General features: G+C 50.3%; 61 protein-coding genes and 1 other annotated feature (2 of these 62 cut by a window edge). Of the genes, 10 read left to right on the plus strand and 51 right to left on the minus strand.

Translation table 11 applies throughout. From position 1 onward, the window contains the following. The 9 genes from C1A10_RS17765 to C1A10_RS17805 form a co-directional block, all read right to left on the minus strand. Positions 1 to 1,117: the 5' portion of a DHHW family protein gene (locus tag C1A10_RS17765; RefSeq protein ID WP_101911528.1), read on the minus strand. The gene continues 47 nt to the left of window position 1, outside the view; the window shows 1,117 of its 1,164 coding nt (coding positions 1-1,117); the start codon lies at positions 1,115 to 1,117; its stop codon lies off the left edge, out of view. Positions 1,118 to 1,132: 15 nt separating this feature from the next. Next, positions 1,133 to 2,518, minus strand: a complete 1,386-nt coding sequence (locus C1A10_RS17770) for an MBOAT family O-acyltransferase (RefSeq protein WP_101911529.1) — start codon at positions 2,516 to 2,518, stop codon at positions 1,133 to 1,135. 91 nt (positions 2,519 to 2,609) lie between these two features. Next, positions 2,610 to 3,128 (minus strand): DUF4358 domain-containing protein, encoded by a 519-nt coding sequence (locus C1A10_RS17775; RefSeq protein WP_101911530.1) that lies wholly within the window; start codon positions 3,126 to 3,128, stop codon positions 2,610 to 2,612. A gap of 157 nt (positions 3,129 to 3,285) precedes the next feature. Beyond that, entirely contained in the window at positions 3,286 to 4,041 is a 756-nt protein-coding gene (locus tag C1A10_RS17780) for an amino acid ABC transporter ATP-binding protein (RefSeq protein ID WP_101911531.1), read from the minus strand. Positions 4,042 to 4,056: 15 nt separating this feature from the next. Then, positions 4,057 to 4,713 (minus strand): amino acid ABC transporter permease, encoded by a 657-nt coding sequence (locus C1A10_RS17785; protein WP_101911532.1) that lies wholly within the window; start codon positions 4,711 to 4,713, stop codon positions 4,057 to 4,059. 129 nt (positions 4,714 to 4,842) lie between these two features. After that, positions 4,843 to 5,730 carry an amino acid ABC transporter substrate-binding protein gene (locus tag C1A10_RS17790; protein WP_101911533.1) on the minus strand — a complete coding sequence of 296 codons (888 nt, stop codon included), beginning with the start codon at positions 5,728 to 5,730 and terminating at the stop codon, positions 4,843 to 4,845. A gap of 177 nt (positions 5,731 to 5,907) precedes the next feature. Then, a complete protein-coding gene (locus C1A10_RS17795; protein ID WP_101911534.1) occupies positions 5,908 to 6,693 on the minus strand; it encodes a biotin--[acetyl-CoA-carboxylase] ligase in 786 nt (261 codons plus the stop codon). A gap of 21 nt (positions 6,694 to 6,714) precedes the next feature. Beyond that, positions 6,715 to 7,575: a radical SAM/SPASM domain-containing protein gene (locus tag C1A10_RS17800; RefSeq protein WP_101911535.1), complete on the minus strand. Its 861-nt coding sequence runs from the start codon at positions 7,573 to 7,575 to the stop codon at positions 6,715 to 6,717. After that, the gene (locus tag C1A10_RS17805) at positions 7,562 to 8,371 is read right to left on the minus strand and encodes an HAD family hydrolase (protein ID WP_101911536.1); all 810 of its coding nucleotides are present in this window, start codon (positions 8,369 to 8,371) and stop codon (positions 7,562 to 7,564) included. Before C1A10_RS17805 ends, C1A10_RS17800 begins: the two co-directional genes overlap by 14 nt. A gap of 184 nt (positions 8,372 to 8,555) precedes the next feature. On the opposite strand from C1A10_RS17805, the gene C1A10_RS17810 reads away from it, so the two are divergent. From C1A10_RS17810 to C1A10_RS17825, 4 genes are read left to right on the plus strand one after another with little or no spacing between them, the layout of a single operon-like run. Further along, positions 8,556 to 9,065 carry an RNA polymerase sigma factor gene (locus tag C1A10_RS17810; protein WP_101911537.1) on the plus strand — a complete coding sequence of 170 codons (510 nt, stop codon included), beginning with the start codon at positions 8,556 to 8,558 and terminating at the stop codon, positions 9,063 to 9,065. After that, positions 9,062 to 9,535 carry an anti-sigma factor gene (locus C1A10_RS17815; protein ID WP_101911538.1) on the plus strand — a complete coding sequence of 158 codons (474 nt, stop codon included), beginning with the start codon at positions 9,062 to 9,064 and terminating at the stop codon, positions 9,533 to 9,535. Before C1A10_RS17810 ends, C1A10_RS17815 begins: the two co-directional genes overlap by 4 nt. Then, the gene (locus C1A10_RS17820; RefSeq protein WP_101911539.1) at positions 9,522 to 10,091 is read left to right on the plus strand and encodes a hypothetical protein; all 570 of its coding nucleotides are present in this window, start codon (positions 9,522 to 9,524) and stop codon (positions 10,089 to 10,091) included. Before C1A10_RS17815 ends, C1A10_RS17820 begins: the two co-directional genes overlap by 14 nt. Beyond that, complete coding sequence (locus C1A10_RS17825) at positions 10,084 to 11,031, plus strand: DUF308 domain-containing protein (protein WP_101911540.1); 948 nt, start codon at positions 10,084 to 10,086, stop codon at positions 11,029 to 11,031. Before C1A10_RS17820 ends, C1A10_RS17825 begins: the two co-directional genes overlap by 8 nt. Positions 11,032 to 11,201: 170 nt before the next feature. Here the strand turns inward: C1A10_RS17825 and C1A10_RS17830 are convergent, their stop codons facing one another. Continuing rightward, positions 11,202 to 11,459 carry a hypothetical protein gene (locus tag C1A10_RS17830; RefSeq protein ID WP_145997766.1) on the minus strand — a complete coding sequence of 86 codons (258 nt, stop codon included), beginning with the start codon at positions 11,457 to 11,459 and terminating at the stop codon, positions 11,202 to 11,204. A gap of 235 nt (positions 11,460 to 11,694) precedes the next feature. Then, the gene (locus C1A10_RS17835) at positions 11,695 to 12,285 is read right to left on the minus strand and encodes a DUF4364 family protein (protein ID WP_101911542.1); all 591 of its coding nucleotides are present in this window, start codon (positions 12,283 to 12,285) and stop codon (positions 11,695 to 11,697) included. A gap of 118 nt (positions 12,286 to 12,403) precedes the next feature. On the opposite strand from C1A10_RS17835, the gene C1A10_RS17840 reads away from it, so the two are divergent. Next, entirely contained in the window at positions 12,404 to 13,132 is a 729-nt protein-coding gene (locus tag C1A10_RS17840; RefSeq protein WP_101911543.1) for a TVP38/TMEM64 family protein, read from the plus strand. A gap of 16 nt (positions 13,133 to 13,148) precedes the next feature. On the opposite strand, the gene C1A10_RS17845 is transcribed toward C1A10_RS17840, so the two are convergent. Genes C1A10_RS17845 through C1A10_RS17860 form a run of 4 tightly spaced genes read right to left on the minus strand, consistent with a single transcriptional unit; the run spans position 13,149 to position 15,614 of the window. Continuing rightward, positions 13,149 to 13,895, minus strand: a complete 747-nt coding sequence (locus tag C1A10_RS17845) for a hypothetical protein (RefSeq protein ID WP_101911544.1) — start codon at positions 13,893 to 13,895, stop codon at positions 13,149 to 13,151. A gap of 17 nt (positions 13,896 to 13,912) precedes the next feature. Further along, positions 13,913 to 14,470, minus strand: a complete 558-nt coding sequence (locus tag C1A10_RS17850) for a hypothetical protein (protein ID WP_101911545.1) — start codon at positions 14,468 to 14,470, stop codon at positions 13,913 to 13,915. Between the two features lie 20 nt (positions 14,471 to 14,490). Next, positions 14,491 to 14,754, minus strand: a complete 264-nt coding sequence (locus C1A10_RS17855; protein WP_180951208.1) for a TIGR03905 family TSCPD domain-containing protein — start codon at positions 14,752 to 14,754, stop codon at positions 14,491 to 14,493. A 20-nt stretch (positions 14,755 to 14,774) separates the two neighbouring features. Next, positions 14,775 to 15,614, minus strand: a complete 840-nt coding sequence (locus tag C1A10_RS17860) for a PHP domain-containing protein (RefSeq protein ID WP_101911546.1) — start codon at positions 15,612 to 15,614, stop codon at positions 14,775 to 14,777. 188 nt (positions 15,615 to 15,802) lie between these two features. Between C1A10_RS17860 and C1A10_RS17865 the strand changes: the two genes are divergently transcribed. Next, positions 15,803 to 16,831, plus strand: a complete 1,029-nt coding sequence (locus C1A10_RS17865) for a DnaD domain protein (protein WP_180951209.1) — start codon at positions 15,803 to 15,805, stop codon at positions 16,829 to 16,831. Positions 16,832 to 16,851: 20 nt separating this feature from the next. Then, on the plus strand, positions 16,852 to 17,847 hold the full coding sequence (locus C1A10_RS17870; protein ID WP_101911548.1) for an ATP-binding protein: 996 nt from the start codon (positions 16,852 to 16,854) through the stop codon (positions 17,845 to 17,847). 44 nt (positions 17,848 to 17,891) lie between these two features. Here the strand turns inward: C1A10_RS17870 and leuD are convergent, their stop codons facing one another. The 25 genes from leuD to cimA form a co-directional block, all read right to left on the minus strand. After that, the gene (leuD, locus tag C1A10_RS17875) at positions 17,892 to 18,386 is read right to left on the minus strand and encodes a 3-isopropylmalate dehydratase small subunit (RefSeq protein ID WP_101911549.1); all 495 of its coding nucleotides are present in this window, start codon (positions 18,384 to 18,386) and stop codon (positions 17,892 to 17,894) included. Continuing rightward, positions 18,383 to 19,663, minus strand: a complete 1,281-nt coding sequence (gene leuC, locus C1A10_RS17880) for a 3-isopropylmalate dehydratase large subunit (protein WP_101911550.1) — start codon at positions 19,661 to 19,663, stop codon at positions 18,383 to 18,385. Before leuC ends, leuD begins: the two co-directional genes overlap by 4 nt. 75 nt (positions 19,664 to 19,738) lie before the next feature. Next, complete coding sequence (locus C1A10_RS17885; protein ID WP_101911551.1) at positions 19,739 to 21,268, minus strand: 2-isopropylmalate synthase; 1,530 nt, start codon at positions 21,266 to 21,268, stop codon at positions 19,739 to 19,741. 72 nt (positions 21,269 to 21,340) lie between these two features. Continuing rightward, positions 21,341 to 21,584 (minus strand) — a binding site (T-box leader). Positions 21,585 to 21,656: 72 nt separating this feature from the next. After that, entirely contained in the window at positions 21,657 to 22,883 is a 1,227-nt protein-coding gene (tyrS, locus tag C1A10_RS17890; protein ID WP_101911552.1) for a tyrosine--tRNA ligase, read from the minus strand. Positions 22,884 to 22,998: 115 nt separating this feature from the next. Continuing rightward, positions 22,999 to 24,666: a DNA repair protein RecN gene (gene recN / locus C1A10_RS17895; protein ID WP_101911553.1), complete on the minus strand. Its 1,668-nt coding sequence runs from the start codon at positions 24,664 to 24,666 to the stop codon at positions 22,999 to 23,001. A gap of 32 nt (positions 24,667 to 24,698) precedes the next feature. Further along, a complete protein-coding gene (locus tag C1A10_RS17900; protein WP_101911554.1) occupies positions 24,699 to 25,160 on the minus strand; it encodes an arginine repressor in 462 nt (153 codons plus the stop codon). Positions 25,161 to 25,164: 4 nt separating this feature from the next. Next, on the minus strand, positions 25,165 to 26,016 hold the full coding sequence (locus C1A10_RS17905; RefSeq protein WP_180951210.1) for an NAD(+)/NADH kinase: 852 nt from the start codon (positions 26,014 to 26,016) through the stop codon (positions 25,165 to 25,167). Positions 26,017 to 26,037: 21 nt separating this feature from the next. Continuing rightward, complete coding sequence (locus C1A10_RS17910; protein ID WP_101911556.1) at positions 26,038 to 26,835, minus strand: TlyA family RNA methyltransferase; 798 nt, start codon at positions 26,833 to 26,835, stop codon at positions 26,038 to 26,040. A gap of 21 nt (positions 26,836 to 26,856) precedes the next feature. After that, on the minus strand, positions 26,857 to 28,722 hold the full coding sequence (gene dxs, locus C1A10_RS17915) for a 1-deoxy-D-xylulose-5-phosphate synthase (protein ID WP_242968970.1): 1,866 nt from the start codon (positions 28,720 to 28,722) through the stop codon (positions 26,857 to 26,859). A 26-nt stretch (positions 28,723 to 28,748) separates the two neighbouring features. Further along, positions 28,749 to 29,267: a divergent PAP2 family protein gene (locus tag C1A10_RS17920; protein ID WP_101911558.1), complete on the minus strand. Its 519-nt coding sequence runs from the start codon at positions 29,265 to 29,267 to the stop codon at positions 28,749 to 28,751. A gap of 139 nt (positions 29,268 to 29,406) precedes the next feature. Beyond that, positions 29,407 to 30,288 (minus strand): polyprenyl synthetase family protein, encoded by an 882-nt coding sequence (locus tag C1A10_RS17925; protein WP_242968971.1) that lies wholly within the window; start codon positions 30,286 to 30,288, stop codon positions 29,407 to 29,409. Continuing rightward, complete coding sequence (gene xseB / locus C1A10_RS17930; protein WP_180951211.1) at positions 30,275 to 30,484, minus strand: exodeoxyribonuclease VII small subunit; 210 nt, start codon at positions 30,482 to 30,484, stop codon at positions 30,275 to 30,277. Before xseB ends, C1A10_RS17925 begins: the two co-directional genes overlap by 14 nt. Next, positions 30,481 to 31,689: an exodeoxyribonuclease VII large subunit gene (gene xseA, locus C1A10_RS17935; protein WP_101911560.1), complete on the minus strand. Its 1,209-nt coding sequence runs from the start codon at positions 31,687 to 31,689 to the stop codon at positions 30,481 to 30,483. Before xseA ends, xseB begins: the two co-directional genes overlap by 4 nt. A gap of 1 nt (position 31,690) precedes the next feature. Then, positions 31,691 to 32,638 (minus strand): tRNA (adenosine(37)-N6)-threonylcarbamoyltransferase complex transferase subunit TsaD, encoded by a 948-nt coding sequence (locus tag C1A10_RS17940; protein WP_101911561.1) that lies wholly within the window; start codon positions 32,636 to 32,638, stop codon positions 31,691 to 31,693. A gap of 2 nt (positions 32,639 to 32,640) precedes the next feature. Continuing rightward, a complete protein-coding gene (gene nusB / locus C1A10_RS17945; RefSeq protein ID WP_180951212.1) occupies positions 32,641 to 33,159 on the minus strand; it encodes a transcription antitermination factor NusB in 519 nt (172 codons plus the stop codon). Between the two features lie 58 nt (positions 33,160 to 33,217). Further along, positions 33,218 to 33,595, minus strand: a complete 378-nt coding sequence (locus tag C1A10_RS17950; RefSeq protein ID WP_101911563.1) for an Asp23/Gls24 family envelope stress response protein — start codon at positions 33,593 to 33,595, stop codon at positions 33,218 to 33,220. Between the two features lie 154 nt (positions 33,596 to 33,749). After that, a complete protein-coding gene (locus C1A10_RS17955) occupies positions 33,750 to 34,286 on the minus strand; it encodes a SpoIIIAH-like family protein (RefSeq protein ID WP_101911564.1) in 537 nt (178 codons plus the stop codon). A gap of 29 nt (positions 34,287 to 34,315) precedes the next feature. Further along, positions 34,316 to 34,894, minus strand: coding sequence for a hypothetical protein (locus C1A10_RS17960; protein WP_101911565.1), 579 nt, complete (start codon positions 34,892 to 34,894; stop codon positions 34,316 to 34,318). Then, the gene (locus tag C1A10_RS17965) at positions 34,891 to 35,385 is read right to left on the minus strand and encodes a stage III sporulation protein AF (RefSeq protein WP_101911566.1); all 495 of its coding nucleotides are present in this window, start codon (positions 35,383 to 35,385) and stop codon (positions 34,891 to 34,893) included. The genes C1A10_RS17960 and C1A10_RS17965 overlap by 4 nt, the downstream gene beginning before the upstream one ends. A 3-nt stretch (positions 35,386 to 35,388) precedes the next feature. After that, positions 35,389 to 36,525, minus strand: a complete 1,137-nt coding sequence (locus C1A10_RS17970; protein WP_180951213.1) for a stage III sporulation protein AE — start codon at positions 36,523 to 36,525, stop codon at positions 35,389 to 35,391. A 17-nt stretch (positions 36,526 to 36,542) separates the two neighbouring features. Next, the gene (locus C1A10_RS17975) at positions 36,543 to 36,929 is read right to left on the minus strand and encodes a SpoIIIAC/SpoIIIAD family protein (protein ID WP_101911737.1); all 387 of its coding nucleotides are present in this window, start codon (positions 36,927 to 36,929) and stop codon (positions 36,543 to 36,545) included. Position 36,930: 1 nt separating this feature from the next. Next, entirely contained in the window at positions 36,931 to 37,128 is a 198-nt protein-coding gene (gene spoIIIAC / locus C1A10_RS17980) for a stage III sporulation protein AC (RefSeq protein WP_101911568.1), read from the minus strand. A gap of 42 nt (positions 37,129 to 37,170) precedes the next feature. After that, entirely contained in the window at positions 37,171 to 37,686 is a 516-nt protein-coding gene (locus C1A10_RS17985; RefSeq protein ID WP_145997767.1) for a stage III sporulation protein AB, read from the minus strand. Positions 37,687 to 37,740: 54 nt separating this feature from the next. After that, complete coding sequence (locus C1A10_RS17990) at positions 37,741 to 38,736, minus strand: ATPase, T2SS/T4P/T4SS family (RefSeq protein WP_101911570.1); 996 nt, start codon at positions 38,734 to 38,736, stop codon at positions 37,741 to 37,743. Between the two features lie 194 nt (positions 38,737 to 38,930). After that, positions 38,931 to 40,505, minus strand: a complete 1,575-nt coding sequence (gene cimA, locus C1A10_RS17995) for a citramalate synthase (RefSeq protein ID WP_207654738.1) — start codon at positions 40,503 to 40,505, stop codon at positions 38,931 to 38,933. Between the two features lie 207 nt (positions 40,506 to 40,712). Here cimA and dapF point away from each other — a divergent pair, with 207 nt between their 5' ends. Together dapF and C1A10_RS18005 are read left to right on the plus strand one after the other, a co-directional pair. Next, the gene (gene dapF, locus C1A10_RS18000; protein WP_101911739.1) at positions 40,713 to 41,564 is read left to right on the plus strand and encodes a diaminopimelate epimerase; all 852 of its coding nucleotides are present in this window, start codon (positions 40,713 to 40,715) and stop codon (positions 41,562 to 41,564) included. Between the two features lie 78 nt (positions 41,565 to 41,642). Further along, positions 41,643 to 42,839: an LL-diaminopimelate aminotransferase gene (locus C1A10_RS18005; RefSeq protein WP_101911571.1), complete on the plus strand. Its 1,197-nt coding sequence runs from the start codon at positions 41,643 to 41,645 to the stop codon at positions 42,837 to 42,839. 155 nt (positions 42,840 to 42,994) lie between these two features. Here C1A10_RS18005 and C1A10_RS18010 read toward each other — a convergent pair whose 3' ends face one another. The 11 genes from C1A10_RS18010 to C1A10_RS18060 form a co-directional block, all read right to left on the minus strand. Beyond that, positions 42,995 to 43,399, minus strand: a complete 405-nt coding sequence (locus C1A10_RS18010) for an arsenate reductase ArsC (RefSeq protein ID WP_101911572.1) — start codon at positions 43,397 to 43,399, stop codon at positions 42,995 to 42,997. Positions 43,400 to 43,417: 18 nt separating this feature from the next. Beyond that, positions 43,418 to 45,154: an arsenical pump-driving ATPase gene (arsA, locus tag C1A10_RS18015; RefSeq protein WP_101911573.1), complete on the minus strand. Its 1,737-nt coding sequence runs from the start codon at positions 45,152 to 45,154 to the stop codon at positions 43,418 to 43,420. Beyond that, positions 45,154 to 45,549, minus strand: coding sequence for an arsenite efflux transporter metallochaperone ArsD (arsD, locus tag C1A10_RS18020; protein ID WP_101911574.1), 396 nt, complete (start codon positions 45,547 to 45,549; stop codon positions 45,154 to 45,156). The genes arsA and arsD overlap by 1 nt, the downstream gene beginning before the upstream one ends. Positions 45,550 to 45,648: 99 nt before the next feature. After that, the gene (gene arsB / locus C1A10_RS18025) at positions 45,649 to 46,713 is read right to left on the minus strand and encodes an ACR3 family arsenite efflux transporter (protein WP_101911575.1); all 1,065 of its coding nucleotides are present in this window, start codon (positions 46,711 to 46,713) and stop codon (positions 45,649 to 45,651) included. Beyond that, entirely contained in the window at positions 46,706 to 47,041 is a 336-nt protein-coding gene (locus C1A10_RS18030) for an ArsR/SmtB family transcription factor (RefSeq protein WP_101911576.1), read from the minus strand. Before C1A10_RS18030 ends, arsB begins: the two co-directional genes overlap by 8 nt. Before the next feature lie 228 nt (positions 47,042 to 47,269). Then, positions 47,270 to 49,003, minus strand: coding sequence for an adenine deaminase (gene ade / locus C1A10_RS18035; protein WP_101911577.1), 1,734 nt, complete (start codon positions 49,001 to 49,003; stop codon positions 47,270 to 47,272). A gap of 14 nt (positions 49,004 to 49,017) precedes the next feature. Continuing rightward, entirely contained in the window at positions 49,018 to 50,799 is a 1,782-nt protein-coding gene (locus tag C1A10_RS18040) for an adenine deaminase (protein ID WP_101911578.1), read from the minus strand. 42 nt (positions 50,800 to 50,841) lie between these two features. Next, positions 50,842 to 51,996 (minus strand): BMP family lipoprotein, encoded by a 1,155-nt coding sequence (locus C1A10_RS18045; protein ID WP_101911579.1) that lies wholly within the window; start codon positions 51,994 to 51,996, stop codon positions 50,842 to 50,844. 22 nt (positions 51,997 to 52,018) lie between these two features. Then, complete coding sequence (locus tag C1A10_RS18050; protein ID WP_101911580.1) at positions 52,019 to 52,948, minus strand: ABC transporter permease; 930 nt, start codon at positions 52,946 to 52,948, stop codon at positions 52,019 to 52,021. Next, the gene (locus C1A10_RS18055; RefSeq protein ID WP_101911581.1) at positions 52,945 to 54,063 is read right to left on the minus strand and encodes an ABC transporter permease; all 1,119 of its coding nucleotides are present in this window, start codon (positions 54,061 to 54,063) and stop codon (positions 52,945 to 52,947) included. The genes C1A10_RS18050 and C1A10_RS18055 overlap by 4 nt, the downstream gene beginning before the upstream one ends. Before the next feature lie 12 nt (positions 54,064 to 54,075). Next, the gene (locus tag C1A10_RS18060; protein WP_101911582.1) at positions 54,076 to 55,590 is read right to left on the minus strand and encodes an ABC transporter ATP-binding protein; all 1,515 of its coding nucleotides are present in this window, start codon (positions 55,588 to 55,590) and stop codon (positions 54,076 to 54,078) included. Between the two features lie 1,276 nt (positions 55,591 to 56,866). On the opposite strand from C1A10_RS18060, the gene C1A10_RS18065 reads away from it, so the two are divergent. After that, positions 56,867 to 57,222, plus strand: the beginning of a protein-coding gene (locus tag C1A10_RS18065; RefSeq protein ID WP_101911583.1) for a PhoH family protein. It continues 1,045 nt past the right edge of the window; 356 of the gene's 1,401 nt are visible here — the first part of the coding sequence; its start codon is at positions 56,867 to 56,869; the stop codon falls past the right edge of the window.

Genomic DNA, 57,222 nt, shown 5'->3' on the forward strand with positions numbered 1-57,222 from the left:
AGCTATACATAAGCAGTACATCATCAAACGAATGGGCAGCCATGAAATCGCTCATTTTCTCCGTCATGGAGCGCAGATCGACCACATAAACCTCATCATAGCTGTAGGTCAGGAACGGTGCGAAGCTGTTCCCATAGCTGTCCTTAATCAGCAGGATTCTGGTGGTTTTTCCTTTTTGCGCATTTAAATTATTTTGGGATTTGATGACCGTAACGCCGTTGTTGCCCCAAAGGAAAGCCGCGTGTTTGTCCCGCTTGTCCCAAAGCGAAGAATCATACAAGCCGGGCTTCTCTTCCCCGTCGATCACGATGGACTGGAACGGAATGTCAAAATAAGTGATCGTGTCCGGAACCGCGGAATACAGTTTGCATTTGCTGTAATAGCTGCCGTAAAAATCGGGAACCTGATGCTCCAGCGGCCCGAGGCTGTCCCAGTCAACCGCTTTCAGGCCCCTGGCCTGTGCAAAGCTCTGGTAGGCGTTATAGGCCCCAAAGGTTGTCCAGTGATGGTCCGTCCTGTAATAGACAGGGTCTTGAATGCCTTCGGCATCCGCCTTTTGCACCGCCCCTTTCATGGCCGGAAACAGATCCCAGACCGTCACGCCGCTCGGAACGCGGGAATTGATTTCCTGAATTCTCTTGTTCTGATCCACGTTTTGCAGCCCCTGCGGGACAAGGCTGTCCAGTATCGCATAGGAACTTGGAATAATTGCCGCCGTAAAGTTTGACTGCCCCAGATACTTCTCAAAATACGCGTTGATAAAGTTGATATTCTGTTCCAGACGCCGCTCATCGGTGGACCGGTAGTCTTCGAACATATGATGATTGCTGCCATAAACGATGCCGTTATTTTCGATTTTCCCGAGCGCCGATTCGCTGACCGATTTCAGTGTAATCCACGAATCGCGCGCTACAAACTGGTCGTTGATATAGGCTTCATATTTGGGCGTGTATTCATTTCGAAACAGTTGCGACAGACTGAACTGGGGGCGCTGCGTGAGGTAACGGTTTTCCATTTCACTGAACTGGCGGCTGTTTACAAACATGTCCGCAACGGAAGTTGCCAGAAGCAGCACGGAAAATAATAAAAGCAGGGAATATTTTTTAAAAGCCTGCAAAACGGCTTCGCCTCCTTAGAACCGGAAATATAGGAACGGATTATAGGTGGAATCCACCAGATAAGCAACTGAAAGCAAAAATACAACCAAAAGAAACGGAACGCCAAGCAGCCGGGCCAGTTTCTGATGCTTGTCCGAAAAATAACGAAGCCATGGCGTGGACATGACAGCACCCAGCAGAAGGATTACTGCGTAGTTGCGCAGGAAGAACATCCAATCATCGCCGCCCTGGTAGCAGAACAGCCGGCTTAAAAATAGCCCCATCTGGTTCATGTCTGTGATCGCAAACAGTACCCACCCGAGAACAACCGCTAAAATCAAATACAGATGTGAAAACAAGCGGTGCTTGTCCAAAAACCGCTTGAGGAACAGGCGTTCACAGGAAATCAGCACAAAAAAGTAGAGCCCCCACAGAACGAAATTCCAGCTCGCGCCATGCCAAAGGCCGGTCGCGGCCCATACGATAAATAGATTCCAGTATTGACGGGCGGTTCCTACCCTGCTGCCGCCAAGCGGGAAATACAGGTATTCCCGGAACCAGCCGGAAAGCGTCATATGCCAGCGCCGCCAAAACTCCGTGATGCTGCGGGCAACATAGGGATAATTGAAGTTCTGCGGGAAATGGAACCCCATCGCCCGGCCCATCCCAATAGCCATCAGGGAATAACCGGAAAAATCAAAATAAATCTGCAGGGTGAACGCCAGAATCCCCAGCCAAGCCAGCGGGGTGGAAATTTGCCGGAATCCGATTTGTTCAATCTGCGTCCAGAGGGCGCCCACAGAATTTGCAAGCAGTACTTTACTGCCCAGCCCCAGAATAAATAAGGCAATCCCATCCTGAATATCCGTTAGGCTGATCGTACGTTCATGCAGTTCCTTGTGAATATCGGTATATTTTACAATCGGGCCCGCAATCAGCTGGGGAAATAACACCACAAAGGTGCCAAAGTTAATGAGATTATGCTCGGCGTCAATTTTACGCAGGTAAACGTCAATCGTATAGGTCATGATCTGAAACGTATAGAAGCTGATGCCAAGCGGCAGGTTTTTAGTGACCTCAAGATAAGGAATCGCTGTTCCCGCCAGCGCATTGACGTTCAGAATCAGAAAATTACTGTATTTAAAAAATGCCAGAAACCCAACACTGAATAGTACAGAGACCGTCAGCACCGCACGGCGCAGCGCTTGTTTTTCCTGCCATTTTTCGATCAGAAGTCCCGCAAAGTAATTGACCAGAATGATGGAAACCATAATCGGAAAATAACGTACTTCCCCCCACGAATAAAAAGCCAAGCTCACAATCAGGAGGGTCAGATTTTTCAGTTTTGCGGGTGTCAGATAATAGGCGACAAAAGCCACGGGAAGAAAACGAAACAAAAACAGGATGCTGCTGAATACCATCCAATTCCTCCTTAAAAAATAAAGCGCACCAGACAATTTAATATCCAGTACACTTTACCAAATTTTATGGCTTTATTCAAGTGCAAAAATTCTAACTTTCTCCTAAGAAGGCTTCATTAAGCAGAGCAATGGCATCCTCCATATCCGCATTGCGGTCTTCCGTTGCGTCATTCAGAATCAGCAAAAACACATAATTCCCTTTTTCGACGACCTGCCCATTTTCTGCAGTTTCCTTTTCTTCAGAAAGGAATGCCTGGACATCGGACAGCCTCCTTCCGAGACTGTTTATCACTGCCTGCTTTTTTTTCGGGTTCGCTTTGACCGCGACGATTTGTTCCGTATCTCCGGCCTGCATCGCTATTTTGCCCGCAAATTCCTCAATATCGTTTTTGCTGACATAAAACAACTCTTTAAGCGCTGTTTCATCCAGGTTCGCAGGCATTTGCATCCCGATTTTTTCTGCTATTTGATCCACAACATTCTGTAAAGACTGCCCGTTTTGCATCTGAACCAACTCGTCCGTCAGCGGCACTGCCTTTGAACCGCATCCGGTAAGCAATAAAATGCTCAGAATGACTGCATTCAGCGATTTTGTTACAGTTCTTTTCATATTTCCTCTCCTTCAAGCAAGCATAGAAACAACGAATCTCTGTTGTATTTTACGCTGAATGTCCAAACGAAATGACAGTCTGCGCCTAAAAAAAGATACCTGCCGGGCGTCCCCGATAGGTATCTTTGACAAATAGTTCCATTCTATACAAACGCCCTCATGCCCTGTTCCCACTGGAAGTACCGAAAAACTCGGCGGTTCTCCGATCCTTGGGATGCCGAAACACTTCTTCCGGCGTGCCTTCTTCCGCAATTTCCCCGTCACACATAAATAAAATCTTATTTGCCACATCGCGCGCAAAAGACATCTCATGTGTGACTACCAGCATGGTCATATGGTCGGCGGCCAGCTGTTTCATAACGTTCAGTACTTCCGCGGTAAGCTGCGGGTCCAGCGCGGAAGTAGGTTCATCAAACAGCATAATATCGGGATTCAGCATCAACGCGCGTGCAATTGCGACGCGCTGCTTCTGTCCGCCCGACAACGTGGAGGGCATTGTATCCATTTTCCCGCTCAGCCCGACCTTGCCGATCAGGGATTCGGCAAGCCTGTCCGCATCTTCCTTCGACGCGCCCTTCACCTGCATGAAAGGCATCGTCAGGTTTTTCCGCACAGAAAGATGCGGAAAAAGATTAAAACTCTGAAAAACCATGCCCATTTTCGATGTAATGTTTTTAACCTTTACATGCTCAGAATAAGTGCCATCCCCGACAAGTGTTTCTCCTTCCACCGTGATTGTTCCGCCATCCACCTGTTCCAGATTGATCAGACAGCGCAGCATCGTACTTTTACCGGCTCCGGAAGGGCCGATTACCGCAATTACATCGCCCTTATTGACCGAAAAACTGACGTTGGTAAGCACATCAGTATCCTGAAAACTCTTTTTCAGCCCTTTTACCTGAATTAATTCCATTGTTCCGTCCTCCAATCAATAGCTGGTTTTCTTCTCAAGCCAATTGAAGAACAGCTGAAGAAGAGTATTTACAATCAGATAAATCACAAATGCAATCATATACGGGAACACGGTTCCCGTCCGGCTGACCGCAACTTTTGCATAGTGCAGAATTTCCGGAACGGAAATAGCAAAAACCAGCGCGGTATCTTTTACCAAAGTAATCGACTCATTTGTGATAGACGGCAAAGCCACACGGAACATTTGCGGCAAAATGACACGCACAGTGGTTTGAAATTTGTTCAGTCCAAGCACCTGACAGGCTTCATATTGCCCCTTGTCGATGGACAAAAGCCCGCCGCGAAAAATTTCGGCAAAGTATGCCGCATAGTTCAATACAAACCCAACCATTGCGCAGACAATGGCGGAAAAGAATAACCTTTTAAAGAAATCCGAGACGAGAGGCATCCCAAAATAGATAAAAAAGAGCTGGAGCATCAGCGGCGTGGCTCTCATTAAATAAATATAGCCGTTTGTCAGCCAGCGCAGAGGAGCAAACCGGCTGCGTGTGAGCAGTGTCAAAAAGAATCCCAAAGGCATTGCCGCCGCCAGTGTGACGGCAAACAGCATCATGACTACGCCAAAACCCTGCATCAACGCCGCCGTGGTTGTTACAATATCGCTCCAGTTCATATGGGCACACTCCTGTTTCTCTTTATAACGCTAGCAAGAAGAATCGTGAAAGTATTTATCCCCAGAAAACAACCAGCACTCCCATTCTAAACCCGAATGGGAGTGCGGCTAATTCATTTCGGAATCAGATTAATAGGTAGTGATCAAATTATCTTTCCCGAACCATTTCTGAGAAATTTCTGCGATTTTACCTTCCGCCGCAAGCTCAGAGAGAGCCTTTTCAACTGCTTCCAGCAGGGCTGTTTCACCTTTCTTGAAAGCGATGCCGTATTCCTCGGCAGCCATTTTATCTTCCAGAACGGTCATCGGTTTCGCGTTCGCGGTAATATAGTAGTTGGCTACGACGGAATCCATGACAATGGCATCACAGCGTCCAAGCTCAAGGTCGCCCATCGCGGTGACATAATCGGCATATTCTTTCGCTGCCCCATCTTTGATGGAAGCGTAGATTTCATCTTTTTGCAGTGCCTCAAGCCCGGAAGAATCGGCCTGCGCAGCAACGATCTTGCCGGCCAGATCGGCTTTGGACTTGATTGCGGAATCATTCATGACGACAACTACCTGGTCGTTGCTCATATAGGCGCGGCTCAGCTCAAATGCTTCTTTCCGTTCATCTGTGATAGTCAGGCCATTCCAGATGCAGGTGATCTTACCGGTGTTGAGTTCCATTTCTTTGCTGGCCCAGTCGATCGGCTTTGCCTCAAATTTCATGCCCAGTTTCTCGCAGACAGCTTTGGCAAGGTCGATATCCACACCGATGATTTCATTATTCTGGTCGGTAAAGCCCATCGGCGGGAACGAAGCGTCCAGGCCCAAAACAAAGGTTTCCGGTAGTTTACTGTCCGCTGCTTCTTCAGAAGAAGACGCCGGGGCTTCAGAGGAAGCAGCTTCGGAAGACGCGGCGGGCGCCTCAGAAGAAGCGGCCTCGCTGGAAGATGCAGGTGCCGGGGTGGACGCACAAGCGCCAAGCGCAGCACTCATAATCGCCGCCATTACAATAGAAAGTATTTTTTTCATTTTCATTCTCCCATAATTCAAATGGATTCACGGATACCCTGATTCAGGCTACCGCTTCGTTTATTTTACACTTTATCTTGTTAATTGGCTAACCTTGTAGCAAACTGTAAGGCTGAATTAGTCGGTTTTATGACCAATTTGCTAATAAATACGCCGGTTTTCTTAAAATGTCACGGATTACATCCAATTTCCTTTTAAACTCACTTCGCCGGAAGAAAGGACTCTCTGTTCACCGGACTTTGTCGCTACCAGCAAATGAGCATCCCTGTCAATATCGATCGCAGTTGCTTCGTAGACGTCCTCCCCCCGCACGACCTGAACCGTTTTTCCCAGAACACAGGAACGCGCTTTATACTCCTCAAGAAACTCCCGTGTTGCGAGCTGACGGTAAACGACGGCAAACTGATTCAGGATTTCCGCTATCAGCCGGTTTGCGTCTAATTCACCGCACCCCGCTGCGGCAAGCGATGTTGCTTTATCCGAAAGCTCCGGCGGAAAGCTGTTGGTAGATACGTTGATGCCGATACCAATTACCGCGTAATCCAGGGTACCACCCGGAGCAAGCGATGACTCTGTCAGAATCCCGCAAAGTTTTTTCCCGTTCCAGTAAAGGTCGTTTACCCATTTGATTTTTACTGAGACGCCTGAAACCAGCTCGATTGCTCTGGCGGCGGCTACTGAGACCGCAGAAGTCATCAATATGGAGTATTCGGCCCGCAGCTGAGGACGAAGTATTACCGACATATAAATTCCTTCGGCATCCGGAGAATAAAAACTGCGGCCCAGCCGCCCTTTCCCCGCGGTCTGCCGGCCCGCCACCACAACAGCCCCATGCGGCGCGCCGTTTTTTGCCAGCAGTTTTGCCGCGTTATTGGTGGAATCAATAACGCTGTATACGGAAAGCTCTTTGCCCATATCCGCATTCAGATATGCTTTGATTGTTTCCTCGGAAATGGTTCTCATTTAAATTCTTCCTTTTATCTATTAAAATCGCCGCGCATAGCCGCAGCGGCTGCAAAGCGGTTCAGCCGCTTTGCGGCTGGAAAACCCGTTGTAGATCTTTCTCGCGCGTTCGGAGGATAAGATTTCAGCAAGCGGAGTAGTCAATAAATTCCCAAGCGCCAGGCTGCCATTATGGTCCAGACAGCAGGGTACCACCGTTCCGTCAGCGAGAATCCCGATATGGTCACGAAGGCCATAGCAAAATACGGATTCTTCCGTATCCGGCCGTTCGTGATCGGGCCAGTCAAAAATCTCGGCAAAATTTAAAAATAGCCGTTCACGCAGTTTCAGACTGCCTTGCAAATTTTCTCCCGTTGGAATTTGAATCGCAAGCTCACGCGCGAATAAGTTCAAAACGGCTTCATTCAGCGCATTTTCGCCTGACCGGCTTTCTGAATCGCCGTTCCAAAGGCGCAGTTCGCAAATCAGCCGCGTGTCTTTTGCTTCGTTGACAAATGCACAGATCTCGCGGATATAGCTTTCAAGGACTCCGTTACAGTTGTTCGCTTCAAAACTGTGGATGGAAAACGCTACCTTCCGCAGCGCAGGGGAATTTAACAGGATATCCTTTACCTGACTGACCAGCACCCCGTTTGTTGTAATGTTGACCTTGATACCGTTTTTTTCACATAGCCCCAACAGTTCTTTCAATTGAGGATGCAGAAGCGGTTCACCCATCAGATGCAGATAAAGGTAATCTGTATAAGGCTTCACTTCATTGAGCAAAAAAGAAAACTCCTCTACCTTCATAAAGCGCGGTTCTCTTACCGTTTTCGCACAGAAAGAGCAGGAGAGGTTGCACACATTCGTTATCTCGGCATAAATTTTTTTAAATCGTTTCACAGTTTCCTCTAAACATATCACAAAGTATAAATTTTTCGATCAGCTCCGCGACAGCCCCCTCGCAATTAGAACGCTGTGTGATATAATCCGCGTGGCTTTTTACATCATTCGGTGCATTCTGCACAGCAACGCCGACTCCCGCTCCCGCAATCAATTCGATATCATTCCGGTAATTTCCTGCCGAAACAATATCCTCTGCCGCAATTCCAAGCGAATCCGCAATCCATTTTGTTGCAAGCCATTTGTTCACGCCGCCGGGCATGATATCCACCGTTCCCGGTTCGGACTCTGCGCAATACAGGTCCAGTCCGGCCTCGCGGATATAATCTATCGCCAGCTGGTAATTTTCACATGCCACAAACCCGTCGATTTCTTCAAACGGCAGTTCCCACCGGAACCGGTAGCATTCCGGTTTTTTGCCGGTGGCCCGTGTGATGGATTCGCTTCTTGCGGAGGGCAGATTGATCCCCCAGTAGCTGCTGGTTGTAATATTCAGCGCAACACCGTTTTGATTGCAGAAGGTGATCAGCAGATCGGCAGTCTCAGCCGACACCATCTTATTAAAAAGTACCCGTTCACCGGGCATTTTAACCACCCGGCCGCCGTTATTCATCACAAAATAATCCGTAAGATCAAAAAGGTGGCGGAGCGGCTCCATACTCTTTCTTCCGGTAACAAAGCAGATGACGGTACCGCGTTCTTTTGCCTCGCGCAGGCGCAGAAGATTTTTCTCCGGCATATGGGTTCCATGGCTGAAGGTGGTTCCGTCCAAATCCAGAGCCAGCAGCTTCGGCATTCCGTTCTCTCCCTTCCGCACATAATGATTATAATTATATCATACACAGCGACAATGGGTCAATTTTGGCAGGAAGTTTTCCATTCGACATTTTTGAATTTTTTATGTATGATATTGAAGATAAGAGGATTTGAATCTCGTTTTATAAACGTAAGGCTTTTGAGGTGGTGAGTGCAGGACAGAAATGACAAATGAAAAATTTAAAAGCTTGGTGGAGCAGTATGAACGCCTGGTCTTTACCGTCTGTCATCAACTGGTTCCGGACTACCACGAAGCACAGAACCTGACGCAGGATACTTTTGTTGCCGCTTATGCGCACATTGATACTGTGCGGGAGGAAAACCTGCGCGCGTGGCTGGCACGTATTGCCACCAACAAAGCGAAAGATTACCTGAAAAGCGCCTACAACCGCCGCGTTTCTTTGTCCGAAGATATCAGCGAACTGGACATTATCCGCACGGAGGAGTCGCCCGAACGGCTTTACTTATCGGGAGAAAGCGCGGATTACATCCGCCAGACCATTCTGGATCTAAAAGAGCCTTATCATAAAGTATCAGTACTGTTTTTCCTGGAAGAAAAAACAGTCGAAGAAATTTCAGAACTATTGAGCCGCCCCAAGAAAACTGTTCAGACGCAGCTTTACAGGGCCCGGTCAATGCTTCAAAATCAATTAAAGGAGGAAGTACAGGTATGAATGATCTTTTCAGTAAAGACGGACATCTGACAGATGAAGCTTTACACATGCTGGTCGGCGGCAATCCGCTTACGGAATTGGAACGGCTGGAACTATCTGAGCACTTGGCGTTTTGCGACGTCTGCGTGGCAAAATATGCTGATTTGCTCGAAGACTGCCTGCTTCTTTCTCCGGCAGAACCGGTCGCACCTTCGGTGATCAAACGGATTCAGGCGCGCGCCCGCAGGATGTTTGCAAATAAGTACGCCACCGCGATTGCAGCGGCATGTTTTGCCATCGTTTTTTGGAACATTGGAGTTTTTGATTTTGGCATAACCGATAACAGCAAGCTGTTGAGCCGACTGAGTAATGAGGCCTCGAGTTTCAGCCAAAAAACCGAGCAGATCTCAGCTCATCTATCCGAAGCACTGGACCAATTTATGAACCGTTTTACGATTGAAAGGGGTATTAACCATAATGAGAAAAAGTAGCTTTTTCACTTTCTGCTGCGCGTTTATTCCCGGCGCCGGTGAAATGTATCTTGGGATGATGAAAAAAGGAATCGCGATTATGCTGGGATTTTTCGGCATTATAAGCATCGCAAGCTTTTTAAATCTGGAGTTTCTACTGTTCCTGCTGCCTATTATCTGGTTTTATTCATTCTTTGAAACGCTCAACGTCAAGTGGATGACGGAGGAACAGCGGAAAGAAATTGACGACGCCTTTAAATTGGAGCTGCTGTTCGGCTCGATGAGCTCAAAAAAGTGGCTGAAAACTCTGAACGGCAAAAGTTCTTTATTCGCGGGAAGCGGTTTGATTGTCATCGGCATTTATCTTTTGTTTTCAAACCTCATCCGCCCGATTATCGATACAATTTTCGATGCTTACGGAATTGACCCGTGGCTTTTCCATTATATTATCCGGTCGATTCCCACCCTGATTATATCCATCGCGATTATCGTCTTGGGGATACACCTTGTCCGCGGCAAAAAAACGCCCTCATCTGAAGAAGATTTCGTTGAATTTAAAGGAGAGCATCATGAATAACAATTTTCAGGAATTCGAAGAAAACGAGTCTAAATCCGCCGAACAGGCTGATCAGTTTACAGGTCAAAATTCTGAAGATACCGCAGACACCGCTTCGGAACAGGAAGCGGTTCACACAGAGCCGGTAAAAGAAGCCTACCGGTTCCCGCCTGTCCCCCGTGTACATCGGGTCGGAACCTTAACGATGGGATTTTCGCTGATCGCAACCGGTATTATCGCGCTGATTTCCACATTTTACCCAGGATTTGATCTCACAACTGCTTTTAAACTTTCGCCCGTAATCTTTATTTTTCTTGGCATCGAAATTTTGATCGCTTACTTTTTTCATAAAGAAGAACGCATCAAATATGATTTTCTCAGCGGCATCGTCTGCTTCTTTCTGATCTGCGGTGGGCTTGTTCTGGCTGCTCTGCCTACTGTTTGGAGCTATGTCGGGCCCGAGGCGCAGCTTGCGCGGGAACAAGCAGAGTCTGTGGTGGAAAATGACATCTATCAGGCCCTTCAAAGCATTCCGTCCGTCGAATCTGTTTCAGTGGATACAGACCTGTCCTATAGGGTTCCCTATACTGCCGGGTCTGATTTCGAAAAACTGGCAGCCCGCGCCAGAATCCATGTATATACGAACCTGACAGGGCCGTTTGCCGACGAAAATGCTTTTGCAGAAGCAGGCAAAACCTTACTGAATCAGCTGAATTCCCTCCCCTATCAATACCGCTCCATTTCGATCGAATATTCCGATGAAAATAAACGCTTTGACCTGAATTTATCCACGCCGTTTCAATATCAGCTGAGCACGGACAAACTGGCAAATCTGGTAGACAGCGACCGGTATGAACCCGATATGGCAGAAACTGAGACCGACGTTGAACTACCGAACGAACCTGTCACTGCGTCCAGCGAAATAACGGCCGCGTTTGAGGATTCGGTTCCGGAAGAATAAAAGAATAAATGCCGCTCTACTGAGCGGCATTTTTATGAAAGAAAACAAATTTTCAGCTCTGATATTTTTTGACGAACGGTATATAGTAATCAATACGGAACTTGATTGCTAAAAACGATTGTGATAAAATAAAAAACGCCCGCCGCAAAAGCAGAACGGGTGTTTTTAGATCATGCATCGCTTTTTACACGGATATAAACGTATTTGGTCTCACGCACCGCCAGAACAATCAGCGTCAGGCTGACAACGATATCCAGCACGGTTCCGATGATTGAAAAATCCAGCAGTCCCAATTCCGCCCGACTGAACAGCTTCATAAAGATCAGGTTCAAAACCACCGACGCTGACACTGCAGCGTAATAGGCAATCAAATCCTTTGTAGATATTGAGGACACAATATTTTTGCAGATCAGGACAATTCCAAACAAGATGACTGCTCCTGCTGAAATGTAAACAGATACCGGCAAATGCTCAATTTCAGTTGAAAAAACAAAAGTCAAAGCTAAAAATCTGCCTGCCGTTTGAAACATCAATAGATACAACATAATCTTTTTAAGCAAGCGCAGCCCCCCTTTCTTTAAACTTCAACAATTAATTGCTCAGAACTGTTCATAATTTTAGCCGATTTGGACTTAATTGTCAAGTCCGCTAAAATTAAGCAATTTATTCCGCATGATCGAGCAGCGCTCCAACGCTTTCATAGCTTCCGGTCAGCAGGGCAACAACCCCCTTATAAACGACAATCGGATCGTTTAAAAATCTCGACTGTATCTGTTCACAGCTGGTGAGATCCGGCAAAAGTATGGTAAGGGACAGCAGGTCACTTCCTATGTCTTTAATGGTCAGCGTCAAAAGATAACCGTCCTCCACCTTTTTGACTTCCGTCTTATTCTGGGCGCGGCGCTGTTGGATAACAAAATATCGTTTGGCGGCTTCAAGAGCTTTATCACGCACAGAAAGAGGCAGGTCTTTTTCAAAAGTTTGTGCCGCGCTCGTTCCCAGCGGTGTGATCACATAGCAGCGTTGATTTTCCTGGGTGGACTCTACGGCAATATGTTCACTTTTCACCAAACCGGCAGCGGCACTTGCCGCTTCAAAATAATTGCCGATTCCCTGATCCACAAAAACCTCAATCAATGCTCCAACCGGCATTGGGCAGCCAATATGGTGGAGAATGTAGCAAATCATCATTTTAAGCTCATAATCGGTCGTCAGGCCGCCAGGCTCTACGCCCCCGCGAAATACATCGTACATGTTATTCCCTCCATAAGCCTGTACTTTTTATATATTACATCATTTTTGAATAGATTGCAAAGATATCCTGCCGGAATTTGGCACAGAAAATTTTCGGGATACCGGAAAGTGAGGACCTATGAAAAAAGAGCCGGACAGATTAAACTCCCACTCAAAGTTTTGGATTGCAGTTACAGTACTGTTTTTTATATTGCTTGTAGCGATCACCGCCGTCAGCATGCCGTTCTTTTCCCGATTGTCAGACCCTGCGACACAGCAAAAATTACAGTTGCTGGTGGAATCCATGGGTTTCAGCGGATTTTTTCTGGTGCTTGGCATACAGATCATCCAAGTCATCATCGCTTTTATTCCCGGTGAACCGGTTGAACTTCTTGCCGGGGTTCTCTACGGGGCCTGGGGCGGACTATTCCTCTGCCTGCTGGGAATCGTTCTTGCTTCCTCCGCAATTTTCTTCACCGTTCGCCGGTTTGGCTATCCGCTGGTCCTCCGCCTTTTCGGGAAGGAGAAGATCCGGGACTTTAAATTTCTCAACAACACCGAAAAGGTCGAAATTGTTACTTTTATCCTGTTTTTGATTCCGGGCACTCCGAAAGACATGCTGACCTATCTGGCCGGTATCAGCGGGATTAAGCCGTCCCGCTTTCTGCTGCTTTCCGCTTTCGCGCGCATTCCGTCCATTGTTACTTCTACCACAATGGGCGCAACAATGAGCCATGGCAACTGGAAAATGACACTCTTAATTTTTCTGCTGACTGCTGGAACCGGGCTTCTCGGAATCCTTTATAAAGATAAAATTATCAGCCACCTTCACCGCCAGCATAAAAAGCCAAAAAAATCCGATGCCTGAACACCGGATTTTTTGTTTATCGTTTCTCTTTTTTAGACCGGTAAAAGAATATTGCAGAAATAAAAATTAAAATTGCGGCAATAAAAATCCATATGTACCTGTTCAGATCCCGAGGGGCCTCCTCAAATTGAACAGTCCTTACAATTTCTTCAAATTCCTTGCGGTGCACATCGGTTAATTCATCCGCATATGAGCGGTAGAACAGGTTAATCTGCCGCCCGTTTACAATTGTGATATAACCGGCAATACTGATCGGCATTTCATTTTGTTCCACTTTCCCTTCGAAAGACACAAATAATGCCTCAGGAAGCTGCAAACGGCCATGGCTTTCTATGCTGATTCCGCTCGTGCCTGCAAGCAGGTCGGACTGACCCATGCCTTCAAGCTGATTCAGGTCAAGCCCGGTCAGTGCTTTTTCCAGCTCCTGAACCCGGCTTTCCGGCAATTTGCTCAGATCAGAGATAGACCGCGTATTTTCATTTTCCTGCATGGAAACAACCAGTTCCGTCCCTGCGGTCAGATTGACCGCATTATAATAGATTCCGGCCTTTTCAAACAGCTGCAACATTGTCCCGCGGTCAAGTCCCAAGTCCGCGAGGACCGGATCTCCCTCCTTGGTATCCCGGGTAAGCGCTCCCCAACCCTCCGGCACAGAGAGTTTCATGTCCAATCCCGGAATCGCATTATTTTTTTCCGCCGCGGAAATAGGCATACCTGCAAACAGCAGCAGGCAGCATATCAGCAGCACAACCCATTTTCTCATCCTTACTCCTTTATCACTTACCGGATCAACTGCATCCGCAGCATAATCTGAGTGCAATACATCATAAAATAGTCTGTTAGCTCCGCACCGTAACGGATAAAAACAGGATCCCCTTCCTTATCGCAGAGCTGCGCAAATACCCGGCCGACAGCCTCGGATTTTTCGGGAGCAGAGCGACGGGCCAGCATATAAAGTGAAAATGCCGCGCTATCATTGATCAGGTCATAAAGTTCTGCCGACTGCTGGCGGACACTTTCATAGAAAGAGGATAAAACCGACTGCGCTACAATGGAATTTGGGGCCATATCTTCTACCACGCGATTGACAACATAGGCAAACAGTACTTTACGCTGCGCCATCGTGTTATCATTGTCAAATACGCCGACTCCAAAGAGAGTGGCACCTTTTGACGGAACAGTCAACTCTGCTGCAAACTGCTGCCCTAGTTTGCGGGCTTTATCCATATTTCCATTTGACTTTTCACGTACAAACGCATTAGCGGCACCTTCAGACGTATCAAATACCTCTGAAATCCGTTCAGGCGCTATTTTCATATCGCTGTCGTCAAATTGCACAGAAACACACCCGCCTTTACCTAAATTTCCCTGGTCTCCTGATGAATTGCCTGTTTCAACGCTTTTACCAGCTGATCCGGGCAGGAAGTATCCCTTGCGCCGCAGCGGATGCCTTCCAGCAAATCAATCACATCTTTTATCTTTTTTCCTTTTACAAGCGCACAGATTCCCTGCAGATTCCCGTCACAGCCCCCAATAAATTCAACGTTCCGGATGATATCGCCCTCAACATCGATATTGATGAATCGAGAGCAAACCCCCTTGGTTTTATAGCTGATTTTCAAAGATTGTGCTCCATTTCCTGTCATTTATGTTCTTTGCTTTTAGCAAGTTTAAAAATACGCTCCAGATTTTCCTGTGTCGTAAGGCAGGTGCCAAGCGGATTCGGGTGCTGGCTGTTTGCACCGTGAAAATCGGTACCGCCTGTGGAAAGCAGACCATATTCCTGTATGACCGCGTCTATTTCCGGAATATCTTCCTCGTTCACACGGGGATGGTAACGTTCCACTCCGTCAATCAGCCCTTCAGCAGCCAGTTCACGCATCAGCTCCACAGAACGGTAAACAGATGGATGCGCCAGTACGCACACGCCCCCCGCGGTGCGGATCAGCTTCGCGGCTTCCCGCACATCCGGGTAAGAATGAGGCACATAGCAGCTGCCTTTTGAACTTAAAATCTGATGGAACAGAGAGCCGTAGATGGAATCCGCATACCCCAAATCCATCAGGGCGTTCATAATATGTGCAGAAAACAGCGACGCGGCACCGGAAGAAAATTTATGCACATGCTCCTCTGTCAGCGGAAATTGCCTCATCACCTTCCGAAGGCTGGCCCGCATCGAGGCATCGCGGCTTTCCGTAGTTCGTTTCAGCATTCCTACCAGCCGGTCAGGGTTTTGCGGCAGATAACATAGAAGATGGACTTTTCTCTTCCGCTGCTGGTCGTAGGCAGATATTTCCGTTCCAGAAACGATCCCAATGCCAATCCGTCTCCCAAGCTGCTCCGCGCGCTTGATGCCAGCCATGGTATCATGGTCAGTTACCGCAACAAAATCAAGCCCGCTTCTTTTGGCATAAGTAATCAAATCGTCTATGCCCATCGAACCGTCAGAAAAACGCGTGTGGCAATGCAAGTCGCCAATCATAGTTTCGCCCCCCGTTCCCAGCATATATAAATATTATACAACGTTTTGCACTTTTGGTGCAACTTATATTTTGAAATATCGGCATGATGTGCTATAATAATGTTTGCCAATTCAGGTACTTTTTAAAGGATCTAACAGTTCCATACCTTTGTTTCGCTGTAAATTATTGTTTAACTTTGGAGTGTGTTATGGCTTATCTAATTGACTCTGGTATATGGTCTTCTGTGTTTGCCGTTCCTTCGGCAATCGTAGACCAGCACATTAAAATGTGTTCCCCTCTGTCGCTGAAAGTTCTGCTGGTCATGCTGCGGCACCCCGGAAAAGCAGTTGACGCCGAATGGCTTTCCGGGCAGCTCAACATGACTCCCGCGGATATTTCCGACGCTTTGGGATACTGGATCGGCGCCGGAATTGTATCAAACACAACATTTCCCACACAGCCGTCCGAACCACAGGAACAAATTCCGGCAGTCAAAAAAAGCTCTGCCGCCGAACCTGTTGTTACGGAAACAAAAAATGAGGCAACCGGTCAGAGAATTATCACCATTGCATCGCGTCCGAAGATTACCCGCGAAGATGTGATACAAATCGCACAGGGCGACCATTCTATCGCCCAGCTTTTACGGGAGGCGCAAAGTATTCTCGGCGCGCCTTTGACGCCTGTGGAGAGTGAAATTCTTGTGGCGCTCTGCAGTTATTACGGCATGCGGTCGGATGCTGTCATGATGCTGCTCCAATACTGCGTTTCAATCGGGCATAAGAGTATGAGTTATGTGGAAAAAACAGCCGCGAACTGGCTGGACCGGGGTATTATCACCCATGAGCAGGTTGAACGCGAAATCCTCCGGCTTACCGCGGAAAATGAAAACGAGAAAAAAATCCTCAAGGCCTTCGGACTTTACAACCGGGGGCTGACCCCGAAAGAAAAAGAATATATCCCCCGCTGGTTTTCACTTGGTCTGGATGAGGTATTGATTTTCCTTGCCTGCGAACGGGCAGTCGAAAATACCGGAAAAGTCTCCTTTGCCTACGCAGATAAAATCCTGACCTCCTGGAAAGCCAAAGGAATCACCACGGTAAAGGCCGCCACTGAAGATCTGAACAGTTTTTCCAAACAGCCTGAGCCAAAACAAAACAAGTCGGCGCAGACCGGGGGGGATTCCTCCCTCGATATGGATAAAATCCGCCAGCTTCTGCATCAGCCGTTTCATGAGTAATCGGATTTTGGAGGATACATATGGGCTATTCGAAAGACATCTACCAAAAAGCGCAGCAGATTCTGGACGAATCGAGAACCCGCGCCGAACGGGAGGCGGACCTGCGGCGAACCCGCCTTTATGAACAGTATCCACAGCTGCGGGAAATTGAAAATCGTCTGGCAAAAACCGGAATTTCGGCCGCACGTGCGGCAATCAGCGGCGGAGACCAGGCCGTCCGGCTGATTGAGCAGCTGAAGGAAAGCAATCTCGGCCTCCAGCGCCAGAGAGCCAAGCTGTTGTCTGACGCGGGTCTGCCCCCTGATTATCTGGAAGTGCATTATGCATGCAAACAGTGTCAGGATACCGGATTGATCGGCCAGCGTCAGTGCGGGTGCTTATCTGCTCTTTTGAGAAAACTCGCTTATCAGAAGCTGAGCGACACCAGCAGCGCCGAGGAATGCCGTTTTCAGAATTTTCATCTGGATTACTACTCCGAGCAGCCATCCGGGCCTTACAATGTGGTACCCCGCCGCGCGATGGAAAAGGTTTTTTCCTTTTGTACAGCATATGCCCGTACCTTTTCGGACAGAAGCGAGAGTCTCTTGCTTTGCGGCGGGACCGGGCTTGGAAAAACCCATCTTTCGCTTGCAATTGCCTTTGAGGTCATTCAAAGCGGCTTCGGCGTGGTTTACACCACATCCCAGCGCCTTTTGGACAAACTGCAGTCTCAGCAGTTTTCCCGTGGCTATCAGGATGACACCGATTATCAGGCACTGGCGCTTTCCTGCGACCTGCTGATTATCGACGATCTCGGCGCCGAATTTTCCACGAGCTTTACGGTTGCCGCACTGTATAATATCATCAACACCCGCATCATCGAGCGGCGCCCCACCATCATCAGCACCAATTTTGATGAGCAGGTTCTTCGGGAACGGTATGGGGACCGCATTCTTTCCAGGCTGCTCTGCGCCTATCGCCCCCTGCAATTTTACGGAGAAGATATCCGGATGCTGAAACGGTTCAGATCGAAATAGGGATTTGACAAAAAGAAGCCGGCCCAAAAGGGTCGGCTTCTTCATTATTTTTTTGCTTTTGCTTTGATGGCATTCAGCAGCCCGTTGGCGTCAATGATCTCCTTAATAAAAGCCGGAAACGGAATGGCGGAATAGCTTTCGTTCTTCGAAAGATTGGCAATGATTCCGGTATCAAAATCGATCTCCACTTTATCGCCATTTTCAATCGCGTTGCTTGCTTCCTCACATTCCAGAATCGGAAGCCCGATATTAATGGCGTTGCGGTAAAAAATCCGCGCAAATGTTTTGGCGATCACACAGGAAATCCCGTTTTCTTTAATCACCATCGGAGCATGTTCGCGTGAGGAACCACAACCAAAATTAAATCCTCCCACAATGATATCGCCAGGTTTTACCCTTTTGACAAAGTCACTGTCAATGTCCTCCATGCAATGCGTAGCCAATTCCCTGCGGTCGGAAATGTTCAGACAGCGGGCGGGGATAATGACATCCGTATCGATGTTATCGCCGTATTTATGCACTGTACCGATTGCTTTCATATGCTCGCTTCCTCCTTTTCAACCCGCTCCGGGTTCGCAATCTTGCCCGCGATCGCGCTGGCGGCCGCTACCGCCGGAGAAGCAAGGTAAACCTCAGAGTTCACATGCCCCATGCGGCCCACAAAATTGCGGTTCGTAGTCGCTACGCAGCGTTCCCCTTCCGCCAGAATCCCCATGTGGCCTCCAAGGCACGGTCCGCAGGTAGGGGTGGAAACCGCGCATCCCGCGTTGATAAACGTCTCGATGTAACCCACTTTCATTGCTTCAAGATAGATCTGCTGGGTGCCGGGGATGATAATGCAGCGCACGTTGGGAGCAACCCTTCTCCCTGTGAAAAGATTCGCGGCAACCGCAAGGTCGCTGATGCGGCCATTGGTGCAGGAACCGATTATGACCTGATCGATAGGGATGTCGCCCACTTCCTCAATCGTGCGGGTATTCTCCGGCAGATGCGGGAACGAAACCGTCGGACGAATCCCGGAAAGATCCAGTTCGATAACGCGGTCATATGCGGCATCATCATCAGCTTTGAACACTTCAAATTCGCGGCTGACACGGCCTTTTTCGTATGTCAGAGTCACTTCGTCCACTTCAAAAATACCGTTTTTTGCACCCGCTTCAATCGCCATGTTCGCCATGGTGAGCCGATCGTCCATCGAGAGGTATTTCAGCCCCGGGCCGCCGAATTCCATCGACTTGTAAAGCGCGCCGTCCACGCCGATCATGCCGATGATGTGCAGGATCACATCTTTCCCGCTCACCCATTTGGACGGCCTGCCCGTCAGCTCAAACCGGATGGCGGACGGAACCTTGAACCAGCAGTAGCCGGTGGCCATTGCCGCCGCCATATCGGTGGAGCCGAACCCGGTGGAGAAAGCGCCCAGCGCGCCATAGGTACAGGTATGGCTGTCTGCACCCACCACCAGTTCGCCCGGCGCAACCAAGCCCTTTTCCGGCAGCAACGCATGTTCGATTCCCATATCGCCCACGTCGAAGTAATGGACAATGTCGTATTTGTTCGCAAATTCCCTGCATCGTTTGGAAAGCTGAGCCGCTTTAATATCCTTGTTCGGGGTGAAATGGTCCAGCACGATCGCGATGCCCGCGCGATTGAAAACCTTGTTAAACCCATATTTTTCAAACTCATCGATCGCGACCGGCGTTGTGATGTCATTCCCCAGCACAAGGTCAACCTTTGCGTTGATCAACTGTCCGGCCGTTACAGCCTGCAGCCCCGCCTTTTTTGCCAGAATTTTCTGGCTCATCGTCATTCCCATAAGCTGCCTCCTCTTTTTCTTTATCATATCACCGCATGCTTCTGTCTGCAACCGCCTAACCGTGTCAGACAGGCGTTATTCCAGATTTGCTTTGGGCGCGGCGTTGATCGCTTTATTGATCGCGTTCAGGTAGGATTTAATGGATGCCTCTAAAATATCGGGAGATAAGCCGCGTCCTGTGACAAGATTTCCGTTGCAGCTGATTTTGCTGATTGCTTCCCCAAGCGCATCCTCGCCTTCGGTTACCGCGTTGATCGTCCAGTTTTCCAATTTGCTGTGGCAGCCGACGATTTGGTCAATTGCCTTAAACGCCGCATCGATCGGGCCTTCTCCGCGGGCAACCTGCTCGATCTCCTCCTGTCCGTCCTTTTCAAGCTTTACCACTGCGGTAGCGGAAATCACCGTTCCGCTGTTCACCACAAAACTTTTCAGCTTGTAGGTCTCTTTCACATTGGCAACAGCGGAAGCACCGATCAATGCCTCGATATCGCGGTCGGTAATCTCCTTCTTGCGGTCCGCAAGCACTTTGAAACGCTCAAATGCTTCCGCAACATCCGCCTCCTCCATTTTGTAGCCCAATTCCTCAATCCGGTCAATAAACGCATGTTTCCCGGAATGCTTTCCGAGTACCATTTTGTTCTGATTGACACCGACATCCTCCGGAGACATAATCTCGTAGGTCATGCGGTTTGCCAGCACACCGTGCTGATGGATGCCGCTTTCATGGGCGAACGCGTTTGCCCCTACAATAGATTTGGTCGGGCTGATGGGAACGCCTGTAATCGTACTGAGCAATTTGCTGGTGCGGTAGATTTGTTTTGTGTGGATACCGGTTTCACAGTCATAGTAACCCTGCCTGGTTTTCAGCCCCATGACAATTTCTTCAAGCGCCGCGTTTCCCGCGCGTTCACCGATTCCGTTAACCGTACATTCCACCTGCGTCGCACCCGCCCGTATGCAGGCAAGCGAGGTGGCAACCGCAAGCCCCAGATCGTTATGATTATGCACAGAAAGATCGACATGCGGATTCTGTATATGGGTTTTGACGTAGGAGACCAGATCATACATTTCCGTTGGGGTGCTGTAACCGGTCGTGTCCGGAATGTTGATGGTGGAGGCACCCGCCGCGATGGCGGTGTTAAACACATGCACAAGAAAATCCTGATCGCTGCGGGAAGCGTCTTCGGCGGAAAATTCGACATCCGGGCAGAGGCTGCGTGCAAAGGCAACCATCTTCGCAACCCGCTCCACAACCTGATCCGGCGTCATTTTGAGCTTATACTGCATGTGGATATCACTTGTGGCTAAAAACACATGAATCCGAGGAGACTGCGCATACTTTACCGCGTCGTAAGCACGCTGTATATCCCCTTCCACACAGCGGGCAAGCCCCGCAATCGTGGAACCTTTGATTGCCTTGGCAATGGCTTTTACCGATTCGAAATCGTCCGGAGAGGAAACCGGGAAACCGGCTTCAATAATATCTACTCCCAGCCGTTCCAATTGACGGGCCATTTCCATTTTCTCACTGAAATTCATGCTGCATCCGGGAGACTGCTCTCCATCGCGGAGGGTTGTGTCAAAAATCTTGATTCTTCTGCTCATCTTGTTCTCACCTTTCATACATGTTTTCAGAGGAATTTCGTCAAACGGAAAACAAAAAGACCTTCGTCTCTAAATAGAGACGAAGGTCTGAATCGACTTCCGTGGTACCACTCTGATTGGCTGCGTAAGCAACCCACTCGGCCGCATCTAACAATGCGCTCTCCAACTAACGGTGGGACTCCGGCCTTATCTACTCGCATATGCTTTCGAAAGACAGCTCAGGGGCGAGTTATTCACAAAAACGGTACCGCTTTTCACCAGCCAGCGGCTCTCTGCAACGCATCTCTTGTGTTTTGTTCCCCATCATAGCCTTTGACGTATTCATCTTGGTTGCTATCATAACGCTTTCTAAAACTCTTGTCAAGTATTTTTTTGTTTCCTTTTAAAATTACACGAGGGAAACCTTATGGTAGATCTTTTTGCCTTTCCGCAGAATGACATGACCTTTCTCAAAATCGTCGGTCGAAACTGCGTCTGTAAAATTTTCTACCTTTGCATCGTCCACGGCAATTCCGCCTTGCTGGATCAGCCTTTTCCCTTCCCCTTTCGAGGGCGCGAGACCGGTTTTTACCAGCAAATCGGAAACCAGTATCTTTCCGTCCGTAAAGTCAGACGCGGAAAGCACGGTGGTCGGCATATCGTCACTATGGCTGCCCGCGGTGAAGAGAGAACGTGCGGCCGCCAGCGCCTTATCTGCCTCCTCCTGCCCGTGCACCATTTTGGTCAGCTCATAAGCCAACATTTCCTTTGCCTGATTCAGCTGGCTTCCTTCCCAGCTGTCCATTTCTTCAATCTGCTCAATCGGAAGGAACGTCAAAAGCTTGAGGCAATGAACCACATCGGCATCCGCAACGTTGCGCCAGTACTGGAAAAAGTCATAAGGGGAGGTTTTGGACGGATCCAGCCAGACTGCGCCGTTTTCCGTTTTTCCCATCTTTTTGCCTTCTTTGGTGGTCAGCAGCGTAAATGTCATGCCATAGACCTCATCGCCTGTTACACGGCGGGTCAGGTCGATACCCCCGAGAATATTTGCCCACTGATCATTGCCGCCGACTTCCATCTTGCAGCCGTAATCCTGATGCAGCTTCAAGAAGTCATAGCTCTGCATGATCATATAGTTAAACTCTATAAACGAAAGCCCGCGTTCCAGCCGGGTTTTGAAGCACTCAGCCGTCAGCATCTGGTTCACGGAAAAATGCACGCCGATGTCGCGCAGCAGTTCGATATAATTCAGTTTGAGAAGCCAGTCGCCGTTTTTCAGCATCAGCGCCTTCCCGTCGGAAAAGTCCAGAAATTTTTCCATCTGATTCTGAAAACACTGGGCATTGTGGTTGATCTCTTCAATTGAAAGCATCTTTCTCATGTCGGTTTTACCCGTGGGGTCCCCAACCATAGTCGTCCCGGTTCCCAGCAGGGCAATCGGGCGGTGTCCGGCGCGCTGCAGATGCTTCATTACTACCAGCTGAAGAAAATGACCGACATGCAGGCTGTCAGCGGTTGCATCAAATCCGATATAAAAAGTAACCTTCTCACTGTTCAGAAGTTCTTCAATTTTTTCGGGATGCGTCATCTGCGCAATCAGGCCGCGTCGGGTTAGTTCTTCAAATACTGTCATCGATCTGTCTCCTTATACTCTTTCTTTCGGCCGCAAGACTTTAGGCTTTCCTACAGCCATGTTGCATTAATTGAATTATTATAGCATGCCGGTTTTCAAAACACAACCTGTTTGCTCAATTTCCGGCATCAGCCAACATTTCCTCCGCGTGTTTGAGCGCGATTTTGCTTGCGTCATCCCCACCGGTCATGCGCGCAAGTTCCCTGATACGCTGCTCGCGTCCAAGCGGGGTAATGGCCGTAAACGTGCGGCCGTCATGGGTGCTCTTAGAGATCAAAAGATGGCGGTTGGCAAAAGAAGCCACCTGCGCCAGATGCGTTACAACAATGACCTGGCGGTTGGCCGCCACCTGCGCCAGCTTTTGCCCGATTTTGCGGGCGGCATGCCCGGAAACGCCCGTATCCACCTCGTCAAAGATCAATGTGCCAATATCGTCCTTTGCGGCCAGCACATTCTTGATGGAAAGCATAATGCGGGAAAGTTCTCCCCCCGACGCAATTTTGGCCAGGGATTTTGCGTCCTCCCCCACGTTGGTGGAGATAAACAGTTCCAGATCGTCAATCCCGTCGGCGGAAAGCGGCTTTTTCTGATGCCGCACAGAAAGCTTCACAGAAGGCATGTCCAAAAATGTCAATTCATCCTGAACTGTCTTGATAAATCCGGATGCAGCCGCTTCACGCTTTTGAAAGAGTTCGTCCGCAAGGGAGGCCGCCTCTTCCAGCAGCCGTCCTGCCTGTTCCGTAAGCTGTTTTGCACGTGCGTCAGAAGACTCTGTCTGTTCAAGCTCATTGCATGCTTTCTCATGGTAAGCCAGGATCTGGGCAATCGTCGCGCCATACTTCTTTTTAAGCGAATAGATCGTGTCAAGCCGGCGTTCAATCTCGTCGAGCTGCGAGGGGTCACAGTCCAGATTATCCAGCAGGCTATGTATATCGCTCGCAAAGCCCTCAAATTCGTAGGAAATCTCGGTCAGGCGGTCCGCCGTCGGGCGGGCGGCATCCAGATATTCCGCCGCTTCCGACATATTGGCTACCAGCTCGCCAAGCTGATCGATGATGCCCTGCGATTCGCCTTCCCCGTCAAGCAGTGATGCACTCCCGCCCAGAGCCTGGGTAATGCGCAGGGAATTCTGTATCATTTTACGCTGCGATTTCAGTTCGTCTTCCTCGTCCGGCTGAAGATTCGCTGCCTCGATTTCACCGATCTGATAATGCAGCAGATCGATCCTGCGGGCTTTTTCCGCCTCATCCGTCTGGATATCCTCCAATTCCCTGCGGACATCCATATAACGATGGTAAGCGGCTCGGCAGCGTCCCGCCAGATCTTCCAGTTCCCCAAAGCTGTCAATAAACGCAACATGCTTCTGAGAGGAAAGCAGCTGCTGATTGTCATGCTGTCCGTGTATATTGAGCAGGTATTCGGAAATTGATTTCAGAATCGATGCGGTCGCGGGCCGCCCGTCGATTTTGCAGTTCGACTTCCCGTCTGCGGAAATCTCACGGTAAATCAATACGGAAGCGTCCTCAGCAGGATATCCTGCCTGAACAAGCGCCTCCTGCGCCGCATTCGACAGGTCAGTAAACAATGCGGTAATCACCGCGCGGCTTTCACCGGTGCGAATCAAATCCCGGGAGACGCGCTCTCCAAGGACAGCGTTGATTGCGTGGATCAGGATTGTTTTTCCGGCGCCGGTTTCTCCTGTAAACACATTGAGGCCGCCTTCAAACTCGATTGTGGCTTCGCTGATCACCGCCACATGATTGATATAAAGCTGAGAAAGCATTCTATCACCCCAATTTCAAGGAATCATAGCGTTTAGCTGTCTGACGCGGCCATTTTCCGAAGCTGTGTAACAAGTTCCCGGGCGTTATGGTCATCGCGCATGACAATAAAAATGGTGTCGTCCCCCGCAAGCGTTCCCACGACCCCGCTCCAGTGAAGCGTATCGATCGCCGCGCAGACGGCATTGGCCATGCCGGTAAAACATTTGATCACAACCATGTTGCCGGCAGAATCAATCTCTTTCACGGCTTCCGCGAAAATCAGCATGAATTTACTGGTCATTTCATTTTGTGTGGGGGGGGTGTGCGTCGTATAGTGATATTTTCCGTCTGAGGTCAGGGTTTTGACCAGCCGCAATTCCTTAATATCGCGTGAAACGGTCGCCTGCGTCACCGGGAAACCGCTTTGCCCCAAAAGGCTCAGCAGCTCGTCCTGTGTTTCAATCGCGGCGGAGTTGATCAGCTCCAAAATTTTTGCGTGTCGCCTTGCTTTCATATGCTTATCCCCTCGATTTTAGCTTATTGCTGAGAATACTGTTAAAATTCTTTTCCGGAAAACCGATAAACCGTACTGATTTTTGCGCCTTTCGAATATGCACCGATTTACTCTCGTTCAGCAAAGCAATGCGTTCCCCGTCAACACTGACTACAACGTTATCGGAGTTGTTGATATACCGGCTGCGGACCTGCAGCTCCATATCCGGGGAAAGCAGCACGGTCCGGTCATAAAGGGAGTGGGGGCAGATCGGTGTTAAAATGATGGTGTTGATAGACGGGTTCACAATCGGGCCGCCCGCCGACATGGAATAAGCGGTGGACCCCAATGGGGTAGCGAAAATCAGCCCGTCCGCCCGGTAACTTCCGATCGCATCCCCGTTACCCTCAATATCAAGGTCCACCAGCCGCGACAGTTCCCCTTTACTGATTACCACATCATTGACAGCATACCGGATTGTGTCTTCCTCACCAATGGAAACTTCCAGCAGCATATATTCATGAACCAGGTAATTTCCCGCAGACAGCCGTAAAAGCAGATCGATTTCATTTGCTTCCACCTGCGCCAAAAAGCCAAGCCTGCCCGTGTTAATGCCAAGCAGGGGTTTATCATAATTCACAGCATGTTTCGCACTATGCAGGATTGTACCGTCCCCGCCGACTGTCACTATAAAATCACAGGCAGCAATCTGTTCGTCAAAAGGGCCGTATGAGGCACCCGGAAACATCCCTGCAAACCGCTCGTCCAGTACAGGCCGGCAGCCGCTTTTGAGCAATGTGGCCACAATCTGTTTCATCAGATCCGCCGTATTTGGTTTTGTCAGGTTCGGCATAATCAATACGTTTTTTTTTGCCATGATAGGATTCATCACCCCGCTTTAATCGAGATCTTCATGGGACTGATTCACTAAATTTACAATTTGCTCACGCAGCACCGTATCTTCCGCGCCGCGGCACAAATACATCAGATATTCAATATTCCCTTCCGGCCCCTTCACCGGTGAAAAAGCAATGCCGCATACCGCAAACCCATTTTCACGCGCATAGAGGACTGCGTTTTCCAGTACTTCGATATGCGTAGAGCGTTCCCTCACTACGCCCTTTTTTCCAACCTTTTCGCGGCCGGCCTCAAACTGCGGTTTTACCAGACAAACCGCCTGCCCATTTTCGCTAAGCAAAGCCGCCGCGACTGGCAATACAAGCTTAAGGGAGATAAACGAGACATCCACACTGATAAAATCCACCGGTTCGGAAATCTGTTCCCGGGTTACATAGCGGATGTTCGTTCGTTCCAGATTGACCACCCGGGAGTCGTTCCGCAGGCTCCACGCAAGCTGCCCATATCCAACGTCCACCGCATACACCTTCACAGCCCCGTTTTGCAGCATACAGTCTGTAAAACCACCCGTTGAAGCGCCGATATCCATGCAGGTCTTGCCATCCAGCGAAATAGGAAATACCTGCATTGCCTTTTCCAGTTTCAACCCGCCCCGGCTGACATACCGCAAGGTTTCCCCACGGATTTCCAGAATTGCATCCTCATCCGTATCCATGCCCGGTTTGTCCGCCTTTTGATGGTTGACATAAACCTGGCCGGACATGATAACGGCCTTTGCCTTTTCGCGGCTTGGAAACAAGCCCTTTTTCACCAGCAAACTATCCAATCGTTCTTTCACGCTGTCCTCCGTATTCCTGTATCAAAAATAACGCGCAATGATTTGATTGGCCAGCGACTGCGCGTCAAGCCGGCAGTATTCCAGCGCCCGCTCATATTCCATCTGCGGAACAAATGGATGCTGAATCCCATGAAACGTCATATTGCCCCGATACTGTCTTTCTGCCAGCGCTGCCAGGAAGTGCTCGCCGATGCCGCCATGCTCGACACCTTCTTCCACAAACAGGATAGAACGGTATCTTTTCGCAAGCCCGATACATTCCGGAGGGATCGGCCATATCCGGTTCAGCTTGAGAAGGTCTGCTTTTTTCCCCTGCTCCTGCAGCAGCTTCACGGCTGCCTGGGCCTGCGCAAACTCCCGCCCGTAGGTTACAATCAGGATATTCCCGCCGTTTTTATAATGAAAATAGTCCCCTGTCGAATAGTTCAGCCAATCCGCGATTTGAATCTGCGCACCTCTCGGATAACGTACCGCCGCAAGGCCTTTTTCCGCATAGAGCGCACGGTCAAGCGCATAGTACAAATCCTGATAGGTCGCAGGAGAATAAACCGCAGAGCCCGGAAGCTGGGACAAAAAGGCCGCGTCAAACAGCCCCTGATGTGTTTCCCCGTCGTCCCCGACAATACCCGCGCGGTCTACCGCCAGCACGACATGGCGCGGCTCAATCGAAGCGTCGTGAATCAGCTGGTCATATCCGCGCTGCAAAAAAGTGGAATATACCGCAAATATGGGCGTCATCCCCCCTGCGGCAAGTCCGCAAGCGAAAGTAACCGCGTGTTCTTCGGCAATCCCGACGTCAAAAAACCGCCCTTTTGAAGAAAACTCATTGGCAAAAGGCTGCAGCCCTGTCCCGCTTTGCATAGCTGCCGTAATCGCACAGATTTTGCTGTCTTTGCGGGCCAGTTCCACCAATCGACTTCCGAACACAGAAGAAAAATTCTCACTGGAACTTTTCATTTTCCCGCTTGCGCAGTCAAAGCTGCCTACACCATGAAACTGGGCAGGATTTTTCTCCGCAAAGGCATATCCTTTTCCCTTTACCGTATTGACATGTACGACAACCGGCTTGTTCAATTCCTTCGCGCGATTTAACACCTGCACCAGAAGTGGAAGATTATGCCCGTCCACAGGGCCAAGGTAGTCAAACCCGAAATCTTCAAACATGTTGCTGTGAAGCAGGGCCTGCCGCAACAGCGTTTTAGAGCTTTTCAGCACATTGCTGACGCTTTCCCCAAGAAGAGGTATATGATCAAGCGTTTCCTCAACACGGTCTTTCAGATACAGGTACCCGTCTGTCGCGCGTTTGTTCGCGAGATAACGGGCAAGTGAGCCTACATTTTTTGAAATGGACATATTGTTGTCATTTAAAACAATAATAATGCGGTCGCCGCTGCGGCCGGCATTATTCAAGCCCTCGTATACCATACCGCCCGTGAATGCGCCGTCACCGATGACAGCCACCACATGATGAGGGTCTTTCAGCAAAGTTTTTGCCTTTGCCAACCCACAAACAGCGGAAATGGATGTGCTCGCGTGGCCGCCGATAAAAGAATCGTATCTGCTTTCGGTGGAACGGGGGAAACCGGAAATGCCTCCCTCTTTGCGTACCGTCGAAAAAGAGTCGAGACGGCCGGTCAGCATTTTATGCGTATAGCACTGATGGCCCACGTCCCAGACGATCTGATCCTTTGGCATCGCAAATACGGTATGCAATGCAACCGTAAGCTCCACAATCCCAAGATTGGAAGCAAGGTGACCGCCATTCTGGGAAACGGTCTGGATCAGCCGTTGGCGAAGTTCTCTGCACAGCGCTTTTTGCTGTTCTAAGTCCAGTTTTTTTAAATCCTCGGGCAATTTTAAAGAACCCAAGAGGTTGTATTGAGACAAAATAACACCTCACTGACCGGCGGAAATTATTTGATAGGGACAACCACAGCGATGATGATTCCAAGAATCGCACCGCAGAGCACTTCAATTGGGGTGTGCCCTACCAGTTCTTTGAGCACCTTGCGTTTTTCCCCTGTTTCTTCCTCCAGCTCTTCCAGCTTGCTTCCGCGGGCGATTGATTCAAACTCTTCTTTAACCATAAGAAACATATCCTTAAAGTCCATCACCATCCGGTTAATGGCCTTTGCCTGCTCGCCTGCTGCCCGCCGTACTCCCATGGCGTCATACATAACAATTCCTGCCAGCGCGAGGGAAATTGCAAATTCAGGGGAAGAATATCCAAGTTTTTTCGCAATTCCCACTGCAATTGCGCAAACAAGTGATGAATGGGAGCTCGGCATGCCGCCGGAACCCACCATGCGTTCCCAAATAATTTTTTTGTTGGGGATATATGCCAATGCCGTTTTGATCAGCTGCGCGGACAGCCACGCAAGAAAACCCACGTTTATGACATAGTTGCTGGTTATTACTTGTAACGGATTCATAAAATTAGCTCCATTCCGCCGGTATGCATCGGCATATCATGCCCCGGCAAACTGCTCAGTCCGGTCTTACTGCAAAAACAGCCGCTGTAAAACCGCTTTGCACATCAGAGAAAACAATATCTGGGAGTAACTTGCTCTGTTAATGATCGCGTGTCAGGATCATATCGGCAAGCCAGAGCAAAAATTGGTTATCCGGCAAAGTCGCAATGCTCTTCTTTGCCAGCTCCACCTGCTCCGCAGCGGCTTCCTTCGCGCCTTCCACGCCAAACAAAGTAACATAGGTTGTCTTATGGTTTTCATTGTCGCTGCCTATAGGCTTTCCAATCTTTTCCGCCGTTCCAACCACATCCAGAATATCATCTGTGATTTGAAACGCAAGGCCGCACGCCTTTGCATAGGCGTCTGCGGCCTCAATCATCTGTGAATCCGCGCCGCCCGCAACACAGCCCAGCTTTGCCGAAGCCCTGAGCAGCGCGCCGGTCTTTAGCTCGTAAAGCAAGTTCAGCGTCTGGAGATCAATCTGCTTTCCTTCGCTGGCCAGATCGATCACCTGTCCGCCGATCATGCCGAATATGCCCGCCGCGCGGGAAAGCGTTTTTACCGCTTCCACAATGTGCGCATCCGGCAAGGAAGCATCCGCGGCTGTCTCGAAAGCCAGCGTCAGCAGGCCGTCCCCGGCTAACAAAGCGTTGGCTTCTCCAAACGCCTTATGGCAGGAAGGCTTCCCCCGGCGAAGGTCGTCATTGTCCATGCAGGGCAGATCATCATGAATCAGGGAATAGGCATGCACCATTTCAATTGCGCACGCAAAAGCAACCGCATCACCACGCGCGGCACGGCACAGCCTCGCAAACTCCATCACAAACGCCGCGCGAAGCCGCTTGCCGGCATCCAGCAAACTGTAGCGCATCGCATCTATCACCTGCATTTGCAGGCAGGTGCCTTTAAAAGTCAGCCGCTCGCGCAGCGCATCATTTGCATTTTTGGCGTAAAGCGCAAGCTGCTCCTCATAATTGTTCATCAGGCTCCTCCTTTGCAGCGGTCAGCTTTTCCACCTTCAGCTTTGCGGCCTCTAATTTTCCGTTTGCAAAGTCTAAAAGCTTTACAGCTTCCGCATATAATTTAATGGAATCATCTATGGAGAGTTCCCCGCCCATCTGTGCAGCAATTTCCTCGAGCCGCTTAACGGCTCCTTCCAAATTCATCGTCTTGCTCATTCGGTTATCTCCTTGCATGAAACTACGGAAGAACAAATCTCTCCGTCTGTAACCCTTATGCTCAATAAATCCCCCGGGCAGACCTGATTGACAGAAGAGACTATTTTCCCGGAAGACTGCGTCAGGCTGTATCCTCTTTTCAAAATCCACAGGGGGCTCCGTTCTTCAACCAAATCTCCCAGTCGCCGGAGCGTCCAGGACAAGGTTCCCAGCTTTTGCTCCATCACGTTCTGAATCAACAGTCTCAGAAATTCGAGTTTCCGTTCCTGCCGCAGTACCGCTGCCTGAGGAACTGCCATTGCGGAACGGGCGGCTGCTATCCGCAGACCCAGCCGCTCTAGCCTGTTCTTCATCGCAGAGAGGGCCCGGTTTTGCAGATCATCCAGATAAACCTGCAAATCTTTGATGTTTGGAGCCACAAGCTCCGCGGCTGCCGAAGGGGTCGGCGCGCGCAGATCCGCCGCAAAATCCGCAATGGTAAAATCTGTTTCATGGCCTACCGCGGACACCACCGGGATCTCGCTTGCCGCAATTGTACGGGCTAAAGATTCGTCGTTGAAAGCCCACAAATCTTCAATGGAACCGCCGCCCCTCCCGATAATGATCACGTCGCACGCTTTGCGGACATTGAGGGCGCGGATACCTGCCGCGACCGTTGCCGCGGCCCCCTCCCCCTGCACCTGCGCGGGATAGAACACAACCGTCGCCACCGGGTAACGGCGGGACAGGATGTGAAGCATATCCTGCAAAGCGGCGGCGCCCTCGCTGGTCACGATGCCGATCCGTTCCGGAAATGCGGGAAGCGGGCGCTTGCGCTGCGGGTCAAACAGCCCTTCGCGGCTGAGTTTTTCCTTGATCTGTTCAAAGGCAAGGTGCAGGGAGCCCGCGCCGTCCGGCTGCATATCCGTAACATAAAACTGATAACTCCCGTCCCGCTCATACAGGGAAACCGACCCGCTCACAATCACAGACATCCCATTTTCCGGCTGAAACGGAACCGAATCGGCATAACTGCGGAACATCACCGCTTTAACAGCCGCGTTTTCATCTTTCAGGGTAAAATAAAGATGGCCGGATTTATAATGCCGGACAAAATTAGAGATTTCTCCCTTTACCAGAAGGCCGGAAAGCAGATGGTCGGATTCCAGAATGGATTTCACATATTTGTTCAGCTGAGAAACGGAAATCACAGAGGGCTTTATCATCTTAAAAACCTCCTGTCTGTGAAATACAGGCAAGGACAGCAACCCCGGCGGCATTATCGGAAGAAAACTGCGGTTCTGCAAAATACCCGCCATATTGGCGCGCAATTTCCTTTCGTATGATGGAATTCGACATGACGCCGCCTGAATAGACCACCGGCAAATCACCATATGTTTCTTTCACAAATGCAGTCATATGTTCTACTACCGCAAGAATGCTGTCAATACAAAACCTGGCCACATCACAGGAAGCTGCACCGTCATCCAGCATCCTGCGGCATCGGTTTTCTATGCCGGAAAGGGAACAGTCCGTTCCGTGAAACGAAGGCTTGATCCGGTACCGCTGTTTTGACTGGAGCGCAAGCCGTTCCAACTGCCTGCCCGCCGGAAACGGAAGACCCAGCATGCTGCCTATCCGGTCCACAGCCTGTCCGGCTTTCAGGTCAAGTGACCGGGCGATCAGCTCCGCCGAAAAAATATGCTCCCGGTCCGGGTTGACCAAAAGGCACTCGGTCGTACCCCCTGAAAGGTGGAATGCGGCAAATTTCCGTCCGACCAGGCTAAGCTGCCCGGAAGAAAACAGCGCGGCCGCGATATGCCCGGACTGGTGGGAAACGCAGGTCAGCGGTAGGCGATTCATCGATGCCAGCGTTCTGGCCGCCAGTTCCCCCACCAGGAAACAAGGCATATAGGAGCCCTCCGCATCCCGCGGTTTTGTGGAAACCCCGACTCCTGACAGCACCAGGTGCTCGCCCGCCTGCGCCGCCAGCTCTTCTATAATTTCGCCAAGCTGCTTTACATGCGAAAAAACGGCGTCGCTTTGCCGCAGGCCAAGTGCACCGTCTTTTACGGCCAATAGCCGCTTATTCTGCACAACTGTGCGGATCCCGTTGTCATATAGCGCAGCAGAGGTTGTATAATTGCTGGTATCCAGCCCCAGAAAGACCGCCACCGTTACTGCGCTTCCTTTAAAGCCTGGGCGGCTGCATCATATTCTTCAACCGCCTTATGCTCATTTTCAGCTTCTTTTGCTATCGTTTCGGCCGCTTCCTCCGCCGCCATGGCTTCAGGGATTTCCTGGCCCTTCCCCCTGACGTATGCCCCCAGCACTCCGTTTACAAAAGCAAAATCGTCCGCGTTGCCATATTTTTTCGCCAACTCCACCGCCTCATTGATTGATGCCCCGACAGGGACCGTATCAATGTGGTCGATCTCCCACATGCTCATGCGGATAATGGAAAGCGCCACGCGGGACATGCGGTTCAGCTTCCATCTTTTCGAATAGCTTGCAATAGCTTCATCCAGCCATGGCAGATGCCCGGTGACGTCTTTTGCAAGCTGGTATGCATAATCATCCACTTCTATGTTGCGTCCTATCACGGCCTCCTCAATAATCTCGTCTATGCTTTCATCCTTGAACGACCGCTCAAAAATCAGCATAAACGCCTGTTCACGGGACTCGCTTCTTTTCATATGTTCCTCTCCTGTTTTCCTGGCGAAAATACCATCCTGATAAAAACGGGCAGCCGCATTATTCCTCCGGCTGCTCCCGCAATGGCTCATCAAATACGATCCCGGCAATGACAATGTTTACGCGGGAAACTACGATTCCGGTCATGTTCTGAACCGCCTCTTTCACTGCGCGCTGAACATTTTCGGAAACTTTAGGGATATTGACACCAGATCTCACATTGATATGCAGGCAGATTACCGCCACATCATCATTCAACTCAATTGAAATCGGCCTCGCACTTTGTTTTTTTAAAAGCCAGCCCTTCAAATTTGTGGCGAAAGACGCCATGGAAACTACCCCTTCAATCTCGAGGGCCGCATATCTTGCAATGGTCGCAATGACTTCACGGGAAATTCTCAGGTTGCCTGTTGACTGGCTGACATCATGATTTTGCATATCCGATTCTCCTTCTTATGACAGAAAGCGATGCCCGCTTCCACAGTTTCACCGTTATAATCATACAGTATATTATAACATAATTTTCCGAATATACAACCTTATATGCAAAGAAAAAGCCCGCTTTTTCGCGGGCTTTTTCTGATGTCACCCCTTAATTGATCTCAACAATGGATATGTTCTCGACCGGAACACTGGTCTCTTTCAGGATAATATCCTTCATCTGGGCAACTTCCTCAGGCTTGAGTCCTTCCGTCTTGACTACGACATCCACGCCTTCTGTATCGTAATAAACCATGCAGTCCTCAAAGCCCTTTGCCTTGATCAGATTTTCAATTTTTCCTTCCGTTTCCACGGATTTGGCGAGTTCCGTGGCCTTGAGCACCATTTCCGCTTTGATGTTCGCATCCACAGCGGCATCTGTCATCATATTTTTCATCGTTTCAATTGCCTCGTCGCGGGTGCGCTGGCGGGTAACCTTTGCCTCAGCGAAATACGCTTCCCCGTCAACCGTTGGATCATTCGCATCCACAAGCTGGGCGTCGCCGTAATTTTTATCATTTTCCGCCGCAGAAGCGGAAGTTAATGCGCCGTCTGCCTGCGCGAACTGATAATTGACATAGACAGCAAGCCCCAAGCCCACAACAAGGGACGCCAGGATAATTTGTTTTTTGCCGATAATCATATTCATACAGGGTTCCTCCTCATGCAATTTACAGATTATTTAATTGGGGTAACACAGACTCTATTGTAGGGAATGCCGAGCGCGGTGGTAACCACACGGGTTATCCGTTCCTGTACAACCATACTTGAAGCCCCTTCGCAGACCACCACCACCCCCCGGATGGCCGGCTGCTTCTGAGTTTTGAGCAGGGCTTCCCGTTTGCCGCTGCCCGTGTCCACGACAATATACTTCTGTTCGAGATTCTGCTGCTGGGTCTCCCTTTTCACCTCATCCCCTTCATAGCTGTTTGTTTGGCTGGCATTTTCATTTTGTTCCACCGCATAAACGTATTCCACGCCGGTTTCCGCCGTAACCATTACCTCGCATCTGCCCACACCCTGCACCTGTCCTACCAGATCGGTCAAACGTTTTTCAAGCTGTGTCACATATTCCTGCGAAATTTGGTCGGCGCTGCCCACCGACGGATTATTTTTTGCTCCTGTCGATATGAAACTTGAGAGCAGAATAAAGCCCATTCCCACAATCCCAAGAACAACCAGCAAACGGCTTTTCCCGCCTCCCAGCAGCGCGGTAAACTTCGTTTTCAGGCTGTCGCCCGTGTCTAGGCTGTTCATGTGCTCCCTCCTTTTGTATATCCTATACGTATGTCCACGCCAAGCGCTTTATGCAAGGCGGAGCGAATCTCATCATGACGCGGGAAGTAACTTTCGTCGAGTTCCAGTTCACACTCACTAATAGTTATGCCGCCCTCGCCGTCCTCATGAACGTTTATATAAATTTTATTTGCTTTTATCCCCAAATCCTGCAAGGTATCCGCAGCTGCATTCCGCAGGCTTTCCGTTGCAAGCTCCTGCCTTTGCTCTTCAACAGAGGAATTAAGACGCTCCGATTTTTCGGTAATATCCTGCATCAGGCTGTCCGGCGGAGTAATTTCAAGCGCCGGAAGCGAAAGCGCAACGGGTGACAGCAGACAGGAAAGAAAAAAAACACTGGAGGTAATCTGAAAGATCCTCTGCAAACTGGATTTCGGTAAAATGAGCTGTGCAAGGCCGCAGGCGATTGCCGCGGAACAGATCCCGAATGCCCATTGTCTGATACTTTCCATTCCTTAAACCCCCGTTGATGCCATCAGAACCAGAGATGTGGAAATAATCACCAAAAGCGCAACACACAGGCTTACCGCTATCAATACCCCCAGCACAGCCGATGCGCTTTTTAAAATATCCGACACCTGCTTGATTCCCAGCATACTGCTGATTGCCGCCGTCAGGTTCACCGTGAGATACCAGACGGATGTCTGCAAAAAGATTGGCAGGAAGGTCAGCGCCGCCACCAGTGTCCCGAAAACACCGACAGTCGCTTTCAGCAGCTTCATATACCCCTGCGTCGCCACAAACGCGTCGGAAAGCGCACTGCCGACCACGGGAACAAAACTGCCTATGAGGAATTTGGCCGTTTTTGCCACCACAGTATCGCTTCCGGACGCCACCACTGTTTGCAGTGACAGCAGCCCCACAAAGATCGTGAGCAGAAAGCCCAGTGTCCAGCATACTGTCGACTTGATCACCTTGGCGACCGATACAACGTCAATGCCCGGGGTAAGGCTGCCGACAATGCACAGCGCGAGATAAATCCCCATCAGCGGGACCAGCGTGCCGGACACCACCTGCGAGACCACCTGACATGCCCCAAATAGGAATACGGTGTAGGTGGTCGCGGTTACGGGCTGCCCGGCGGCCGTCACAACCGAGGAAAAAACCGGGACAAACGCGAGAATAAAATTGGAACAGTCCCGGATTGCACCCGCGGTTGTGATGATGCAGTCGATGATCGGAGAGGCAATCGCGGCCGAAGTGCACACCGCCGCAACTGCCGAAAAGACAGAAGAAAGATTTCCTTCCCACAGGGAGGTTTTCAGACAGTCCAGCAGGGCGCAGAGCAGAACCGTCCCCAGCACCGCGCAGAATGTGGTCATCGGCTGTTTGAGCTTTCTTAATACCAGCTGCCAGATCGTCTGAAAAAACCGCGCGGGAGTCAGCGACAGAAGCTGCTTATAATCGATACCATCCACTCCGGCGCTGTCAAGAAGTTCTTGTGCGTCCCCGGGAAGCTTATCCATCAGTTCATCCGCTCCGACAGCGTCCATCTGGGGCTGGAGGTCAATCTCCTGAGACTGTGCGGCGGCCGGTATTGACAGGCCTGCCAGTAAAAAAAAGATTGCCAGCAGCTTCACTGCCCATTTCATTGTCACACCTCTTTTTATCATCCGATCAGCTGCCCCGCAATCCTCAGGATTTCTTCAAAAAGCGGCAGGCTGACTAACAGCACAGCAATTTTTCCGGCCGCTTCCACCTTGGTGGCGATCGCCGTCTCCCCCAGGTCACGGCAGGCATCACAGGCAATCTGCGTGATAAAGCAAAGCCCGAGCGATTTGAACAGGATCTGAACATAGGCCGCTTTGGTACCGGAAGCATCCAGCAGGGAATGCATTCTGTCAAATAACGGCCGGGCTTCGGCAATGATCATCCCGAGCATCAGAACCCCTGCCGCCAATGAAAGAGCCAGCGCATATTCCGGATTTTTTTGTTTGAGCACCACAGAGAACGCCGCAGCAAGCACAGCGATGCCGACGATTGTAACCATATTCATATCAATAAAGCCCAAATACGCTCTTCACTGTTTCAAAAAGTGTATTGATTTGCATGATAATCATCATCAATACGACAATCAGCCCCGCCAGCGTGGTCATCATTGCCTGTTCCTCCCGTCCCGAACGGATCAGCACCTGATTGAGCACTGAAACGATAATTCCGATTGCCGCAATTTTAAAAATCAAATCGACATCCATGCCCGGCCACCCTTTCCCGCTTTTTTTCCAGTTCCTTTTTGTTTACAGGAAAATCACCACCAGAAACGCTCCTGTGAGAAGTCCCATCGTTCGGTACAGCCTTGCGTGAGACGCAGACCTTACACGGGCATTATCCGCCTGTATCTGGAGCAGCGTTTTGGCATGTGAAATGCTTGCAAGCTGTCCGTTCAGGTCACACTGCCCGAGCGTGTCCGAAAGCCCGGTCAGAATCGTAACGTCGGGGGACAGCAGAAGTCCGTGATTTTCCTTAACCGCCCGTTTCCATGCCTCCGGAAACGGAATCCCCTGCCTGCACAGGGAAGCGCAGCAAGGAAGATAGGCTGCGCCCGACATGGATTCCCGTTCTTCCAGACGCCCGATGATCTCATCGGGAGAAGCCATGGAATAAGAAAGCTCGCTTTCCATCCCGCTGAGTACGGCAATCGCATCTTCAATTTCATCCACACGCCCCGTTAATGTTCTTGCAAGTGTAATTCCGATTGAGGTTGTGCAAAGCATAATGAGAGCCATTCCTACAACCTTTAATACAACTGTCATATTTTTCACCCATTCCGCCGTAATGCACCGGCTAAATTTTGATAGAAATCCTTATCACATGCAGGCAAGGCCTTCATGAAAAGCCATATTGCTGCCGGTCTGTAAGCACAGTTCCGACCAGTTCTTGATCATCCGTATCTGTGATGGCCTATCCGCCCCTTCCAGCAGCGCAAACTGTTCAAACGCGCCGGTTTGCAGAAGCGGCTTAGCCTGAGGTTTTCGGATAAACTCTTCAAAACTGGATGCGTGCATGGAAGTAATCACCGTTACGCCGCTGTTTACTGCCGCTGAAACCGCTTCAATTTCAGTTTCCGTACAGATTTCATCGCATACAATGACCTGTGGGGACAGATAGCGGATCGCCGCCTGCAATCCCTTTGCTTTTGGATATCCGCAGAGCAGGTCGCAGCAGTCCCCAAGATGGTTGCGGATGACGCCCGCCGAGTAGCCGCCAAGTTCCCCGCTTTCATCCACCACACAGACCTTACGAAGCGTTCCAAAGGCTCCGGAAGACAGCTGTCTGGCCAAATCGCGCAGGATGGTTGTCTTTCCGCTTGCCGGAGCACCTATCAGCAGTACCCCGCAAAGCCTTTCTGCCAGACAACGGCTGATCAGGACATCTGCCGCGCCGAAAATTTCCCGCGCGACGCGCAGGTTGATGGAGGTAACGTCGCGGACAGCTGTGACTTTCCCGTCCTCCACAACCGCTGTCGCCGCAATTCCGGCACGATGCCCGCCCCGCACGGATATGTAGCCGTCGGTTAGTTCCCGCTGGTGGCTATGTACCGCCCAGCCGCAAAGAGACACCAAAGAGTCCTGCATGTCCGCTTTGCTGACAATATAGGAATCTGAATACGGTTTTTCAGTGACGTCTCCCCCTGTTCTCACGAATTTCATACCCGACAGTCCCACAAGATTCAGCGGCCTGTCCAAACGCAGCCTGATTTCGTTCGTCTGGGCCTGAATCCCTGGCGGTATCTCCAGCAGCGCCTGCCTGACCCCAACGCCGAGGCACCCCACCGCGTCCATAAATTTTTCATCCCCATTCATCTTGTCACGTCCTTTGCAGCTTGTATGTTCTATCTTATTGGCCCGTCCAACTTTTTAGAACTCCGTGTCTGCAAAAAATGGGAGTCAAAAAGGCGCCCGAATCCGCAGTTTTTCTACAGGTTCAGACGCCTTTTCGCTTTTATTTCAAGGTTTTGATAAAATTTTAGTTTCAGTTTGCAAAAGTCACTGGCCGTTTAATTTTTCATGACCGTATCACGGTACAGCTTATATTCCATCGAGTCAACCAAAGCACGGATGGAAGCGTTAATAATATCGGTTGAAACGCCCACCGTTGTCCATACGTTCTTCCCGTCGGAAGATTCAATCAGAACGCGGACCAATGCCGCAGTCGCTTTTCCGGTGTCCATAACACGCACCTTATAGTCGATCAGGCGGACTCCTGCAAGCGTCGGGTAAAACACTTCCAGCGCCTTGCGCAAAGCGCGGTCAAGCGCGTGGATAGGGCCGTCGCCCTCATCGGCGGTAATTTCGTATCGGTCGCCCACTCGCAGCTTCACCATGGCGGAAGCCATATGCCGGTCGGCATGCTCCTGCTCACCGATAATGCGGAACAAATCCAGTTCAAAGAACGGAGTGAATTTGCCCAGTTTCTTCAGTACGACAAGTTCAAAGCTGGCAGTAGCGGCTTCGAACTGATAGCCGTCATATTCGAGCGTTTTTAATCTGTCCATTAAGAGCTCCATTTCAGGCGAATCTTTTGAAAGCTCCGGCACAAATTCATTGATTTTCGCGATCAGCGCGCTGCGGCCGGACACTTCGGAAAGAAGTATCTGGCGGCGGTTCCCAACCCGCTCCGGGTCAATATGCTCGAAAGCGGCGGGGTTCTTTTTAACCCCGTCGACATGCATCCCGCCCTTATGGGCAAAGGCACATTTGCCCACATACGGCATCGAATGCGGCAGGCGCATATTCGACAGTTCAGAAATATATCTTGCGGTTTGCGTCAGCCACGCGATTTTTTCCTGTGGGATGCAGGAGTAGCCGAGCTTCAGCTGCAAATCCGCGATCGCGGTGGACAGGTTGGTGTTTCCGCAGCGTTCTCCAAAGCCGAGATAGGTTCCCTGCACCTGCACGGCGCCCGCCCCGACCGCCGCGATGGTGTTCGCGACCGCGCATCCCGTATCGTTGTGGCAATGAATCCCGACGCAGTCCGGGAAAAGCGACTGCACAGACGCGGTGATCCTTGCAATTTCTTCCGGAAAGCCGCCGCCGTTCGTATCGCACAGCACAAGCCTTGCGGCTCCTGCCTGAAACGCAGCCCGAAGCGTTTCCACCGTATATTGAGGATTTTGCTTATATCCGTCAAAGAAATGCTCCGCGTCAAAGAACACGGTTTTCCCCCTGCCTGTCAGGTAGGAAACCGTATCGGAGATCATGCGCAGATTTTCCTCCGGAGTAGTGCCCAGTACCTCGCGAACCTGCCATTCCGAGCTTTTGCCGAATATGGCAATGTAATCGGTATCGGCTTCGAGCAGCGCGGCGCAGTTTTTATCCTCTGATACAGGGACATCCCGGCGGCGGGTAGAGCCAAAAGCCACCAGCCTTGCATGCTGAAGGCGGAGTTCTCCCGCCCTGCGAAAAAATTCTGCATCCTTTGGATTGCTGTACGGATTACCGGCCTCTAAAAAATCGAGTTGCAGCGCATCCAGCGCGCGGACAATGTTGAGCTTGTCTTCTACGGAAAAAGAAATATTTTCGCTCTGTGCCCCGTCCCTGAGCGTAGAGTCGAACAGTTCTATTTTTTTCACACCGTCACCCCATTGTGCCTGATTGGGAACTATTTTAGCATAGCATTGGAAAAATAACAAGGAAAAGAGCTGCCGCCATCGCGGCAGGAATCTCACTTTTTCACCCGGGGAATACTTTACATCATCCAATTTTTGCTGTAAACTATTAATAATGATGCAACAATGGAGTTGCAATAGGACTTTTGAGACCGAACGGAGGAACCAATCTTGAAGGTACAATTTTCTAAAATGCACGGGCTCGGCAACGACTATGTGTATATTAATTGTCTTCATCAAAAAATCAAACACCCGAATGAGCTGTCCGTATTCGTCAGTGACCGCCATTTCGGGATCGGTTCGGATGGGCTTGTGCTGATTTGTCCCTCGGACAAGGCAGATTTTGAAATGCGCATGTTTAACGCTGACGGTTCCGAAGGCAACATGTGCGGAAACGCAATCCGCTGCGTGGGCAAATATGTGTACGATAATCGTCTCACTGATCAGACAGATCTTGAAATTGACACAAAAAGCGGCGTGAAACAGCTCAATCTGACGATAGAGAACCACAGGGCGGTTGCCGCGGAAGTGAATATGGGGGAAGCTGTCCTGCGCTCCCGCTCGATCCCTGTCGAGACCGATTACGACGAGTTTATCAGCCAGCCGATGCTGGTGCACGGTGAAGTCTATCTGGTCACCTGTGTTTCCATGGGGAACCCGCATGCCGTCATCTTCTGCGACGATGTTGACAGCATCCCGCTTGAAATCATCGGGCCTTTATTTGAAAATCATGAGAAGTTTCCGGAACGGATCAACACGGAGTTTGTCCAGCTGATTGACCGCAGTACGTTAAAGATGCGCGTCTGGGAACGCGGGAGCGGTGAAACTTTCGCCTGCGGAACCGGTGCCTGCGCTTCGGTCGTGGCAGCGGTCATCAACGACCACTGTGATCCTGGCAGCGAAGTGACCGTGCGCCTGAAAGGCGGGGAACTGAAAATTACCTATCAGGAGGATCATACTGTCCTCATGAAAGGCCCGGCGACACATGTGTTCGACGGCACAATTGATGCGCCCATCGCATAACCCTTTTAATTTTATAAGCCGTATACGCCGATGCGACTGCTGTCTGCGAGGGCTTTAGATCTGAATGGAGTGTTAATTTTGGCAAAAATCAATGAAAACTACCAAAATGTGAAAGACAGCTATCTGTTCTCCGATATCGCAAAGCGGGTAGCAAACTATTCTCAGGAAAATCCCGGCAGGCAAATCATTAAGCTTGGAATCGGGGATGTGACGCTTCCCTTAATGCCTGCGGCCATTGCCGGGCTGCATGACGCGGTGGACGAGATGTCAAGGGCAGAAACTTTTCACGGCTACGGCCCGGAACAGGGCTATGATTTTCTTCGCAGCGCCATTCATGGCTATTATCAGACCTTCGGTGTGGAGCTGGAGGAGGACGAAATCTTTGTCAGCGACGGCGCCAAAAGCGATATCGGCAATATTACCGACCTGTTCGCGGTGGACAATACCGTCTTGATTCCGGACCCTGTTTATCCGGTTTATGTGGACACCAACATCATGAACGGCCGGAAGATCATTTTTATGGACGCCAACGAAGGAAACCAGTTCCTCCCCATGCCAGACCCCGCTGTGGACGCCGACCTGATTTACCTGTGTTCCCCCAACAACCCCACCGGCGCCGTATATAATGCCGGTCAGTTGAAAGCGTGGGTGGATTACGCAATCTCCCGCCATGCGGTCATCCTGTTTGACGCCGCCTATGAGGCGTTTATTGGGGATGACAGTCTCCCCCGCAGCATTTATACAATCGAGGGTGCGAAGCAGTGCGCGATTGAATTCTGCTCCCTTTCCAAAACAGCCGGATTTACCGGCACGCGCTGTGGATATACCATCGTGCCGAAGTCGCTTGTATTTGAAGCCTCCAATGGCGGAACCCTTTCGCTGCATAAGATGTGGAACCGTCGTCAGACTACAAAATTCAATGGTGTGCCCTATATTGTGCAGAAGGGCGCGGCAACCGTATTCACCGAGGAAGGCATCCGTCAGGCGCACGAGATGGTGAATTATTATAAAGGCAATGCCAAAATCATCGCTGATACGCTGACCGAAAAGGGAATCCCCTTCTTCGGCGGTATCCACTCCCCTTACATCTGGATGAAGTGCCCCAACAATATGAAATCATGGGAATTTTTTGATTATCTTCTGCAGAATGCCAACGTTGTCGGAACGCCCGGCGCCGGATTTGGCGTAAATGGGGAAGGCTGGTTCCGTTTGACCGGATTCGGTGACCGTGAGAAAACAAAAGAGGCGATGGCGCGGTTTTCAAAGCTATTTTAAGAAGTGTCTCTACGGAAACGCTTGTCTCTGAATATTCAATAAAAATGCCGCCGGCTGTGCCGGCGGCATTTTTGATATGGGCGAAGCCCTATGATTGTTTTCTCCGTTCCCGTTTGTAATAAAATAAACATTTACAGGTCTTCTGCATCTTATAATCAGGCATCCTTGTTGGCTTTCATTTTTGTTGCAAGCTCTTTTACCTTATTTTCTATTTTGCGTATGACAGTTATAAACTCGTCATCGCTTTTCCCTGTCGGATCTTCAAGCCCCCAATCTTCCCTGTGTTTGCAGGGCAAGTACGGGCAGGTGACGTTGCAGCCCATCGTAACGACAACATCAACCGGAGGGATCTCTGAAAGCAGCTTTGAACGCTGTGTTTTTTCCATATCGATTCCATATAACTGTTTCATCAAACGGACAGCATCCTGATTGATCTGTGGTTTGGTTTCCGTTCCCGCTGAATAACTTTCAAACGCATCGCCCGCGAGATGTCTGCCCAAGGCCTCCGCAATCTGCGAACGGCAGGAGTTATGCACACATATAAAAGCAACCTTTGTCATGGTATCCATCCTTTCCCGTTAGAGTTCCAGCAGCTTCCCGCCCTTGATGTCATCCGCGCTCCATGCAATGACCGCAAAGTCGCCTTTGGTATGGGAATCCACCTTATTAATCCATGGGATTTCATTGCTTGCCTTTGCCGCCAGCAACTGGTTGGTGGTATCCGTTTGGAGCATAGAGGCATTGATTACCCACCACTTAGCACTGATGCCTGCGCGTTTCAAATCTTCCTCCAGACGCATCGCCTCATAGACCGGGGTAGTTTCTGCAAGGGTTACAAGGATGACCGCTGTTTCATCCGCGTTGCGCAGTCGGGGCAGCAGTTTTTTGACTGATTCCGGAACATCCCCCTGTGTCCGTTTAACCTCCCGGTGATAGCTTTGCGTTGCGTCCAAAAGGAGCAGCGTATGTCCGGTAGGCGCGGTATCGATGACCACTGTGCTTTCTTCGGCTTTATCCACGATCTCGGCAAAAGCACGGAAAACCGCAATTTCCTGCGTACAAGGAGAACGCAGGTCTTCTTCAATATAGGCAATGTCCTCCTTGGACATGGTTTCCCCTGCTTTGGCAAGGACTTCTTCCCGATACCGCTGAAGCTCCGCTTTCTCATCAATATGACTCATGCTGATGCCGCTGTGCTCATCCAGAACAAATTTCAGGTGCGCGGCAGGGTCGGTGGTTGCAAGATGCACCTTTCTTCCCTTGGCTGATAAGCCCAGAGCAATCGCAGCGGCAACGGTCGTTTTGCCGACGCCGCCCTTGCCCATCGTGAAGATGACTTTTTTGCCTGTGCGGTATAAGTCCTCGATTACGTCCCGCAGGCGTGGCAGCGATTCTGTATGAAGTGATTCCCCGCCCAAAGCCACATGATCTTTTGTAAGTAAATCCCGTACACCGGAAAGTCCGGTAATGTTGTAAGCGCGCAGGGGAATGAAATAGGTAATAAGTCCCCGAAGTTGTTCCGGCATTGCTTCCAGCTCCCTTTGCTGTTTTCGGTACAGGCTTTCGGAAATACTGTCGTCATAGGAAGCCAGCACGCCGTTTATAATCAATATTTGATTGCGGATGCCAAGCTCGGAAAGCTCTTTCGATGATCGCTCGGCTTCCTTTATGGGGGCTTCCTCCGAACGGGTCACAAGGATCAGGGTTGTAAGCTTCTCATCGGACAGGGTAGATACAGCATTTTTGTAAATTTCCTTTTTGCTTTCAAGGCCGGAAAGCTGCCCTAAGCAAGAGGCTCCATGCGTATTTTCGCTGATGAAATTGCTCCATGCGGAGGGTAATTGAAGCATACGCAGAGTATGGCCTGTTGGCGCAGTATCAAAAATGATATGATCGTATTCTTTCTGGACACTTTCGTCGGTAATGTAATTCGAGAACTCATTGAATGCCGCAATCTCAACGGTACAGGAACCGGAAAGCTGTTCTTCCATGTTGGCGATTACGGAATCGGGCAGCTTACCGCGATAGGGTGCGATTACACTTTCCCGGTAGCCTGCCGCCGCCTGAACCGGGTCGAGATTAGCTACCACAAGGTTCGGAACACCCTCAATTGGTACCCGGCCGTTTGTCAGATTGACTTCAAATACATCCTGTAAATTGGAGGCGGGGTCGGTACTGACGAGCAGCACCTTTTTGCCGCTATCCGCAAGCGTCACGGCGGCAGCGCAGGCGGCGGAGGTTTTGCCTACGCCGCCCTTTCCTGTGAAAAACAGGTACTTGGTCAGGGGGACTGTCAGGGGATGAAACAGTTCCATCAGCAACAGCCTCCCTTACAGCCGCAGCCGCCGGACTTCTTCCGGATGACCTTTGCTTTTACCGGCCTGCGCTGCTCTGCAAGCATACCTTCAGGAAGATTCAACAGGCTTGTAAATTCCTCATTGGCGGGATATCGGCCGGTGATCACAATTTCATCATCCACCGTGACAACAGGAAGTCCCTCCGGTCCATGAGCATTGATATAGGCATTGACCACTTTGTCGTTCACAAACTCCATCGGCGCATTATTCAGATTGTAACGGTGCACAGCGATGCCGTTGCTTTTCAGTGTATTCAGCACGGTGGAAATACGGAGCAGTTCTGGATTGACGCCCACCCCGCAAAGACCGGTTTCGCAGCACATGGCCGGTTCAAATATCTTCATTTTCTTCATAACAGACAACTCCTTCTATCATAATTATTTTTTGCCGAAGCGATCAAGATGCTGATGGCAGGGCGCTGTCTCCGTATACACAGGAATCACAGCGGCATTTCAATCACTGTTTTCTCCTTCCGCAGGAAACCAGTGGCGGGTCCTGTTTGCAAACCGCACCAGAATGAGCATGACCGGCACCTCTGTGAGTACACCCACAATGGTTGCAAGTGCCGCCGGGGAAGCGGAGCCAAACAGGGAGATTGCAACCGCTACCGCAAGCTCAAAGAAATTGGAGGCGCCGATCATCCCAGCCGGAGCCGCAATACTGTGAGGCAGTTTTAACCCTTTCGATGCGAGATATGCAATAAAGAAAATCAGGAATGTCTGGAGAATCAGCGGAATTGCGATCAGAACGATATGCAGAGGATTTTCCAAAATAACATTGCCTTGGAATGAAAAGATAATAATCAGCGTCAGAAGCAAACCGATGACGGTCACGTTGTTAAACTTTGGAACAAACTGATTTTCGAAGTATTCCAAGCCCTTGTTTTTAATCATCAGCGTCCTTGTCAGGATACCCCCGGCAAGGGGAATCACCACAAACAATGCCACGGATAGAAGCAAGGTATCCCACGGCACGGTAACGCCGCTGACATCGAGCAAAAAAGCGACGATGGGCGTAAACGCAATCAGGATGATCAGATCGTTGGTGGCAACCTGTACAACAGTATAGGCCGGATTCCCTCTGGTTAGATGGCTCCATACAAATACCATCGCGGTACAGGGAGCCGCACCAAGAAGCACCGCCCCCGCAAGATATTCCTTTGCCAAATCAGCAGGGATGGCTGTTTTGAATACGACATAAAAGAAAAATGCGGCAATCCCGTACATGGTAAACGGTTTAATCAGCCAGTTGATTACCCATGTAACAAAGAGCCCCCTCGGATTCTTACCGACATTTTTGATGCTGGTAAAATCTACTTTCATCATCATAGGATAGATCATAAACCAGATCAGAACCGCAATGGGAAGGGAGATTTGTGCATATTCAAATCTCCCTAAAAACGCGGGAATACCCGGCAGGTATTTCCCGATCAGGATACCAGCCGCCATACACAGCAAAACCCAAAGGGTCAGATACTTTTCAAAAAAGCCGATCCCGGCACTTTTTCCCTTACTCATTCTCACCACATCCTTTACAGAAGTCCGCATCTTCTTTGCAGATGCAGCTTTCCTTGTTGGATGTGATGTTACAGAAAAACTGCTTTGTTTTGCTGATGGTATCCGCATCCAACGAGTAGTATGTCCATTTACCTTTCTCTCTGCTCTTGACAAGTCCACACTCACACAAGAGCTTCATATGATGGGACAACGTAGATTGGGACATTTCAAACTTTTCTAAAATCATACAGGCGCAAAGCTCCCCGCAGGAGAGCATATCTACGATCATCGCTCTTTTGGGGTCGCCCAGCGCCTTAAATACTTTTGTATATTCCAAATAGCTTTCCATATCGGCACCTCATATCTATAAACTTCGATATGACTATTATATGCATCAAATCGGAAAGTGTCAATATGATATTCGGGAACTGTCAAAATAAATATCCACCGGATTGGTCGGCGATTGTTTCTACGAGGAAACAATTAAGGGCGGCATCGCACGGATGCCGCCCTTTAATCTGCCCTCTCCTGAGAACAAGCATTGAGAACGCAAGCATAAAAACCAAGCAAAGACGCTTCAGGCCTCAAGCGGAATAAAAGCAAATTTTGTAACGTCGAACAGCCCCATATCGGTGAGCTTGAGCTCGGGAATCACGGCAAGCGACATAAAGCAAAGCGTCATTACCGGCTCCACATCCCGGCTGATGCCAAGCTGTTCATAAGCGTCCGCATGGATTTCGGTCAATTTTTCACTTACCCACTCTCCGGTACGATCACTCATGATACCGCCTACAACCATCGGCATGGAATTGATAATTTGTCCATCCTTCACAAGGATAATGCCGCCATTCTGCACGATCAACTGTTCGACCGCGAAAGCCATATCCGCGTCATTGGTTCCCACCACAATGATGTTATGGGAATCATGCGCAATCGAAAGCGCCACAGCGCCGGACCGGATGCCATACCCCCGAAGCAGGCCAAGCGCCACATTTCCCGTGTTCTGATGGCGCTCCACAACAGCAATTTTGACAATATCCTGACCGGGCTGACAGACAAATTCTCCCTGCTCGTCAAGTATAACGTCGGCAACACCCTTGCCGGTCACAACTCCTCCGGGAACGATGTCTATCACGTTGACATGGGAGGATTTCAGCCTAAGCCGGAGCTTTTCCGCTCTGAAATCCCTGACATGGAAACTTCCGCGCACTGCGGAAAGATCAAAGCGGCGTACCTCAGGTAAATAAGTTCCGTCTTTTGCAATTTCTTCTCCCTGAATGAATACGCGCCGCACGCAGAATCCATTTAAATCATCCAGAAGGACAATATCTGCCCGGAGTCCCGGCGCGATTGCTCCCCGGTCATACAGGCGGAAACATTCCGCCGCGTTCAGGCTCGCCATTTGAATCGCCGCAATCGGATCAATCCCTTCCTCCACGCAGATACGCAGATGGTTATCCAAATGTCCTAATTTCAGGATGGTCTCCGGCTGACGGTCGTCCGAACAGAGCAGGCAGCGTCGGCTGTTGGCCGGAGTGACCGCTTTCAGAAGGGTGCGCAGATTATGGCAGGCCGAACCTTCCCGCAGCAGAACATAAAGCCCCCGGGAAATCCGGTCGAGCATTTCTTCCACTGTGGAGCATTCGTGATCGGTGTGAATACCGGCAGCCGCGTAGGCGTTCAATTCACTTCCCTCAAGTCCGGGGCTGTGCCCGTCGATCAGCTTGCCCTCATTTTTTGCGACCAGCAGCTTGTTGAGCACCTCGTCGTCGGCAAACACTACGCCGGGATAATTCATAAACTCGCCCAAACCCAGAATCCGGCTGTTTTTGATCGGCTCACGCATCATCTGCGCGTCAATCACCGCCCCGGCATGCTCAAACGGCGTCGCCGGCACACAGGACGGGAGCATGTATTTGATATCCAGCTTGGTCGCCTCGGCGGCCTTAAGCATATAATCCATGCCGTCCAGCCCGCATACGTTGACAATTTCATGTGGGTCGGCAATAATCGTGGTCGCCCCGTGAGGTACCAGAAGCCGCCCGATTTCCTCGGGGGGCACATAAGAAGACTCAATATGGATATGGGTGTCGATAAAGCCCGGTGACGCAAAGCGCCCCTGCGCGTCAATTTCCCGTTTTCCCTGATAGCTCCCGACTCCAGCAATCAGCCCGTCGCTGATTGCAATGTCCTGATTTTCGGTGATTACCGAGCGGTAGACGTCGACAACTTTACAGTTCTTGATCACCAAATCCGCAGGAATTCTATCTGCGGCAACATCCAGCAGCTTCTTCAACGCTTCCTTTTGCATGAAAACACCCCTTTTCAAGATTCCCGCAGTTCCAATACCGGATCAAATGTTGTCAGATTCACACAGTCGACCGGCCCCACGTCGGTAATCGCATAATCCGGGATCGCTGTGATCGGCAGGAAAAACATATACATCAGCGGTTCCGACAGGGTACAGCCAAGCGTTTTTGCGCAGACGTTCAGTTCTTTTTCCCTCACAGCTACCTTTGCCGGCTCCTCATCGCTCGCGATACCGCCGACCGGAAGCGGAAGGAAATCCAGCACTTCCCCGTCGGCGACCACTACCTGCCCGCCGCCATGGGTAATCAGGTAATTGGCGGCAATTGACATGTCATTCGCGTCAACGCCCATCACAATGAGGTTATTGTCATCCGGTGCGGCAGAGGACGCCATAGCGCCTCTTTTCAGCTTCCAGCCCGAACAAAATGCCAGCGAACGGTTCCCGTTTACACCGAAGCGTTCCAAAACCGACACCATTGCCACATCCTGCTCGGTATCCGGCAGCACCACATGGTTTTCAACTTTCAGGGAAACGTCCCGCCGCTTACGCACGAACGGCCCTTTCACGTCCATCGACAGGACTTTCGCGGCACCGCGTTCAATGGACACCTTATATTGGAAATCCTCCGGAACGGTCATTTTGCATTTCAGCCGGCCGCTGAGCGCCGCGCTGCGGGCAGGAGCTTTCAATTCATAAGTTAACCCGCCGCTTTGCGCCACCAACTGCCCACCGCTGATAACCGCCTGCACGCGGAAGCTTTCCGGGCTGTCAATCAGCAGGATATCCGCGATTCTGCCCGGAGAAATCGAACCGACCTTATCGTCGATGCGGTACGCCTCCGCGCTGTTGATGGTTCCCATCTGAATGGCGGTCATCGGGTCGACACCCGCCTGGATAGCCAGACGCACCAGATGGTCCACGTGCCCCTTTTCCAGAACGTCGGAGGGGGTGACGTCGTCGGTGCAGAAGCTGACCCTCCGGGCCAGCGCGGGATTCACCTCGGTTACCGCCCGGATATTTTCTGCAAGGAAATGGGTAACCGACGATTCACGGATGACCATATGTATCCCCTTACGCATTTTTTCCACAACTTCAGTATGGTCGTAGCTTTCATGGTCAAGCCGCACACCCGCGCAGAGATAGGCATTCAGCTCTTTTCCACGCGCCATAGGTGCGCAGCCGAAGATCGGAAGCCGGTTTTCAAAAGCAAGCGCGATTGCCCCCAGCGTGTTTTCATCCTCTTCCGTCACCGATTCACGCACCGTTTCCCATACGCCGAAGCATTCCGGCCACTTCTGAACCTGCTCATGAATTTGGGGATTGAAGTTACAGGACACCGTCGATGTCGGAAACGTGTACGGCGTTTTGTGCGGCGCACCCCAGAATACTTTCAGCGGGCCGGCCTTCACTTCCGCAAGCACCTCCTGAAGTCCTTCGATGCCCGCCACAGAAATATATTCGTCCAGTCCGGAGACCATACTGGTCGTTCCGCAGGGAACAACCGCCTTTGCAAAGCTTGTAATGCTTAGCTTGCTGCATTCGCTGTGGATATGCCCATCAATGAGACCGGGGACCATATACCGCCCCGCGGCGTCGATTGTCTGCGTATCGGGCCCGATATAATCGCTCACATCGCCCACCGCAACGATCGTATCCTTATAAATCGCAACATCCGCAGGGTAAATTTCGCTGGTCATAACGTTGACCAGCTTTCCTCCTCGGATAACCTTTTCCGCCGGTATGGTTCCCCTGCCGGCGCGAATCAGTTCTTTGAGATTTTCCAGTGTTTTATCCATTGATGATAAATCTCCTTCAATTATCGATCTTATCCGATCTGTTTATTGCCAGTCGCCGATGACGTTGTCCACCAGGAATTCCTGAGCGACAATCTGCTCGTCACTCATTGTTTCGCCTGCGGCCACCAGTACATTGCCTTTGTTGTCCTTGAGTTCCCCGCCATAGACCTTGATCTTGCCGCTTGCGATATCTTCCTTGACCTGAAGCACCTTCTTTTGGACATCTTCCGGAACAAGCTCACTGTTAAAGTCGGAAATTGCAGAGGAGTCTCCCCCCTCGTAATAATAGTCATCCGGGTTTGCGGTGCCGTCGGCAGCGGAAGCAATAATTTTTTCGAAAATCGGCGCAAAGTTCCAGACATAGGAGAACAGCACGGCCTTGGGGGCAAGCTCCTCCATATCCACATTGTAGCCGATGCAGTAAGCGCCGTTCGCTTCGCAGGTCTGCGGGACAGCGGGAGAAGAGGCCTCCATACCCATGTATTTGATTCCCTGGTTGATCAGCGTCTGTGCGCTCTGGGTCTCAATATCCACATCGTACCAGCTGTTCGCCCAGACGACCTGCACTTTCTCCTCGGGGTCGGCATATTTCGCCCCCAGCGCAAAGCCGTTGATCGCGGCGCGTACAGAGGCTTCGGACATGCTCGCGGCAAATCCGAGCGTTTTGCTCTCCGACATAAGCGCGCAGGCGTATCCGGCAAGGAACATACCTTCGTAGTTGCGGATCTGGTACCCGATCAGATTCTCGGTGCGCGCTCCCTGCTGTGCGATGATCACGTCGGGATTCTGCGGCGCAAGGTCGGACAGGAATGCGGCGTAGCCGGAGCTGGCACCGATAATCAGGTTCACGCCCTCGCTGACAAGCGCATTGTACGCGTTCTCAACCGCGACCTGCTCCTCACTGACGTTCTCAATGGTAATCAGGTTTTCCTCCGGGATTCCCAGTGACTGCATGGCACGCAGGATGCTTTGATTTGTCGCCTGACACCAGCCCCCGTCATTTACAACAAGGGAAGTGATCTGCCCGATCTTAAAGTTCGACCAGTCGGTACCTTGCTCCGAAGGCGCGGCGGACTGCTCCGCCGCAGGTGTGCTTGCCGGAGCAGAGTTCGCGGACGACCCGCCGGAGCACCCCGCCAGAGATGCCGCTGTAATTGCCAGTGCCAACAGAATGCTTGCGAAACGTTTGTTTTTCATTTTCTATACCTCCCAAATATCTTTACCGACTTTCGCGGTCATAAGAACAACAAAGCGCGGCGGGTTCCTCCGTATGTTTTTTGCGGAAGCTCCCGGTGGACAGAATAAATGCGGCGACCGTTGCAAGATACGGAAGTGCACTGTAAACCTGCGAAGGCACGCCGGGCAGATAAATCTGCATATTCATTCCGACTATGCTGATCCCCCCGAAAAGCAGCGCGCCCAGCGCGGCCTTTGTGGGATTCCATTCTGAAAACGCCACAAGGGAAAAAGCAATCCAGCCCTTGCCTCCCGTCATTCCCTCGTTCCAGAAATTTGTATATGCAAGGGAAATGCAAACCCCGCTGACCGCTATCATCGAACAGCCGAATATCACATAGGCATACCGCAGCGCGAACACATTGATGCCCGCCGTATCCAGCGCCGCGGGATTTTCGCCCAAGGACCGCAGGATCATCCCCGGCCTTGTCCGGTAGATATAAAACATGCTCAGCGGGATGATCAGGTACATCAGGTATACCAGCAGGTTCTGATGAAACAGGACGTCCCCGATAAAAGGAATCTGCGAAAGCAGCGGAAGCGCAATTTTATCGAACTTCACCGGCGAAGCGATTCCGGTCACATTTTTCCCGATAAAACCGCTCAGGCCGCTTCCGAACGTCAGAAACGCCATGCCGCATACCGTCTGATCGGCCTGAAGCGTTACTGTAAGGAACGCATAAATCAGTCCCAGCAGAGCGCCTGTAACAATCGCGGCCAAAAGCGCAAGCATCTTGCTGTTTGTGTAATAGGCGGTCAGGAATCCGGAAACCGCCCCCATCAGCATAACACCTTCCACACCCAGATTCATAATACCGGCGCGCTGAGAAAAGATCTCGCCGACAGCCGCGTACAAAACCGATACCGCATAGACAATGGCGGCAGCACAGACCGAGGTAATCAAAGCAGTCACAGGCCGACGCCCCCTTTCGACTCAACGGCTTCGGCTTGTCCGGCCGCCGTCGTATCCGGTTTCTTGAGCACAAGCCGGTAACGGTTAAAGAATTCGCCGGCGATAACGAAAATCATGATGCAGCCCTGTATCATGGCCGCAATCTGCGAGGGAACCCCCATAATCTGTACGGCAGAACAGCTGTTGTTGAGTCCTCCCAGAAGAATGGAAACCAGAATCACGGCCAGCGGATGGAACTGGCTCAAATACGCGATGACAATTCCGGTATAACCGCTCCCGCCCGGAAGCTGCGCCTGCACCCGGTGCACGACACCCGTGATCTGTACAAAACCCGCCAGCCCTGCAATCGCGCCGCTCAGCCCCAGAATAATGAGGATGTTGCGGCGTACATTGATTCCGGCATACTGAGCGGAACGCAGGCTGTATTTATTCACCTGCACCTGAAAACCAACAGTTGTATATTGGAAAAAGAGATACAATAATACGGCAAGCACAACCGCTATGACAATTCCCGCATTAATTCCGCTGTTTCCGAGGTAAGGCAGGTACAGTTCCTGCGGGATCTTTTCCGAAATCGGAGTCGTCTGCCTTTTGGCCATCCATGGGCCGTAACACAGATAATCCATCAGAAGCAGCGCGATATAGTTCAGCATCAGCGTGATGATCGTTTCATTCACATTCCAATACGCCTTTAATACCGCCGCGATCATTGCCCAAAGCGCCCCGCCGAGCGCGCAGAGCAGAAACATCACCGCCATACGCAGAGGCAGCGGCAGCGCCGGCCCATACAGCGCAAATGCTCCGCCCATCAGTGCGCCCACCGCGTACTGACCCTCCGCGCCGATATTATTCAGGTTCATTTTAAACGCGGCCGAAACACTCAGGCCGCAGAGCATCAGCGGAAGCCCCGCCATTATGCTGCCCCGGATTCCGCGCAGATTCAGAAACGAGTAGGAGATCATTTTAGCGTAAACAGTAAAAGGGTTAAAGCCCAGCGCAGCAATAAAAATCCCGCTGAAAGCAAACCCAAGCAAAACAAAAAGCACCGAATTCAGGATTCTTCTGCCCAGGGAAGCAACCTGCTTCCTTTCCAACCGAATATTGGCCAGTCCCATCTATGTACCCCCCTATACAGCCTCGCCCGACATCAACCTGCCGATTTCCTCATAGTCGGTCTTGCCGTTTTCCCGGACGCCCATGAGTCTGCCGCCGCATAAAACGCCGATCCGGTCAGCCATCCGGAATATTTCGTCCAGTTCCTCCGAAATTAGCAGAATACACGCGCCCCGCTCTTTTTGCTCCAGCAAAATCCGGTTGATTTCTCCGGCTGCGCCGATATCCAGCCCGCGTACCGGATAGGCCGCTATGATAAGCGACGGGTTCCCATGGATTTCCCTTGCGACCAGAAGCTTCTGCTGGTTTCCTCCTGACATCAGGCCGACCGGCAGCTCCATACCGCCGTTTTTGATATCGTAATCCTTCACATAGTTTTCAGCGGCGGTGCGGATTGCCGCTTTTTTTAAAACTCCCCAGCGGCTGTATGCCGGTTCCCGAAAGTCCTTGAGGACCGCGTTCTGTTGCATGTTCATCTGCGCCACCAGGCCCATCTGGAGCCTGTCCTCCGGAATAAAGGATATCCCCAGCGATATCCGCTGCCGCACATTCGTTTTGGTGATCTCTTTTCCATGCAAGGTAATCTTTCCGGAAACTACTTTGCGCATTCCGGCAAGCGTTTCCGCCAGTTCCCTCTGGCCGCTTCCCGCCACGCCTGCAATCGCGAAAATTTCGCCTTCGCGCAATTCAACGGATAAATCATGCAGTGCGATAAGCCCCTTATCATTTCCGGCACAGAGGTTTTCAATGCTGAGCAGCGGTTTCCCGCCTTTTTCGGATTCTCTGCGCACCGTTTCCGCCAGCGTCCGCGAACCTACCACAGCCCTGGTCAAACGGTCAACCGTGGCCTCCGCGGCAGGCATCTCGTCCGCTATTTTTCCGCCCTTAAGAACAGTAATCCGATCCGCATTTTCCATTACTTCGTTCATTTTGTGAGAAATTACAATGACCGATTTACCCTCGTCTGCCATATTGCGAAGGGTTTTGAACATTTCTCTCGCTTCCTGCGGGGTCAGAACCGCCGACGGTTCGTCCAGAATCAGGATTTTGCAGTCCCGGCACAACAGCTTCATGATTTCAACCCGCTGCTGTTCCCCGACAGACAGCTGCCAGATTTTCGCCGCCGGGTCAACCGGGAGCCCGAATTTCTCAGAGTAATTCCGAATGGTTTTTTCCATAGCTGCTTTATTGATTACAAAGTCGGTGCGTCCCATGCTCAGATATACATTTTCCGCAACGCTCAGCGTAGAGATCAGCTGAAAGTGCTGATGCACCATGCCGATTCCAATATCCGCGGCATGTCTGGGGCTTTTGATCTCTACCCGCTCTCCGTTGGCCAATATCTGTCCCGAGTCCGGCCGATAGATACCGGCCAAAATGTTCATAAGCGTGCTTTTTCCGGCTCCGTTTTCCCCCAGCAGAGCGTGAATCTCCCCCTTGTGCAACCGCAGGCAGATATGGTCGTTGGCATTCGTCTTCCCGAATCGTTTGGTGATTCCCTTCATTTCCAGCAAAACGGCATTCTCCATTTTGAAGCCTCCTTGAGCCACGGCACAAAGATCAATCGTGCAAACAAATAAAAAAGACATGTTACAGCAACGGTAGAATTAAGGCTTCCCGTCCTATAGCATATCTTTTCATTTTTTAGATTTTAAGTTTATAAATTTATAATCAGCATCTTTGACAAAAAAAAACGCAAACAACTCGTTTGCGCCATTGCAACGGAGACAGAATAACATGTTTATTTTCCCCTGTCAATCCATTCGCCGTGATTTTGTATATATGCATTAATTTTATAGAAAGTATCATCCGACTTTTAAATCAATCACCGTTAAGTCAGACTTTTCAGTAAAACTGGAATCAACCAAAGGCAGCAAACCGAATAAATATTCATGAAGCAAGCACATCACCACATTTGAAATATGTTGCGGACTTCTTAATCATACATAATATTGTACCGCCAGATGGCCGGTGTGATAATTCTTTTCGTTTTGTACAGCTTACGCTACCGGAAGACCTGCCCGATGATTGGGTCCGATTTATCCGGCTTTCCAAAGTGAGTCACATTATGCGCTTATTTTCGCATGGACAATGCTATACTGTTATCGCAGGGATACCCGGCAGGGCGGTTAGTCACTCCAATAAAAGGGAGTGATGATATGGAAGCTGTATTGACGATTGTATTGCTTTACATACTTTTGGAGATACTCAGAACCATAAAAAAATAACCGCCCCCCGTCCAAAGGTTGCGGTTATTTTTGCCTAAGCCAGAGGACTAGCCGCTTATGCGGTATCCCTGCTCAACATTATATGATAAAGTGAAAGCTTTGGCAAGAGTTGCCGGGCTTTTTTATTTTGCTCTCATAGAACAATACATATGCGCTTTGAGCATATTTCATAACTTATTTTAGAGCTGACCGATATTTTTCTGCCGTTGCCTAAACTTTAGCGATCGTATCATTCGCGGCATACCAGTGATGCGATTTACATATCTATCATTTAGAGTTTACCTTTTTATGATAGTGTCCGGGAGCATAATCAGTTATTATGAAGACAGATAAAAAGAATAAAATTTTAAGGAGGTAGCGCCTATGTTTATGTTCCACGGTAATTCGTGGAAACCGGTTCCGCTTATCCCCTCCTGCCTGCACAGCATCGGTATGTTTTTATTTTTTGCCGGACACTACAGTCTGTCTGTGAAGTATGTCCCTCTTGCTGCAAAACGCTATATAAACCAGGAGTGCTTATTGTGCTGATCTGCACAGCAGGCACTCTTTCTTTTTTATCACAATATGGAGGTATCCGATGACGAAAACTTATGTGCTGGACACCAATATTCTAATCCAATCCCCTCTTGCGTTGCTTTCTTTTGAAGATAACAAAGTTGTCCTTCCCATTGCCGTATTGGAAGAACTGGACAAATTAAAAAATGAAGAAGGGGAACGAGGTGCCAACGCAAGGCAAACCATACGGTATTTGGAACAATTAAGGCAAACCGGTAATCTCTTTGAAGGCGTAACACTGGAAACAGGCGGATTCCTTAAAATTGAAACAAATTTTGTCCAGATTGAACTTCCCCATGGGTTCGGGCCGGACGTAAACGATAACCGTATATTAAAGATATGCAAGGGGCTGGCAGAAAAAGGCGAATCCGTAGTCCT

Origin of the sequence: Marasmitruncus massiliensis (assembly GCF_900186535.1) — a bacterium.
Classification (GTDB): domain Bacteria; phylum Bacillota; class Clostridia; order Oscillospirales; family Ruminococcaceae; genus Anaerotruncus; species Anaerotruncus massiliensis_A.

Bases quoted from the DNA above. Each gene is read 5' to 3' on its own strand.
- C1A10_RS17770 (WP_101911529.1), bottom strand. From the start codon at position 2,518: ATGGTATTCAGCAGCATCCTGTTTTTGTTTCGTTTTCTTCCCGTGGCT.
- leuC (WP_101911550.1), bottom strand. From the start codon at position 19,663: ATGGGAATGACGATGAGCCAGAAAATTCTGGCAAAAAAGGCGGGGCTG.
- spoIIIAC (WP_101911568.1), bottom strand. From the start codon at position 37,128: ATGGATGTCGATTTGATTTTTAAAATTGCGGCAATCGGAATTATCGTT.
- C1A10_RS18010 (WP_101911572.1), bottom strand. From the start codon at position 43,399: ATGACAAAGGTTGCTTTTATATGTGTGCATAACTCCTGCCGTTCGCAG.
- C1A10_RS17960 (WP_101911565.1), bottom strand. From the start codon at position 34,894: ATGAACAGCCTAGACACGGGCGACAGCCTGAAAACGAAGTTTACCGCG.
- C1A10_RS17815 (WP_101911538.1), top strand. From the start codon at position 9,062: ATGAATGATCTTTTCAGTAAAGACGGACATCTGACAGATGAAGCTTTA.
- recN (WP_101911553.1), bottom strand. From the start codon at position 24,666: ATGCTTTCTCAGCTTTATATCAATCATGTGGCGGTGATCAGCGAAGCC.
- C1A10_RS17885 (WP_101911551.1), bottom strand. From the start codon at position 21,268: ATGAGCAGAAGAATCAAGATTTTTGACACAACCCTCCGCGATGGAGAG.
- C1A10_RS17775 (WP_101911530.1), bottom strand. From the start codon at position 3,128: ATGAAAAGAACTGTAACAAAATCGCTGAATGCAGTCATTCTGAGCATT.
- C1A10_RS17795 (WP_101911534.1), bottom strand. From the start codon at position 6,693: ATGAGAACCATTTCCGAGGAAACAATCAAAGCATATCTGAATGCGGAT.
- C1A10_RS17920 (WP_101911558.1), bottom strand. From the start codon at position 29,267: ATGAATCCGTTACAAGTAATAACCAGCAACTATGTCATAAACGTGGGT.
- C1A10_RS17900 (WP_101911554.1), bottom strand. From the start codon at position 25,160: ATGAAAGCAAGGCGACACGCAAAAATTTTGGAGCTGATCAACTCCGCC.
- arsA (WP_101911573.1), bottom strand. From the start codon at position 45,154: ATGGAACTGTTTCATCCCCTGACAGTCCCCCTGACCAAGTACCTGTTT.
- C1A10_RS17990 (WP_101911570.1), bottom strand. From the start codon at position 38,736: ATGAATGGGGATGAAAAATTTATGGACGCGGTGGGGTGCCTCGGCGTT.
- C1A10_RS17955 (WP_101911564.1), bottom strand. From the start codon at position 34,286: ATGAATATGATTATCGGCAAAAAACAAATTATCCTGGCGTCCCTTGTT.
- leuD (WP_101911549.1), bottom strand. From the start codon at position 18,386: ATGAAAGCAATCGGTACAGTGCATAAATACGGCGATAACATCGATACG.
- xseB (WP_180951211.1), bottom strand. From the start codon at position 30,484: ATGAGCAAGACGATGAATTTGGAAGGAGCCGTTAAGCGGCTCGAGGAA.
- C1A10_RS17865 (WP_180951209.1), top strand. From the start codon at position 15,803: ATGGCTTATCTAATTGACTCTGGTATATGGTCTTCTGTGTTTGCCGTT.
- C1A10_RS18055 (WP_101911581.1), bottom strand. From the start codon at position 54,063: ATGGGACTGGCCAATATTCGGTTGGAAAGGAAGCAGGTTGCTTCCCTG.
- ade (WP_101911577.1), bottom strand. From the start codon at position 49,003: ATGCAAAAGGAAGCGTTGAAGAAGCTGCTGGATGTTGCCGCAGATAGA.
- C1A10_RS17835 (WP_101911542.1), bottom strand. From the start codon at position 12,285: ATGTACGATGTATTTCGCGGGGGCGTAGAGCCTGGCGGCCTGACGACC.
- C1A10_RS17950 (WP_101911563.1), bottom strand. From the start codon at position 33,595: ATGCAAAATCATGATGTCAGCCAGTCAACAGGCAACCTGAGAATTTCC.
- C1A10_RS17965 (WP_101911566.1), bottom strand. From the start codon at position 35,385: ATGGAAAGTATCAGACAATGGGCATTCGGGATCTGTTCCGCGGCAATC.
- C1A10_RS17780 (WP_101911531.1), bottom strand. From the start codon at position 4,041: ATGGAATTAATTCAGGTAAAAGGGCTGAAAAAGAGTTTTCAGGATACT.
- nusB (WP_180951212.1), bottom strand. From the start codon at position 33,159: ATGAAAAGAAGCGAGTCCCGTGAACAGGCGTTTATGCTGATTTTTGAG.
- C1A10_RS17810 (WP_101911537.1), top strand. From the start codon at position 8,556: ATGACAAATGAAAAATTTAAAAGCTTGGTGGAGCAGTATGAACGCCTG.
- C1A10_RS17925 (WP_242968971.1), bottom strand. From the start codon at position 30,288: ATGAACAATTATGAGGAGCAGCTTGCGCTTTACGCCAAAAATGCAAAT.
- xseA (WP_101911560.1), bottom strand. From the start codon at position 31,689: ATGATAAAGCCCTCTGTGATTTCCGTTTCTCAGCTGAACAAATATGTG.
- C1A10_RS17905 (WP_180951210.1), bottom strand. From the start codon at position 26,016: ATGGCAAAAAAAAACGTATTGATTATGCCGAACCTGACAAAACCAAAT.
- tyrS (WP_101911552.1), bottom strand. From the start codon at position 22,883: ATGACAGTATTTGAAGAACTAACCCGACGCGGCCTGATTGCGCAGATG.
- C1A10_RS17975 (WP_101911737.1), bottom strand. From the start codon at position 36,929: ATGAATATGGTTACAATCGTCGGCATCGCTGTGCTTGCTGCGGCGTTC.
- C1A10_RS17820 (WP_101911539.1), top strand. From the start codon at position 9,522: ATGAGAAAAAGTAGCTTTTTCACTTTCTGCTGCGCGTTTATTCCCGGC.
- C1A10_RS17985 (WP_145997767.1), bottom strand. From the start codon at position 37,686: ATGACAGTTGTATTAAAGGTTGTAGGAATGGCTCTCATTATGCTTTGC.
- C1A10_RS18045 (WP_101911579.1), bottom strand. From the start codon at position 51,996: ATGAAAAACAAACGTTTCGCAAGCATTCTGTTGGCACTGGCAATTACA.
- C1A10_RS17845 (WP_101911544.1), bottom strand. From the start codon at position 13,895: ATGAGAAAATGGGTTGTGCTGCTGATATGCTGCCTGCTGCTGTTTGCA.
- C1A10_RS17785 (WP_101911532.1), bottom strand. From the start codon at position 4,713: ATGAACTGGAGCGATATTGTAACAACCACGGCGGCGTTGATGCAGGGT.
- C1A10_RS17825 (WP_101911540.1), top strand. From the start codon at position 10,084: ATGAATAACAATTTTCAGGAATTCGAAGAAAACGAGTCTAAATCCGCC.
- C1A10_RS17970 (WP_180951213.1), bottom strand. From the start codon at position 36,525: ATGAAATGGGCAGTGAAGCTGCTGGCAATCTTTTTTTTACTGGCAGGC.
- C1A10_RS18040 (WP_101911578.1), bottom strand. From the start codon at position 50,799: ATGGATAAAACACTGGAAAATCTCAAAGAACTGATTCGCGCCGGCAGG.
- C1A10_RS18030 (WP_101911576.1), bottom strand. From the start codon at position 47,041: ATGGAAAGCTATTTGGAATATACAAAAGTATTTAAGGCGCTGGGCGAC.
- C1A10_RS17790 (WP_101911533.1), bottom strand. From the start codon at position 5,730: ATGAAAAAAATACTTTCTATTGTAATGGCGGCGATTATGAGTGCTGCG.
- C1A10_RS17870 (WP_101911548.1), top strand. From the start codon at position 16,852: ATGGGCTATTCGAAAGACATCTACCAAAAAGCGCAGCAGATTCTGGAC.
- C1A10_RS18060 (WP_101911582.1), bottom strand. From the start codon at position 55,590: ATGGAGAATGCCGTTTTGCTGGAAATGAAGGGAATCACCAAACGATTC.
- C1A10_RS17840 (WP_101911543.1), top strand. From the start codon at position 12,404: ATGAAAAAAGAGCCGGACAGATTAAACTCCCACTCAAAGTTTTGGATT.
- arsD (WP_101911574.1), bottom strand. From the start codon at position 45,549: ATGAAGAAAATGAAGATATTTGAACCGGCCATGTGCTGCGAAACCGGT.
- C1A10_RS17805 (WP_101911536.1), bottom strand. From the start codon at position 8,371: ATGCCGAAGCTGCTGGCTCTGGATTTGGACGGAACCACCTTCAGCCAT.
- C1A10_RS17860 (WP_101911546.1), bottom strand. From the start codon at position 15,614: ATGATTGGCGACTTGCATTGCCACACGCGTTTTTCTGACGGTTCGATG.
- arsB (WP_101911575.1), bottom strand. From the start codon at position 46,713: ATGAGTAAGGGAAAAAGTGCCGGGATCGGCTTTTTTGAAAAGTATCTG.